The organism is Nonomuraea sp. B10E15, assembly GCF_039871615.1.
Lineage (GTDB): Bacteria > Actinomycetota > Actinomycetes > Streptosporangiales > Streptosporangiaceae > Nonomuraea.
Window position 1 is genome coordinate 228,867 of the sequence record NZ_JBDPMB010000006.1, and the last position, 57,671, is coordinate 286,537.

The window sequence follows — 57,671 nt, forward strand, 5'->3', positions numbered from 1 at the left end:
TCGGCCAGGTGATGCGCACCACGACGGACTGGGTGGTGCTGGACTTCGAGGGCGAGCCGGGGCAGCCGCTGGCCGAGCGCAGGGCGCTGTCGTCGCCGCTGCGCGACGTGGCAGGGATGTTGCGCTCGTTCGACTATGCGGCCAGGCACCTGCTGGCCGGCCACTCCGAGGCCGAGGCGCTGGAGCCGCGGGCCCAGGAGTGGGCCGACCGCAACAGGGCCGCGTTCCTCGACGGGTACACCAAGGGCGGCGGCGTGATCACACGCGGCGACGCGGTGCTGCTGAGGGCGTTCGAGCTGTCGAAGGCCGTGTACGAGGTCGTCTACGAGGCCCGCAACCGGCCCTCGTGGCTGCCGATCCCCCTGGCCGCCTTCCGCCCGCCGGCTACTCGCCGCTGAAAGAGGATGGTCGGCGACCAGCAGCACCACCAGGAACGCGCGCCGCCAGCGGCTCGGCCACGCTCACCCGACCGCCATCGATGTACCGGATCCCGATGTCACCCTGCGGCGGCGCGTCCGTCCGCGCTGAAGAGATCGACAAGAAGGTGTGAATCCACTGCCAACGACTCGCGGGCAGCGCTGCACGATACTTCCCCCCGAAAGAAGGGAAACACGTGCGTAGCAGACATCTCACCGCTGCATTGAGCCTGGGCCTGGCGGTCTCCATGCTCGGTACGGCCCAGCCCGCCGCTGCCGCCTCCTCCTCCTCCTCCAAAGAGTCCAGCGCAGATCTTGAGTGTTACCTGCAAATGTGGGATGGCCGCATCTACGCCGGCTCTCTCTCGGGCATCGTCCGCATCTACTACACCGGGCGCAGCCTTCGCTCCGGCCTCGTGACGCGTATCCGCTACAGCGTCTGGAACGGCAAGTGGCCCCAGCGGTCCAAGAACAACGTCAAGGTCGAGGACCATGGCGCGAAGGGCGGGAAGAAGACGTTCAAGAACGCCGACAACGGCCGGGGAAATGACAAGTGGCAGAATTTGACCATAAGCGACTACCGGAGGACTGGCGGGAAGGTGAAGATCCAGTTTGACTTCGACTTCCCCGGCAGCGACCCGCGGTGTTCCAAGACCTGCAACCTGTGACCGTCCAGCGAAGGCGATGACCCTCTCCATTCCGGCCATGGGCGGCGCCGAGGCAGTGATGCGGTGACATCGAAGGACAGGTGCCGGTCGGCGTTCATCCTGTTCGTTCTGAAGGACCCGCGTTCAACCCGAAGAAGACGGCGCCGTTGTCGGCCGCGTTCTTCGGGACCGACCAGACGGACTGGGTAGTGCTGAACTTGGAGGGCGAGCCGGGGCAACCAGACGGTTCGCCGACCGCCGTTGAGGGGGAACCATGGTTCGTACGCCGGAAACCACCATCGATCCGCGGTACAGCAGCGACGACGCCCGGCCCACCCCGTGGCCGGACGCCGTCGCCCACCTCCGGGACGCGGAGCTGTTCTGGGTGTCCACCGTCCGGCCCGACGGGCGGCCCCACGTCACTCCGGTCGTCGGGGTCTGGCTGGACGACGCCTTCTACTTCTCCAGCGGACCGGAGGAGCAGAAGTCGAAGAACCTCGCGGCCAGCGCGCATTGCGCGGTGACCACCGGGTGCAACCGGTGGAACGACGGCCTGGACCTCGTCCTGCACGGCGACGCCGTCGCGGTGCGGGACCGGCGGCTACTGCGCCGGGTGGCCGATGCCCACACCGCCAAATACGGCAGCGCCTGGGCCGCCGAGGTCGACGACGACGGCGTCTTCCGCATGCACGGGCACGAACCCGTGGTGTACCAGGTGCGCCCGGCCCAGGCCCTGGGGTTCGGCAAGACGGACGGGTTCAGCCACACCCGGTGGGACTTCACCGCCTAGCCCGCCTGGCCTGACGCGGCGCGGCAGGACCGGCCCGCCGGGAAATGGTCTGGCGCTGGTGGCGCGGCGGCGGGGGGACGGTATGCCGGGTTAAGAACGGGAAAAGACTCTGAGCTCCGCCTTGTGGATGAACCCGGATTTTGCACTTTCGGTGATTGTCTCGGTGATAGCGGGCAGTGCCTGGGATGGACGGTCATCATGGGGCAAGGTGGGGAGTATGCCGATGAGGACAGAGCTCGACCGCCTGGCGGGCGGGGCGCATCACGATCCGCACTCCGTGCTGGGCGCGCATCCCGTGGCGGGCGGGATGGTCTTCCGCGCCCTGCGACCGCTGGCCGAGCGGGTCGAGGTGGTGTTCGACGACGGTACGGCCCACACCATGAAACACCAGGCCCACGGCGTGTTCGAGGTCACCGTCCCCGGGCTCGACAAGGTCCCCGGCTACGCGTTGAGGATCAGGTACGCCGGCGCGGAACCGTACATGATGCGCGACCCCTACCGGCACTGGCCCACGCTCGGCGAGGTGGACCTGCACCTCATCGGCGAAGGGCGGCACGAGCGGCTCTGGGAGGTGCTCGGCGCCCGCGTGATGGAGCACGAGGACATCGACGGCACGGCGTTCGCGGTGTGGGCGCCCAACGCGCGCGGCATCAGGGTCGTCGGCGACTTCAACCACTGGGACGGCACCGGCTACCCGATGCGCTCGCTGGGGCGTTCGGGGGTGTGGGAGTTGTTCATTCCGGGGCTCGGGGTGGGCGAGCGGTACAAGTACCAGATTCTCGGCGCCGACGGGATGTGGCGCGACAAGGCCGACCCGATGGCCAGGCGGACCGAGGTGCCGCCGATGACGGCGTCCGTGGTGGACAGGTCCGAGCACGTCTGGGAGGACGGCACGTGGATGGCCGAGCGGCGGGAGAGGCAGCCGCAGCACGGCCCCATGAGCATCTACGAGGTGCACCTGGGTTCGTGGCGGCCGGGGCTGTCGTACGTCGAGCTGGCCGAGCAGCTCTCCGCGTACGTGTCCGACCTGGGATTCACCCACGTGGAGCTGCTGCCGGTGGCCGAGCACCCGTTCGGGGGTTCGTGGGGCTACCAGGTGACGTCCTACTACGCGCCGACGGCCAGGTTCGGCACGCCTGACGACTTCCGCACGTTCGTGGACCTGCTGCACCAGCGCGGCGTCGGGGTGCTGCTCGACTGGGTGCCGGCCCACTTCCCCATGGACGACTGGGCGCTCGCACGCTTCGACGGCACGCCGCTGTACGAGCACGCCGACCCGGCCAGGGGCGAGCACCCCGACTGGGGCACGTACGTGTTCGACTTCGGTCGCAGGGAGGTCAGGAACTTCCTGGTGGCGAACGCCCTCTACTGGCTGAAGGAGTTCCACGTCGACGGGCTGCGGGTGGACGCGGTGGCGTCGATGCTCTACCTCGACTACTCGCGCCGCGAGGGCGAGTGGACGCCGAACGTCTACGGCGGCAGGGAGAACCTCGACGCGGTGGACTTCCTCAAGGAGATGAACTCCGTGTGCTACCGCGAGGCGCCCGGCATCTCTACCGTGGCCGAGGAGTCGACGGCCTGGCCGGGGGTGTCGCGCCCGGTGCATCTTGGCGGTCTCGGCTTCGGGTTCAAGTGGAACATGGGCTGGATGCACGACACGCTCGAATACCTGCGCCACGAGCCGGTCTTCCGCCAGTACCACCACCATCAGATGACGTTCTCGCTGCTGTACGCGTACTCGGAGAACTACGTGCTGCCGCTGTCGCACGACGAGGTCGTGCACGGCAAGGGTTCGCTGCTGGGCAAGATGCCCGGCGACGAGTGGCAGCGCTTCGCGCAGGTGCGGGCGCTGCTGGCGTTCATGTGGGCCCATCCGGGCAAGCAGCTGCTGTTCATGGGCAGCGAGTTCGGCCAGGGCTCGGAGTGGTCGGAGGAGCGCGGGCTCGACTGGTGGGTGCTGGAGTTCGACGGCCACCAGGGCGTGCAGCGGCTCGTACGCGACCTCAACCGCGTCTACAAGGAGACCCCCGCGCTGTGGCAGCAGGACCACGCGCCCGAGGGGTTCCGCTGGATCGACGCCGACGACGCCTCGGGCAACACGTTCTCGTTCGTCCGTTACGGGACCGACGGGTCCGCGGTGGCGTGCGTGGTCAACTTCAGCGGCGGGCCGCACGAGAGCTACCGGCTCGGGCTTCCGTACGGCGGCCAGTGGACGGAGATCGTCAACACCGACGCCTACGACTACTGGGGCAGCGGCGTGGGGAACATGGGCATGGTGGAGGCGGGTGACGAGCCGTGGCACGGGTTGCCCTACTCGACGACGCTGCGGGTGCCGCCGCTCGGCGCGGTCTGGCTCACGCACGAGGCGCCGGCGGCGGACGGCGGCCGATCGGTGCCGGACGAGGGCTGATCGGCGGCTGATCGGCGGTCGATCGACCGCTGATCGGCGGTGCACGGTGGTTGACCGGCGGTCACTGAAAGTTCGGTGAGAAAGCGGCGGGAGCCCTGTGCCTGTCGGGCAAATCGCCATAAACTCCGAGATCATCCCTTCTCGGAGGACGCGTGCGACTTCGCCCCCTGATCGTATGCTCGATCGCCCTGGCCCTGCTGCCGCTGTCCGGCCCGGCCCATGCCGACGATCCGACGACCACCCCGTCGCCCACCGTGACGGAGTCGCAGGCGCCCCCGGCCGAGTCCCCGTCCCCGGCCGGGTCCGAGGCCACTCCGGACGCACCCCTCGGGACACCGGCGGACACACCGGCTGAGTCCCCTGCCCCCACCCCCTCCTCGCCCGAGGACAAGGTCGAGGAGGGCTTAGGGGTCGACGGCGGCACGGCGCGGGCCATCGTCGAGCTGACCGGCCCCACGGAGAACGCGCCCGTGGCGGCCCAGGCCGCCGCCGAGAGCGTGGACGTGGTGCTGCAGCCGCAGAACCAGACGTTCATGGTCGTGAACGGCACCGCGGAGGAGCTGGCCAAGCTGGCCGAGGACCCGCGGGTCGCCTCCATCCGCCGTGACAGGACGTACACGCCCACCCAGGTCGGCTCCAACCTCACGCTGATCGGCGCCGACCAGGCGCACGCGAAGGGCCACACCGGCGCCGGTCAGGCGGTGGCGGTGCTCGACACCGGCATCGACCCCGACCACCCGTGGTACAACGGCAGGGTCGTGGCCGAGGCCTGCTTCTCCGCGGTGGAGCCCGGCGTCGAGACGCTCTGCCCGAACCAGCAGACGCAGCAGACCGGGCCCGGCGCGGCGGACGCGACCACCGAGAAGTGCCTGTCCGGCGGCGTGAACCTGTGCGACCACGGCTCCCACGTGGCCGGCATCGCGGCCGGCAGCAGCGGCGTGGCGCCGGGGGCGAGCATCGTGGCGGTGCAGGTGTTCAGCCGGGTCAACGACGAGAACCTCTGCGGCGAGCCGTCGTGCCTGCTGGCCTACGAGTCGTCGTTGCTGCAGGCCATGGACTACGTCGCCGGGCTGAGCCAGCCGATCGCCGCGGTCAACCTGAGCCTGGGCGGGATGTTGTACGAAGGCGCGTGCGACACCTCCGAGGAAGGCTCGGTCTTCAAGCCGAAGATCGACGCGCTGCTGGCCAGGGGCATCGCCACCGTGGTGGCCGCGGGCAACGAGTACTTCGAAGGGGCTTCGTACCCGGCCTGCATCTCCAGCGCCGTGGCCGTGGGCGCGAACGACGGAGGCGACGCCATCGCGGACTTCTCCAACCGCGGCGCCCTGCTTGACCTGTTCGCGCCCGGCGTGGACATCGAGTCGTCGGTGCCGGACAACGCGACCACCGTCTACAGCGGCACCTCCATGGCGACACCGCACGTGGCCGGCGCGCTGGCACTGATGAAGGCGGCCTCCCCGGACACCCCGATGGCCGACCTGATCGACAAGCTTAAGACGACCGGTAGGCCGTACGTGTACGAGGCCAACGGCGCCCAGGTCACCACGCCGCGCCTCGACCTGGCGGCGGCACTGGCCGGGACGGCCCCGCAGCCGCCGATCTCGCAGAGCCCGGCGCCCCCGCCCGACCAGGACCCCGAGCCCGACCCTGGCGGCAGCAGCGGGCCCTCCCCCGAGCCCGACGACCCGGCGGATCCGGGCCCGGACCCCGCCCCCGACCCCGACCCCGACCCCGAGCCGGTGCCGCTGCCCACCGTGACGGTCACGGTGACGGTCACCGCGAGCCCGGTCGCGAAACCGGCGGCCACCGTCTGCACGCGGGGCAAGGCGGCCAGGAAGCTGACGGTCAAGAAGTGGGCCGTGGAGATCCACCGCAGCAGCGGGACGATCCCCGACGACACACTCACCTGCTACCTGAAGCTGATCAGCAAGTCGAGCAAGGTGTTCCCCGAGCTGACGAAGGCGTCCTCGCTCGGCAAGGCGTACCGGGTGCTGAAGAACACCCGCACCGGCAAGGCCAAGCTGGACCGCGCGCTGCTGACGGCCTGGCTGAACTGGGCGCACGGCACGAACGGCACCACGACGCTGGCCGCCGCCGAGAAGGTGCGGCTCGGCAAGAAGCCGTCCGCGGCGGCGCTGAAGAAGGCGGCCGACAAGGTCATCAAGTCCACCAAGTGATCCATGGGAAAGGGCCGGTCTCTTTCGACCGGCCTTTCCCATGGGTCGCCTGAGGCAAAAACGTCTCCAAGGTCGCGCTGCTCGCTTTCATCCCCCACATCACCCTTGTGGCAAGGGGGATGTATGCGGCTGTACGCGGGCGAACGCTCCCGCCTCGAGGACGAACCGACCTTCGGAGGAACATGTGAGGCTACGGTCTCTGCCGGCCCGCGCGAGCGCGCTGGCCGTCCTGTGCGCCGTGCTGTGCGCGGCCCCGCCGCTGCAAGCCGACACGAAAAACACCAACGACCCCGTCATCAGCCCCGCGCTCGTCGCGGAGATCAAGGCGAAGACCCGGGTCCGATCCATCATCCAGGTCAAGCCGGGCCAGAACGCCGAGGCCGTGGCCCAGGACCTGGAACAGGCCTCGGAGGGGAGCCGGGTCCTGGAGGCGGCGTCATCGCCGCACTTCTTCGTCGCCGAGGTGGACCGGCGCACGCTGGCCAAGCTCAGGAAGGACGCGAGGGTCCAGTCCGTCTACAAGGACGAGCTGCGCCACCCGACGCTGGACTCCAGCACCGCCTTGATCCGCTCGGACCGGGCGAACACCGCCGGCTGGACCGGCAGGGGCACGACGGTCGCCGTGCTCGACACGGGGATCGACCGCGACCACCCGTTCTTCCGCGGCCGGCTGGTGGACGAGGCGTGTTTCTCCTCCTCCGACGCCAGCGACGGCACCGTCTCGCTCTGCCCGAACAGCCAGCCGAGCCAGACCGGGCCGGGCTCGGCGGACGCCGAGACCGCCCAGTGCCAGGTCAACGGGTCGAACGCCTGCTCGCACGGCACGCACGTGGCCGGCATCGCGGCGGGCGCCGTGACCGCGGGGGCGCCGTCCAACGGCGTCGCCCCCGCGGCGCGCATCCTGGCGATCCAGGTCTTCAGCCGCGTGGACAACCCGCTGACCTGCGGGTCGGGCGGCGGCAGCGCCCCCTGCTTCCTCAGCTACACCTCGGACCAGAAGCTGGCGCTGGAGTACGTGGCCCGGGTCGCCAGGGCCAGCAACGTCGCGGCGGTGAACCTGAGCATGTCCGGCGGGAGCCTGTTCACCGAGGCGTGCGACGCCGACCCCGCCGCCGCGGGGGTCAAGCCGGAGTTCGACGCGCTCGTGGCGCTGGGCGTGGCGCCGGTCGTGGCGGCCGGCAACAGCGGATCCCCGAACGGCGTCTCCTCCCCTGCCTGCATCTCCACCGCCGTGACGGTGGGCGCGACCGGCGACGACGACACCCCCGCCTCGTTCAGCAACCGGGGGGCCATGCTGGACCTGTTCGCGCCCGGGGTGGACATCAACTCCTCGGTTCCCGACGACGCGTACCGCGAGCTGAGCGGCACCTCGATGGCCGCGCCCCACGTGGCCGGGATGTTCGCGCTGATGAAGCAGGCGTACGCGAACAACACCGTCGCGCAGAGCCTGCAGCGGTTGAAGAGCACGGGCACGCCCATCCGGTACGGCGCCGGTGGCACGTCGACGGTCACCGCCAGGATCGACGCCGAGCGGGCCACCCCTGCCGCACGCGTCTGAACGGGCGTCACGGCCGGAGCCCCGGAGACTCCGGTCACCTCCCTGACCAGAACAAGAACAGGTAACAGAACGCATCCACCCCTCTGACAACAGTTGTCCGATTACTACACTTTCGGTGAGAAATGCCCCCCGAACCACCGGAGGATCAGTTGAGACTGTCGTCTCTGCTGGCAGGCGCGATCGCCTTGGCCGCCTCCGCGGCCGCGCTCGTCGCCACACCCGCCCTCGCCGACCCCAAAACGAAGATCGACCCTGCGATCACGGCGAGCGGCGAGCACCGCGCCATCGTCCGCGTGCAACAGCCCGACCAGGTGAAGTCCCTGCTGTCCAGCGCTGAGAAGATCAAGCGGGGCAAGAAGAACCTCATCGCGGAACCGCCCGCCGCAGTGGCCGGCGCGCTGGACTTCTTCGTCTACCGCGGGACCCGCGCCGAACTCGAGAAGCTCGCCGAGCAGACCGCGGTCGTCTCGATCCGCAAGGACAAGCTCAACAAACCCTCGCTGGTGGAGAGCATCCCCCTGATCGGCGCCGACCAGGCGCACGCCGGCGGCACCACTGGCAAGGGCACGGCCGTCGCGATCCTGGACACCGGGATCGACACCGACCACCCCGCCTTCGGCGACCGCATCGTGTCCGAGGCGTGCTTCTCCGCCGAAGACCCCGCCGACGGCTCCACGCCGCTGTGCCCCAACGGCGCCGAGTCCCAGGTCGGCGCGGGCGCCGCAAGCGCCGAGAGCGCCGCCTGCCTGAAGGACGCCCCCCAGCCGCAGTACGGCCTCTGCTACCACGGCACCCACGTCGCCGGCATCACCGCCGGCCAGCGGACCGCCGACTTCGCCGCCGACGGCGTCGCCCCCAAGGCGCTCATCGTGCCGGTGCAGGTGTTCAGCCGGTTCGACGACTCGCCGTACTGCTCCGGCCGGCCCGTCTGCATCCTGGCCTACGACTCGTCGATCCTGACCGGCATGGCGTACGCCGACCTGATGACGTCCCAGTACAAGATCGCTTCTGTCAACCTCAGCCTGGGCGGCGGCGCCTACACCGCCGCCTGCGACACGGGCGACGGGGCCGACTTCAAGGCCGAGGTCGACAAGCTGCAGGCCAAGGGCGTCGCCACGGTGGTCGCCTCGGGCAACGAGGGCTTCGACGCGTCGGTGTCGTGGCCGGCGTGCGTCTCGAACACCGTCGCCGTGGGCGCCACGGACAAGAAGGACGCCGTGGCCACCTTCTCCAACCGCGGCACGCTGATCGACGTCTACGCGCCGGGCGTGTCCATCACGGGGGCGATCGCCAGCAACACGTACGCGACGCTCAGCGGCACCTCGATGGCCGCCCCGCACGTGGCGGGCGCCTTCGCGCTGCTGCACCAGAAGCGCCCCAACGCCTCGGTGGACACGCTGCTGGAGACGTTGAAGAGCACCGGCAAGCCGATCACGTACAAGAGCGGGAACACGGAGGTCACCACTCCCCGCATCGACGTGTGGGCCGCGCTGAGCGCCAGGTAACCATCGAACACCCCGGGTGGGTGCGGCACCTACCGCCACCCACCCGGTCGGGTGCGCGAAACCCGCCCGATTCGCGGCCCGCTCCGCCCCGCTCTCCGTGGCGGTCAGAAAGTGAGAGCGATCTGATAGCGAGCCCTGATGTGCTGGTCCCACGTCAACCGACGTGTCCGCACATACAGGAGGAAAAGCTCGTGACCCGCACGTCGCGGAACTCGTTCCGCCCGAGGCCGCGCACGCTGCGTGATCAGCAGCCCAGGCCCCTGAGCAGCTGATCGAGCCTGGCGTAGTTGGGATCAGCAGGCCTGAGCAGTGCGCGCGCCTCCTCCCAGGAGGCGCGCGCGTCATCCGGGCGGCCCATCGCGAGCTGGATCTCGCCCCGGGTCGTCAGCGCCTCGACCTGGCCGCTCACGTCGGCCAGCCGCAGGGAGATCACCAGCGCCTGCCGGCAGTGTTCCAGGGCCGTCGGGTATTCGGCGGTCCCCTCGCACGCCGCGGCGAGGTTGGTCAACGCGCACGCCTCCTGCAGCTCCAGGCCGTGCTCCTGGTAGATCTCCAGCGCCTCGCGGGTGTGCCCCAGGGCGTCGGCGCAGCGCCCGGCCAGGATCTCGGTGGCGCCGTAGTTGAGCAGCGCGTGCGCCCGGACCACCGCGGAGGCCGCCGGCCGGGCGGCGATCTCCGCCTCCCGGTGGCAGGCGAGCGCGCGGTCGAAGTCCTCAGCCCGCTGCCAGACCAGCCCGAGCACGCTCAACGCCCGTGACGTCTTCGCGGGGTCGCCGAGCCGCTCGGCGTGCCGCAGGGCTTCGCGCAGCGTCGCGTCGGCTTCGTCGTACGCGCCGGTGACGGAGTAGGCGCCGCCGAGCACGAACGCGGCCTGGTATCCGGCCAGCGGATCGCCGAGCTCCTCCGCGCACTCCAGGCCGGACCGGCCCGCCGCCAGCCAGTCCGCGAAATAGCGTGACCGGTCGAGGAAGTCGCGTATGTCGACAGCCAGCTGCCAGCCGTGGTCCGGCAGGCCGTGATCGGCAGCGGCGCCGACGGCGGCGACCAGCGTGCTCCGTTCAGTCTCGAACCATTCGGTTGCCGCACCGCTGCTGGGAAGGGCGGGCAGCGGAACCGCGCTCTCGCCGATGCCGCGCGAGAGCGGGATCGGGCGTGAGAAGCCGAGCGCGATCCGCGCCTCGTTCGCCGCCCGGACATACCAGTCGAGCACCCGGCGCAACGCCGCCGCGCCCGCCTCGGACCTGTCGGCGGCCAGCCGCTCGGCGGCGTACTCCCTGAGCAGGTCGTGCAGCCGGTAGCGCCCCGGCCGGCGCGCTTCCAGCAGGTGCACGGCGGCCAGCCGGTCGAGCAGGGCGCGCGCCGCGGCCGGCACGACGTCCAGCAGCGCCGCCGCGCCCGGCAACCCGATGTCGCTGCCCGGGTAGCAGCCGAGGTGGGTGAACGCGCGCGCCAGGTCCGGCGGAAGCAGGTCGTACGACCACGAGAACACCGTACGCAGGTCGGCTCCCGGATCGCTGTCGGCCAGGGCGTCCAGCGGGCTCCGGCGCTGCCGCAGATCGTCGACCAGCTCGGCGAGGGAACGGTCGGGGTGCTGGGATCCCAGCTCGGCGGCGATGCGCAGGGCCAGCGGCAACCGTCCGCACAGCAGGGCCAGCTCGGCCAGCGCGTCGGGTTCCGCCTCCGCCCTGTGCCGCGGGATCGCCGCCGTCAGCAACGCCATGGCGTCGGCGTCGGGCAGCTCGCGCAGCGCCACCCGGTGCGCCCCATCGCGCGCGGCCAGGCCGCGCAGGTCGCTCCGGCTGGTCACGATCACGAAGCAGTGGGAGCCCGGCAGGAGCGGCCGGACGTGCTCGGCGTCGTGGGCGTTGTCGAGGAGCAGCAACATCCGGCGGCCGGCGAGCAGGGTGCGCAGCAGCGCCGCGGCCTCCCCCGCGTCGTTCGGAACCCGGTCCGCCGGCGTGCCGATCGCGCGCAGCAGCCGGCCGAGCGCCGCCTCCGCCGTGACCGGCCGGCCAGGGCCGTAGCCGTGCAGGTCGAGGTAGAGCTGCCCGTCGGAGAAACGATCCTGCCTCAGCCTGGCCCAGTGCACCGCGAGCGCGGTCTTGCCCGCGCCGCCGACGCCGTGAACCGCCACCAGGGCGAGCCCGCTGCCGGACCAGCGGTCGAGGTGCTCGTCGAGCGCGGCCAGCTCGGCCGTCCGACCGGCGAAGCCCGCCGGCGCCGGGGGCAGCTGCCGCGGCGTCACGCGTTCCGGCTCTGGGCTTCCCGCCAGCAACCGCCGGTGCAGGCGTTGCAGGCGCGCCGACGGGTCCGCGCCGAGGGTGTCCACGAGCGTGTTCCGTACGGACTCGTACGCCTCCAGCGCCTCGGCCTGCCGCCGGTCCGCGATCAGCACGGTCAGCAGCCGCTCCCAGAGCGACTCGCGTACGGGGAAGCGCGCGGTCAGCACGCGCAGCTCGGCGATCATCGCGCTCGGCGCGCGGTCGCCGAGCGCCAGGTCCAGATCGATCCGCCGCTCGACGGCCGCCAGGTAACGCTCGGTCAGCGCGGGCGCGTGGTCGCGCTCGAGCGAGTCGGACGCGACGTCGCCGAGCGGCTCGCCCCGCCACAACTCCAGCGCGTCCCGCAGCAGCTCGCGGGCGCGCCCGGGCTCGTCGTCCGTGGCCTGCTCCGCGGCGCGGACGAGCCGGTCGAAGCGCGACGCGTCCACCTGATCGGGGTCGACGTCCAGCAGGTAGCCGTCGACGACGTTGCGCACCAGCCCGCCGAACTGCGGCCCGAGCAGCCGCCGGAGCCGGTGCACGTTGTTCTGCACGGCCTCGCGAGGGCTCGACGGCAGGTCGGCGCCCCAGATGCGCTCGGTCAGGACGTCGACGGGCACGACGCGCCCCGGCAGCACGGCCAGGCTCGCCAGCAGAGCCCGCTGCCGTTTCGAGGCGATCCTCACGGTACGGTCCGGCAGCCGCACCTCGAACGGTCCGAGAAGGCGGATCGAAACCTCGGGCACCCCGCCGCGCTCCTTTCCCCTGAGCCATGCGTTCAGGTCGAAACTATCTGCAACCGGGCGCTCACGCGTACAGATCGTCGAGGGTCGCCCGGCGCGAACAGCCGCTCGAGCCCGTCGTCCCGGTCGGCGGCCGAGCGCGTTTCGAATCGTGTCGCTTAGGGTGGCTTCATGGACGCAGGCAAGGCGATCTTCGAAACCGTCGACAAGCTTCGCCAGCGGCGCACCGCCCCGCTGGTGCTGGAGCTCGACCTCACCGAGGGCCTCACCGAGGGCCCGCCGTCGGATCCGCTCGCCGCGGTGTTGTCGATGCGCAAGCCGCGCCTGTCCGACGTCCTGTCGGGGCTGCGGCGGGCCAGGCAGGACCCCAGGGTCAGAGGGCTGGTCGTCAAGGTCGGGGGCAACCCGATGGGCCTGGCCATGGTGCAGGAGTTGCGCCAGGCGGTGACCCACTTCCGCGCCTCGGGCAAGCCGGCCGTCGCGTTCGCCGAGACGTTCGGCGAGTTCGGCGGCGGCACCGTGCCCTACTACCTGGCCACCGCCTTCGAGCGCGTCTACCTGCAGCCGAGCGGCGACGTCGGGCTGACCGGCGTGGCGGTCGAGCAGCGCTTCGTCAAGGGGACGCTGGCCAAGCTGGGCGTCGGCTACGAAGTGGGCCAGCGGCACGAGTACAAAACCGCCGCCAACACCTTCACCCAGGACCACATGACCGAGGCCCACCGCGAGTCGATCGGCCGCATCGTGGAGTCGGTCACCGAGGGCCTGGTCGCGGGCATCGCCGAGGGGCGCAGGCTCGACCCCGCCAAGGTGCGCGAGCTGATCGACCGGGGCCCGTTCACCGCCGCCGAGGCGCTGGAGGCGGGGCTGGTCGACGAGCTGGCCTACCGCGACGAGGTCTACGACGAGGTCAAGCGTTCCGCGGGGGCCGAGGCGCACCTGCTGTACGTCTCCCGCTACGCCAGGAGCACGGCCGTACGCAAGCTGCCGCAGCCGATGGCCGACGCGGTCGCGCTCGTCCACGGCCACGGCATGATCAGGTCCGGCCGCAGCGGGCGCAGCCCGGTGGGCGGGGGCGGGGCGATGGGCTCCGACACGATCAGCGCCGCGTTCCGGGCGGCCCGGCGCGACGAGCACGTCAAGGCCGTCGTGTTCCGGGTCGACAGCCCGGGCGGCTCCTACGTCGCCAGCGACACGGTGTGGCGCGAGGTGACGCTGACGCGCAAGGTCAAACCGGTGATCGTGTCGATGGGCGACGTGGCCGCCTCCGGCGGCTACTTCGTGTCGATGGGCGCCGACGTGATCGTGGCGCAGCCGGGCACGCTGACGGGCTCGATCGGGGTCTACGGCGGCAAGGCCGTCCTCGCCGAGCTGTTCGAGAAGATCGGGATGAACACCGAGCTCGTGGGCAGCGGGGCCAACGCCGGGATGTTCGCCACGTCCCGCGGGTTCTCCTCCGAGCAGTGGGAGCGGATCAACGCCTGGCTCGACCGGATCTACGACGACTTCGTGAGCAAGGTGGCCGCGAGCCGCGACCTCACCCGCGACCGCGCACACGAGCTGGCGAGGGGCCGGGTGTGGACCGGCGCCGACGCGCAGGCGAGCGGGCTGGTCGACGAGCTGGGCGGGCTGGAGGACGCGCTGGCCCTGGCGCGTGGGCGGGCCGGGCTGGCCGACGACGCGCCGGTGCGCGCCTATCCCCGGCTCAACCCGCTGGAGCGCCTGCGCGGCCCCGACTCGAGCGAGGACAAGTCGGCCGCGCTGGCCAGGATCCGCATGGACGCCTGGGGCCCGCTGGCCCGGCTGTCGGCCGAGCTCGGCCTGCCCGTCGCGGGTCCGCTCATCCTGCCCGCGTGGTACACGATCCGCTGACCTCGGCCGGCGTGCGGCCCGCCGTCATGCGCCCGCGGCGCTGCAGCGGAGCCGGCGGGTGACGTGACGCCCGCGGTCACGCGCCTGTCGGGCGATAGCGGCCGCGGAGTCGTACGAGGGGTTGGAGCTCGGGCTCGACGTAGTCGATCGCGAGGACGGTGGCGATGTAGAGGGTGTGGTCGCCGGCCGGCACCACCTTGGTGGTCTCGGCCTCCAGCGCGGCCACCCCGCCCTCCACCACCAGCGCCTGCGTGTGCGGCCCCCGGTGGTGCGGTGTGCCGGCCACCAGCAGGCGGGCGCTGGGCCGCCCGGCGGTGGCGAACCGGCTGGCGATGGCCGCCTGACCCGACGACAGCAGTGACGCCACCCAGCGGTCCTGGCGCAGCAGCACCTCGTTCAGGTAGCCGCGGCTGCCCAGGCTCACCAGAACGAGCGGCGGCTCCATCGAGACGGACATCAGCGCCGAGATCGTGGCGCCCAGATCGTCGCGCCCGTCGCGTACGGTCACCACCGCCACGCCGGCCGCGAGTTGCGCCATCGCCTCCGTGAACTCGCTCACCGCGAGGGCCTCCGGCTTCGTGAGGCCCTCGCGGCGGGCGTCAGGCGAGGCCGTTGGAGGTCAGCCATTCCTCGGCCACCACGGCGGGCTCGTCCTTGTTGACGGAGATCTTCTGCATCATCTCCAGCAACGACTCCGTGGTCAGCTTGGCGGAGATCCCGTTGAGCGTCGTGCGGATCGTGTCGGAGGCGGACGCCTTGTGGAGCAGCGGCGTCACGTTCTGGGCCGGGAAGATGTTCTTGGTGTCCTGGAGCGGCACCAAATTGTTGGCGGCGATCTTCGGGTCGGTGCTGAAGACGTTGCCGACCTGGATCGTGCCGTCCTTCAGCGCGTCGGCCGTGGTGGGCCCGGTGGGCTTCCACTCCTTGAACTCGACCCCGTAGACGTCCTTGAACCGTGCTTCCCACCGCTTCTTGAACTCGGGCGGGCCACCGACGATCATGCTCTTGGAGACCTTGGCGAGGTCTTCCATGGTGGTGAGCGACTGCTTGGTCTGGGTGTCCTTGGTGACGGACAGGGTGTCCTTGTCCTCGGCGGGTGAGGAGTCGAGCACCTCCAGCTCGGCGGGCAGCTTCTCCTTCAGCGCGGTGTTCACCTCGTCGGTGGTGGCGGCCGTGGCCGCCTGGTCGATGAAGGCGAGCAGGTTGCCGTTGTATTCCGGCACGATGGTCAGGCCGCCGCTCTTGACCTGGTCGTAGACGGCCTCGCGGCTGCCGATGCGCGGCTTCTCCTCGACCTGCACGCCCTTGGCCTCGAGGGCCTGGGCGTAGATCGAGGCGAGCAGCACGCTCTCGTCGAAGTCGAACGATCCGATGACGGCCTTGCCCCCGCCCGAGGCCGAACCGCTGGGGGCCGCGCTCGTGGTGTCGAGCGGGTTGCCCGTGCTGCCGCCGCCACCGCAGGCGGCCAGCGTGAGGACCGCTGACACGAGCACCGCCGCGGTGCCGAACATGCGTCTCATGGTGTTTCCCTTCTCAAGCGGGAGGTAATTCAGGAGGTTATCGAACATTCACTCGCTGGCTCACCCCCGGCGAGACCGTCACCCTCTGCGCGAGCGCGAACAGGAGCTGCACCACCAGGGCGAACAGCACAATGAGTACAGAACCCCCGACGACGCTCGCGTAATCCTTCGTCGCGAAACCGTCGATCACGTAGCGTCCGAGGCCGCCGAGCCCGGTGTAGGCCGCGACCGTCGTGGTGGCCACGACCTGGATCGCCGACAGCCGGCAGCCCAGCAGGATCAGCGGCAGCGCGACCGGCACCAGCACCCGGCCGAGCACCTGCCCGCCGCGCAGGCCCATCCCGTACGCCGCGTCGCGCAGCTCGGGATCGACCCCTTTGACGCCCTCGAAGGTGTTGACCAGGATCGGCGGCACCGACAGCAACACCAGCGGGATGATCACCGGCCAGATCGAGGCCGTGCCCAGCAGCAACACGAACATCACCAGCAACCCCAGCGTGGGCAGCGCCCTGGCCAGGTTCGCGGAGACGACGACCAGCACCTCACCCCGGCCCGTGTGCCCGATCGCCAGCCCCAGCGGCACGGCCACCAGCACGGCCAGCAGCAGCGCCAGCGCCGAGAACTCGAGGTGCTCCAGCAGCCGCATGGGGATCCCGCCGGGCCCCGACCAGTTGGCGCCGTTGCCGAAGAACTCGGCTATCCAGACGAAGAACGAGGTCAGCCAGTTCACGACGCCGCCCCCTTCCGCACGCGTACCCAGGGGGTGAGCACCCGCTGAGCCAGGACCAGCAGGCCGTCGGCGATCAGCGCCAGCAGCACGATCAGCACGATGCCGACGATCACCGGCGGCATGAACGGGTTCTGGTACGCCCGGGTGAACAGCCCGCCGAGGCCACCCTGCCCGATCAGCGCGCCCACGCTGACCAGGCTGATGCTGGAGACCGCGACCACCCGGAGGCCGGCCAGCACCACCGGCACCGCGATCGGCAGCTCCACCGCCAGCAGCCGGCGCAGCGGCGAGAAGCCCATCGCGACCGCTGACTGGCGCACGTGGTCGGGCACCGAGTCCAGCCCGCCGACCACGGCCGGGAGCAGGACGGCCACGCCGTAGAAGGCGAGCGGGATGATCACCGTGGTCTGCGACAGCCCGGTCACCGAGATCAGCAGCATGAAGACGGGCAGCGAAGGCAGCGCGTAGATGACGTTCATCAGGCCGGAGGCGGGCTGGTAGAGCCAGCGCCAGCGCACGCAGGCCAGGCCCAGCGGCAGTGCCACGATCAGCGCGAAGAGGATCGGCACGAGCGACATGGTCAGGTGGTCGATGAGCAGGTCCTTGATGCTGCCCGCCCGGCCGGTGTCCCAGTTGCGCCCGATCCATTCCCACAGGGAGGGAGGACCGTCACCCATCTGCGGCCTCCGCCAGCGCCTCGTCGAGCGCCTCCCTGGTGGCCACGCCGACGACCCTGCCCTCGTCGTCCACGGCCACCGAGCAGCCGGACGGCGACAGCAGCGCCGCGTCGAGCGCCGAGCGCATCGAGTCGCGGCCGTACAGGAACGTCCCGAACGGCTCCAGCTCTCCGGGGCGCGCCCCGGAGAGCCAGCCGACCGGCCCGCCCTGCTCGTCGACGACCAGCCGCCACGGCTCCTGCGACGAGCCGTCGCCGCCGTCCTGCCGGACCGTCAGATCGGTACGCAGGCGCAGCCCTTCCGTCGAGACGAACTGCAGCCGCCTGATCCCCCTGTCGTGCCCGAGGAACTCGCGGACGAAGTCGTCGGCCGGCTCCGACAGCAGCGTCTTGGGCGCGGCCAGCTGCGCCAGCCGGCCGCCGACGCGCAGCACAGCCACCCGGTCGCCGAGCTTGATGGCCTCGTCGATGTCGTGCGTGACGAACACGATGGTCTTGTTCAGCTCGTCCTGCAGCCTGAGCAGTTCTTCCTGCAGGGTCGTGCGCACCACGGGGTCGACCGCGCTGAACGGCTCGTCCATGAGCAGCACGGGCGGGTCGGCGGCCAGCGCCCTGGCCACGCCCACGCGCTGCTGCTGCCCGCCCGAGAGCTGGAACGGGTAGCGGCCGGCCAGCGCCGGGTCGAGCCCGACGCGTTCCAGCAGCTCCATGGCCCTGTCGCGGGCCTTCTTCCGGTCCCAGCCGAGGAGGTAGGGGACGGTGGCGATGTTGTCGACGATCTTCCGGTGCGGGAACAGGCCGGCCTGCTGGATGACGTACCCGATGCCGCGGCGCAGGGTCGGCGGGTCGATGCTCTGCACGGGCACGCCGTCGAGGAGGATCTGTCCCTCCGAGGCGTCGATCATGCGGTTGATCATCCGGAGTGAGGTCGTCTTGCCGCAGCCCGAGGGCCCGACGAGCACGGTGATCTCGCCTGTGGGAGCCTCCATGGTGAGGTCGTCCACGGCGACCGTTCCGTCCGGGAAACGTTTGGTGACAGCGTCGAATGTGATCACGCGCGAACTCTCGCTCGGTGGGCTTGTGGCAGGGGTCGCAGCCCCCTGCCACGACCGCCGCATGATCTCTTGAACCCACACACTACGGCGATCCGGCCCGCTCTGTCCCCATCGGGGCGGGCTTAAGCGTTTCACTGACCAGGGATATTTACCCGAAATCTGCATCTGGTAGTGCGCCGGACCATCCGGGTTGGCATGATTACCACAACAATCTCCTGACGCGCACCCTCACCCTCAGCGTCGGCCCACAGCAAGAGGATCGGCCCGTGTCCCAGCCGCTCACCGATCAGCGCCCCCGCGCCGAACTGATCGCAGAGCTCTACGACCGTCATGCCGCGGGGCTGTTCGCGTACTGCGCTGACCAGCTCGGCGACCTCGGCTCAGCGTCCGATGTCCTGGTTGCCGTGCTGACCGGGGTCCCGGTCGCCCAGCCGCCCCGCGCAGCTCTCTACGCGTTCGCCCGCCGCGAGATCCACCGGCGGGACATCGTCTACTCCCCGCCCGCCGTCGACCCGCTCATCGACCCGGCCACCGCGCTCGTCGAGCGCGTCCTGCGCGAGCTGCGCCCCCACCAGCGCGAGGTGCTGGTCCTGTCCGCGGTGTGCGGGCTGAGCAGGGCCGAGCTCGCGTGGGTGCTGGACCTCGCGCCCGACACCGCCGACGAGCTCACCGTGGCGGCCGCGAACCGGTTCAGGGAAGCGCTCGGCACGGCACTGGCCGCGACCGGGCTCCGCGTGCCCAAGCCGGTGGCGGACATCTACGGCGCGCTGCACGTGGCGCCGCTGCACGACGTGCTCGGCCGCCTGCCGTGGCCGCAGCCGCCCGGCGCGCTGCGCATCCACTTCGCAGGCTCCCGTTCCGCGGCTCCCGGGCCGCTGTTCGTGAAGCCGCGCTGGCCCAGCCCGCCGATGTGGCCGCAGCCACTGGCCGAAGCGGATCCCGCCACCAGCACGGTGATCTTCCCCGCCGAGCTGCTGACGCCGCCCTCGCCGGCGCAGGTGCCGGAGCACGACGCGACCACCGCCCCGATGCCCAAGTTCCGCGAGTCCACCGACGATCACCATCGGCTGCGCGACCCGCTGGGCTCCATCAGGCCGCTCAGGGATCCGCTCGGCGGCCCCTGGCCGTCCTCCTCGCCGGCGGGGGAACGACCGTTCTTCATGGCCGCTCCCGAGCCCGACGGTCCCGGGCCGTTCGCGACGGGCGACGTGATCCTGCCCAAGGACGCGCCCGACCCGTACATGACCGGGGACGTCCTCGTCCACAAGGGTCCGGTCCGTGCGGTCCCGCCGCCGCGGGGGGAGGACGAGGTGCGGGAGGCCGCGCCGCTGTTCCGGCCGCGTACCAGGACCGGAGGGAAGGCCGCCGCGGGACCGGCCGCCGCGCCCACGCCGCCCACCGGGCCCGCCAAGCCGTCCGAGCCGGTCTATCGGCTGCCTGACCTGCAGAAGGACCCTCTGGGCAAGGAAGCCCCCGCCGGGGAGCCGCCCGCTCGCGAGGCGTCCCGTCGCGAGGCTTCCGGTAGCGAGGCGTCCGTGCTGGCGCCGCGTCCTGTGCGGGCCAGGCCCGCGCCGAAACGGCGTCCGGCACCGGTCGGGCCGCAGAAGGCGCGGCGCCGCAGGGAACGCCACCACGACTGGGCCTGGGAGCTGGTCGGGTTCCTGATGTGCGTGGCGATCGCGATGATCGTCTTCTTCTCCATGCCGATCTTCAACGGCTGAGACCCGCCGGCCACCCGGGCCGGCGGGTCAGCCCGCGGACAGGACGAGACCGCTGGTGGGCACGCCCGTTCCCGCCGTGACGAGGACGTTCGTGACGCCGGTGAGCTGGTTGGCGGCGGTGCCCCTGATCTGGCGCACCGCCTCCGCGATGCCGTTCATGCCGTGGATGTACGCCTCGCCGAGCTGCCCGCCGTGCGGGTTGACCGGCAGGCGGCCGTCCAGCTCGATGCCCCCGTCCCTGAGGAACTCCGGCGCCTCGCCGCGGCCGCAGAAGCCGAGCTCCTCCAGCTGGGTGAGCACGAACGGGGTGAAGTGGTCGTACAGGATGGCGGTCCGGATGTCCTGGGGCGTCAGGCCGGACTGTTCCCAGAGCTGCCGGCCGACGACGGACATCTCGGGAAGGCCGGTCATGTCGTCCCGGTAGTAGCTCGTCATCATCATCTGGTCCGCGCCCGCGCCCTGGGCCGCCGCGGTGATGACCGCCGGGGAACGGCGCAGGTCGCGGGCGCGCTCCGCGCTGGTCACGACGAGCGCCACCGCGCCGTCGCTCTCCTGGCAGCAGTCGAGCAGGTGCAGCGGCTCGACGATCCACCTCGACGCCTGGTGCTCCTCCAGCGTGATGGGCCGCTGGTAGAACCAGGCGGCCGGGTTGGTGGCCGCGTGCCGGCGCATGGCCACCGCGACCCGGCCGAAGTCCTCGGAAGTCGCGCCGTGGACGTGCAGGTAGCGCTGCGCGAACATGGCCACCCAGGCCGCCGGGGTCATCAACCCGAACGGCACGTGCCAGCTCATCTCCAGCCCCTGCGAGGTGGGTTCGCCGCCCACCTGTGCGTTCGGCTGGCCGAAGCGGCGTCCCGAACGCTCGTTGAAGGCGCGGTAGCACACCACCGTACGGGCCATCCCCGTCGCCACGGCCATGGCGGCGTGCGCCACGGTCCCGCAGGCCGCGCCGCCTCCGTAGTCGACGCGGGAGAAGAACGTCAGCTCGCCGACGCCGGTCTCCCTGGCGACGGCGATCTCCTGGTTGGCGTCCTGGGTGAAGGTCACCAGTCCGTCCACGTCGCCGGGTGACAGTCCGGCGTCGTCCAGCGCCGACAGCACGGCCTCGGCGGCGAGCCGCAACTCCGACCGTCCCGACTTCTTGCTGAACTCGGTGGCGCCGATGCCCGCGATGGCGGCGCTCGTTCGTGACAACGCCTGCTCCTTCTGGTTCAACCGGCTGGGGGGAGGATCAGGGAGACGGTGGCGGTGGCGTGGAAGCCCAGGCTCACCTCGCCGCGCACCTCGACCGTGACGTGGCCGCCCTCGCGCGACACGACCGTCCCGGTGAAGCTCAGGCGGTCCCCCGCGTACGCGGGGACGCCGAGCTTGACGTCGATGCCCCTGATGACGGCCTCGGGACCCGCCCAGTCGGTGACGTACCGCTCGACCAGGCCCATGGTGGTCAGGATGTTGAGGAAGATGTCCTTCGAGCCCTGGGCGCGGGCCCGGTCCCGGTCGTGGTGCACCGGGGTGAAGTCCATGGTGGCCAGGGCGGTCGAGACGACCACGGTGGGCGTGAGGTCGATCGACGACTCCGGCAGCCCGGAACCGGCCTCGACCTCGTCCGCTGTCAGCGTTCGCATCACGGCTCCTCCGGGGCCCACATCGGAAGGACGAGCCGGTCGTCCATCGGCCGGTACGTCACGCGCAGCGCCATGCCGATCTCCACCTGCCCGGTCGGGCAGTCCACGACGTTGCCGACGATCCGTACGCCCTCCGGCAGCTCCACCACGCCCACCACGAACGGGGTCTCGCGGCCGGGCACCGGCGGATGGTGGTGGACGGCGTAGCTGTAGAGGGTCCCGAGGCCGCTCGCGACCGTGTAGGTGAGGCGGGAGGAGCGGCAGCGGGGACACAGGGCGCCCGGCGGGTGGCGTAACCGCCCGCAGTCGGCGCAGGTCTGGATGCGCAGCTCGCCGATCTTCGCGCCCTCCCAGAAGAAGGCCGTGTCCTGGTTGATCGCCGGCTGGAGCGGGTACGGGGACCGCTCCTCGCGGGCGCCCTCCCGCGGCCGGAACTTGAGCACGCGGAAGAGCATCTCCGCCACCGGCTCGTCGCCGTCGCCGTACCAGGTGACGTTCCAGGTGGCGAAGTAGCCCACGCCGAGCGCGGTCCGTTTGGGGCCCGCCAGGTCCGTGAACCTGGTGGCGGGCGTCAGCCGTTCTCCCAGGCGCGCGTAGCGGTGGTAGGTCTGCTCGCAGTTCGTCGCCACCACGCCCGTGTAGCCGGCGGCGTCGAGCGCGGCCAGCAGGTCGTCCACCGGCGAGCGGTCCTTGGCCCGCGGGGCCCGCATGGTCCACACCTGCGCCATCGCGGGCGGGGCCAGGCCCTTGTCCAGGTAGGCCGGGTTGGCGTCGCCCATGGCGGCCAGCCAGTGCCGGATCATGGGCTCGTTCACGGGGTCGGGGGCCGGGGCGCCGCGCACCTCGCCCAGCGCCGACTGCTTGCCCGCGAGCTCGTGCAGCTCGTCCTCGCTCATCGCGGGAGCGCGGGTCGCGGGTCGCGGGTCGCTCATCGCGGGGGCCTCGGCAGGCCCAGGCCGAGCATCGCGATCAGCTCCCGCTGCACCTCGTTCACCCCGCCGCCGAACGTCAGCACCACCGCGCCCTTGACCCCGTGGTCCACGCGTTCGAGCAGCTCGGCCGTCTCCGGGTCGGACGGGTCGCCGTACCTGGCCAGGGTGTCGCCGACGATCCTGCCCGCCTCCTGCATCCGCTCCGAGCCGTAGATCTTGGTGGCCGACGCGTCGGGAGCCCCCAGCCAGCCGAGGTCCATGTTCGCCGCGACCTGCCAGTTGAGCAGCTCGTTGGTGCGGAACGCCGCCCACACCCTGGCCAGCGCGCGCCGTACGTCCGGATGGTCGGCCAGGCCCGTACGGCGGGCCCAGGCGAGGAAACGGTCGTAGGTCTGGCCGAGGTTCCCAGCGGGGCCCAGGGTGACGCGTTCGTGGTTGAGCTGGTTGACGATCAGGTCCCAGCCGCGGTCCACCTCGCCGACCACCATGGTCACGGGGACGCGCACGTCGGAGTAGTAGGTGGCGTTGGTGTGGTGGCGGCCGTCCATGGTCACGATCGGCGTCCACGAGAAGCCGGGGTCGTCCGTGGCGGCGATCATCATGGTGATGCCCTTGTGCTTCCTGGCCTCGGGGTTCGTACGGGCGGCGAGCCAGATGTACTGCGCGTAGTGCGCGCCGCTGGTGAAGATCTTCTGCCCGTTGACGACGTAGTGGTCGCCGTCGAGCACCGCCGTGGTCCGCAGGGAGGCCAGGTCGGTGCCCGCCTCCGGCTCGCTGTAGCCGATGGCGAAGTGGCACTCACCGGCGAGGATGCGCGGCAGGAAGAAGTCCTTCTGCTCCCGCGTCCCGTACTGCATGAGCGTGGGCCCGACGGTCTGCACCGTGATGATCGGGTACGGCACGCCCGCCCGCGCGATCTCGTTGGCGAAGATCTGCTGCTCCAGAGGGCCGTAGCCGCCACCGCCGTACTCCTCGGGCCAGCCGAGGCCGAGCTTGCCGTCGCGGCCGAGGTTGCGGCAGTGCTCCATGTACGTCTCGCCGAACGGGTCCGCGGCGATCTTCCTGCGGTCCTCGGCGGTCAGGCAGCCCTGGAAGTACTCGCGCAACTCGTCCCGGAGCGCGCGCTGCGGAGGAGTGAGGTCGATCAGCATCAGACGAGCGCTCCGATCAGGTCGAGCTGGGCGTCGGCGCCGCCGAGCAGGTGGGACAGGTGCTTGGCCTGCGCGAAGTAGCGGTGCAGCGGGTAGGTCACGTCGAGTCCGAGCCCTCCGTGCAGGTGCTGGCAGGTGTGGAGCGCCTTGACGGCCTCGCCGGCGTGGTACGCGGCCAGCGCCAGGTCCTGGTCGGCCGGCAGCCCCTCCCCCAGCCGCCACGCCGCCGACCACACGGCCACGTCGAGCGCTCTTCCCGCGATGTAGACGTCGGCGATCTGCATGGTCACCGCCTGGAACTCGGCCAGCGCCCGGCCGAACTGCCGGCGCGTCCTGACGTACGACGTGGTCAGCTCCAGCGCCCCCGCGAGGACGCCGGCGGCCTGGGCGGCGACCGCTGCCGTGAACAGCCGCCTGGTCCCGTCCACCGCCTCCGGCCCGCCCACCCGCTCGGCCGGGGTCCGGTCGAGCACGAGGGTGGCCGCCGGCTCGCCGGTGGAGGCGAACTCGGGGATCATCTCCATCCCACGCGCCCCGGCCCCGGGCACCCCGCCGGACGCCCCTGCCCATGCGCCGCCGGACGCCCCTGCCCATGCGCCGCCGGACGCCCCTGGCCGTGCGCCGCCGGAGGGAGCCTCGACCAGGAACAGCCCTTCGTCGGCGGCGACCAGCACCGCCGCACCGGGATGGGGCACCGACACCTTCCGCCCCGTCAGCACCCACCCGTTATCGCCCGCACCGGGAGAAGCCATCATGTCCCTCACGTCGTCCGGCGCACCGGGCGAAACCGTCGCGCCGGTCCCGTCGTCCGGCGCGCGGCCGGCCCGGCGCGCGGCCGTCACGGGCGGATCGGACAGGGCGCGCCCGGGCTCGCGGAGCGCGACGGTGGCCCGGGTGACGCGACGCTGCTGGTCAGGGCTGCCATAGCGGGCGAGGGCCAGCGTGCTCACCAACGTGGCGAGCGCGGGGACAGGTGCTGCCCGCGCCCCCACCTCGCGCAGCACCACGGCCATCTCCACCGGGCCGAGCCCGGCCCCGCCCGCCGCCTCGGGGACGCACACCCCCATGAGCCCGGCCTGCCAGAGCCGGTCCTCGTCCCCTTCCCTGGCCAGGACCTCGGCCGCCAGTTTCTGCAGATCCTGCTGCGTCTCGTCCAGATTGAAATCCATCAGAGTCTCCCGAGGGGACCGTCGCCTTGAGGAGGCGGGGGGATAGGGAGCGGGAGGGCCGCCAAGGCCCGAGCGTGTCCTGACCTGTCAGGTCTGCGTGTCACGGATGTCCTTCCTGGTTCTGTCGGCGCCGGCCGATATCGTGGTGGTTTCGTTACCGAGCGTGATGGGGGGTGGGGTGTGCGCAGGTCGTTCCGATTCCTGCTGCGCCCCACGGCCCGGCAGGCGGCGGCGCTGGTGGCGTGCCTGGAGGACCACCGCCATGAGCCCCGGCCGGTCGTCGTCGGCCCGGGCGAGAAGCAGGGACGCGAGCGTGTCCGCGATCATTGCTCCTCCAGCAAGCGCTAGGTCAGACGAATCGCAAACTAGAACAGATTCTAATATCTGTCCAGTAGTCACCAATCCCAATAAGTCGGGATATACGCCTGTAACCCCATAGACATGGGGCTATACGGCAAGTTTGTAACCCGTGAGTAACAAGCCGCGCCATCGAGAAGTCAGATAACGTGTTCTCATGCGTACCACGCACGCGACGCCCCCTGCGCCCTCCGGCGACGCCGACGGGGCACACGACGGGGCCACCGACAGCCACCCCGCCCCTGGCGGGCACAGCGTCCGTAGTCGCAGCCAGCACCAGCGCCGCAAGCGCATCGTCCAGGCCGCGGCGGCGCTGGCCTCGCGCGGCGGGGTCGAGGCCATGCAGATGCGCACGGTGGCCGAGCGCGCGGGCGTGGCGCTCGGCACGCTCTACCGCTACTTCCCGTCCAAGATGGATCTCGTCGTGGCGGTGGTCGGCGAGGAGATCGACCTGCTGGAGAGCAGCATCGAGCGGCGCCCGCCCGGCGCCGCCACCCCGGCGAGCCGCGCGGTCGACGTGCTGATGCGGGCGACCCGCGGCCTCATGCGCGAGCCCGAGCTGGCCGACGCGCTCATCCGCTCCCTGATCATGGCCGAGGTGCAGACCCCGTTCGGCGACCGGATGACGGGGCTGCTGCTGCGCGTCGCGGCCGACGGCCTGCCGATCGAGGATGCCAGCGAGGAGCAGCTCGACCTCGCGGGGTCGCTGGCGAGCGTGTGGGTGCAGGAGCTGCTGGAGATGTTGCGCGGGCGGCGCACGTACGACCAGATCCAGCGCCGCATCGAGACCGCCGCCACCAGGCTGCTCGCCGGCATCTGAGATCCTTTACGGCTCCGCCGTGGCCGGCCACCCGCCGTCGCCGGCCGGCCGCCCTCCAGGAAACGCCCGCTGACCCTTCAGTGGCGCGCCACCGTTACGGAGCGCGCCCTGGGCCCGCCGAGCGGTCGTGGTTTCCCTGTCGATTCATGATTGTTCCACCCGATTCGGCGGGCCGATGGTAAAGAAATCGCCGTTATGTCAGTGGCGCCGTTTATACAGGGAGGTATGACCGACAAGCCGACGAACGAAGACTTCCTTCGGCAGGCTGATCCGATGCGGCGCGAGCTGCTGGCGCACTGCTACCGGATGATGGGCTCGGTGCACGACGCCGAGGACCTCGTCCAGGAGACGTACTTCCGCGCGTGGCGCGCCTACGACGGCTTCGAGGGTCGCTCCTCGCTGCGTACGTGGCTCTATCGCATCGCCACCACCACCTGCCTGACCGCGCTGGAGAGCCGCGGCAGGCGGCCGCTGCCCACGGGCCTCGGGGCGCCGAGCACGGAGGCCACCGCGCCTCTGGTGCAGGACCACGAGGTGCCGTGGCTGGAGCCCGTGCCCGACGCGCTGGCGGGCGCGGGCGCCGACGACCCGGCCGCGATCGTGACCTCGCGCGAGAGCATCAGGCTCGCGCTGATCGCCGCGCTGCAGCACCTGCCGCCCCGGCAGCGCGCGGTGGTGATCCTGCGCGACGTGCTGCGGTGGAAGGCGGCCGAGGTGGCCGAGGCGGTCGGCGTCTCCACCGCGGCCGTCAACAGCCTCCACCAGCGGGCCCGTGCCCAGCTCAAGGAGGTGTCGCCGACCATGGACGACCCGGTCGAGCCGCTGACGCCTGAGCAGCGTGACCAGCTCGACCGCTACGTCGCGGCGTTCGAGAGCTACGACATCGACAGCCTGGTCCACCTGTTCACCGCGGACGCGATCTGGGAGATGCCGCCGTTCGTGGGGTGGTACCAAGGGCCGCGGACGATCGTCGAGCTCGTCAAGGGGCGCTGCCCGGCGGAGAAGGCGGGCGACCTGCGGCTGGTGCCGATCGCGGCCAACGGCCAGCCGGCCTACGCGCTCTACCACCTCGAGGACGGCGTCCACCGGCAGTTCGCGCTGATGGTGGTGACGTTCTCCGGAGAGCACATCAGCCACGTCGGGATGTTCTTCGAGAAGCGCCTGTTCGACACGTTCGCCCTGCCGGAGACGTTGCCGGCCGAGGCTTCCGCGACAAAGTAGAACGCGTTACAGTCGCCTCCAGAGCATCGTTCTGGAGGTGACAGTGGGCACACCTGTGATCGTCGAGGCCGTCCGCACGCCCATCGGCAAGCGGGCGGGCTGGCTCGCCGAGCTCAAACCGCAACAGGTTCTGGCCACGGCGCTGAACGGGCTGGTGCGGCGCTCCGGCCTCGAGCCGGCCGCCGTCGACCAGGTGTTCGCCGGTTGCGTGACGCAGGCGGGCGAGCAGGGCGGGCACGTTGGCCGGCACGCGTGGCTCTACGCCGGGCTGCCCTACCAGACGGGCGTCACCACGGTCGACGCGCAGTGCGGGTCGTCGCAGCAGGCGGTGCACCTGGCGGCGGCCCTGATCAGCGCGGGCGTGATCGAGACCGGCATCGGGTGCGGGGTCGAGGTGATGAGCCGGGCGCCGCTGGGCAGCAACGTACGCCCCGCCAGCCCGCGCCCCGACGACTGGGCCATCGACCTGCCCGACCAGTTCACGGCGGCCGAGCGGATCGCGCGGCGGCGCGGCCTGACGCGCGAGCGCCTCGACTGGTTCGGGGCGCGCTCGCAGCGGCTGGCGGCCAAGGCGTGGGCCGACGGGCGGTTCGAGCGGGAGATCGTGCCCGTCGGCGAGGTGCGCAGGGACCAGGGGCTGCGCGAGACCACCGTGGAGAGCCTGGCCGGGCTCAGGCCGGTGGCGGAGGGCGCGCTGCACACGGCGGGCACGTCCTCCCAGATCTCCGACGGCGCGGCGGCCGTGCTGGTGATGAGCGAGGGCGCGGCGCGCCGGCACGGGCTGCGGCCCCGGGCGCGCATCCTTGCGCAGGCCCTCGTCGGCGCGGAGCCGTACTACCACCTGGACGGGCCCGTGGACGCGACGGCGAAGGCGCTCGCCGCGGCCGGCATGACGATCGGCGACATCGACAGGTTCGAGGTGAACGAGGCATTCGCGTCGGTGGTGTTGTCATGGGCCAGCGTGCACGAGCCCGACCTGGACCGGGTCAACCCGAACGGCGGCGCGATCGCGCTCGGCCACCCGGTGGGCGCCACGGGAGCGCGGCTGATCGCCACGGCCCTGCACGAGCTGGAGCGGTCGGACTCGGCGACCGCACTGGTGACGATGTGCGCGGGTGGGGCGCTGGCGACGGCGACGATCCTGGAGCGCATCGGCTGAATCTTCAGCACACTTGTCACGCAGGGAAACACGATCGGGGGCGTATGAAGACCAGACGCAGGCCGTACACCGAGCAACGTCCGCAGGACCTCGGCGGCGGGGTGTGGAGCGTGCCGGTGCCGATCCCCGGCAACCCGCTCGGCTACACGCTCGTCTACGCCGTCGAGTCACCCGCGGGGCCGGTGCTGGTCGACGCCGGATGGAACCACCCGGAGGCGTGGGAGGCGCTCAGCGGCGGCCTGGCCGCGCTCGGCATGGACGTGGCCGCTGTGCGCGGGGTGGTCGTCACCCATTTCCATCCCGACCACGCCGGGCTCGCCGGGCAGGTCAGGGAGGCGTCCGGCGCCTGGATCGCCATGCACGAGGACGACGCGGCGCTGGTCAGGCTCATGATCGAGTACGCGGGCGACGCGCACGACGCGTTCCAGTCCGACATGCTCAGGCGGGCGGGGGCCGATCCCGGCGAGGCGCGCGAGGCGATGGGCGGCCGTCCCGCGCCGCCGGCGCCGCCCGATCGCGAGCTGCGCGACGGCGACCTGGTGGACCTGCCGGGGCGCCGGCTGCGGGCCGTGCACACGCCCGGCCACACCCCCGGCCACATCTGCCTGCACCTGGAGGACGCCGATCGGCTCTTCACCGGCGACCACGTGCTTCCCGGCATCACCCCGCACGTCGGCATCTATCCCTATGACCGGGACGACATCGATCCGCTCGGTGATTTCCTGCAATCATTGGACCGGGTGGCCGGGTTCGGGCCGCTGGACGCGCTGCCAGCACATGAATGGACATTTCCGGATGTGGCCGCGCGGGCGGCCGAGATCCGCGACCATCACGAGGAGAAGCTCCAGCGGCTGCGCGTCCTCCTGGCCGAGCGGCCGGAGCCGCTGACCATCTGGGAGGTCGCCGCGATGATGACCTGGAACAGGCCATGGGAAGAGCTGTCCCCCATGCTGAGAGGCATGGCGGCCGGCGAGGCCGCGGCCCACCTGCGCGCCCTGGAGGTGCAGGGCCACGTACGCCGCCATGCCGGTGTCGAGCCGGTCCGCTTCCAGGCCCTAGACTCCTAGACATCCGATGTCTAGGGAGAGAAGCGTGGCGGTCACCGACGCGGCCATCGACAAGATCAAGCAGATGATCGTCTCCGGCGAGCTCGCTCCCGGAGACCGGCTGCCCAAGGAGGCCGACCTCGCCGAACGGCTCGGCCTGTCACGCAACTCGCTGCGCGAGGCCGTGCGCGCGCTGTCGCTGATCAACGTGCTCGACGTGCGCCAGGGCGACGGCACCTACGTCACCAGCTTGGAGCCGCGCCTGCTGCTCGACACCATGTCGTTCGTGCTCGACCTGCACCGCGACGACACGGTGCTGCAGTTCTTCGAGGTCCGCCGCATCCTCGAGCCGGCCGCCACGGCGATGGCGACCGAGCTGATGACCGACCAGGACATCGCCGAGCTGCGCGAGATCCTCGACGCGCTGCCCGCCGAGCCCACGGTCGAGGAGCTGGTGGCCAACGACCTGACGTTCCACCAGCGCATCGCCAGGGGGTCGGGCAACAGCGTGCTCTGCTCGTTCATCGAGAGCCTGTCAGGTCCGACCACCCGGGCGCGGGTCTGGCGCGGGCTCACGCAGGAGGGCGCGATGGAGAAGACCAGGGAGCAGCACACCGCGATCTACGAGGCCATCGCCGCCCGCCGGCCCGACGTCGCCCGCTCCTGGGCCACCGTGCACGTGGCCGGGGTGGAGTCGTGGCTGCGCCGGGCCCTGGAACTCGACTGATCACCAGGGATGGCTGCCGCCGAGCTCGCTGAGGAAGACGCCGGTCGGGGGAAGGTCCATGGTGACCTGGCGGGCGATGTGCGCGCCGCCCTCGTCCGCGCTCAGGACACCGCGGTGGCCGTTGAGGTCGGTGGCGCAGAAACCGGGCGAGACCGCGTTCACTTTGATCGGCGTGTCCCGCAGCTCCGCCGCGTACATCAGGGTGACGGCGTTCAGCGCGGCCTTGGAGGAGTTGTAGCCGAGCAGCGTCGCGTACTGACGCAGCTCGGGCGCCGGGTCGGTCAGGAACGCGACCGTGCCGAGGCCGCTCGACACGTTCGCGATGCGGCCGGCTGCCGACCTGCGCAGCAGCGGGAGCATGGCGTTGATCACGGCGACGACGCCGAGCACGTTGGTCTCATAGACCTCGCGCAGGTCCGCCACCGGCATCTCGCTCGGCCCGCGGTGCTGGTCGCGGCTGATCGCGGCGTTGTTGACGAGGATGTCGAGGCGGCCGAACTCCCGGTCGACGAAGGCGGCGGCCGCCTCCACGGTGGCGAGGTCGGTCACATCCAGACGGACGAAGCGGGCGTCCAGCCCTTCCGCCGCCAGCTCCGCGGCCGCCTTCGTGCCCCGCTCCCGGTCGCGGGCTCCGACGAGCACGACGTGGCCTGCCCTGCCGATCGTGCGGGCGGTGGCGTACCCGATGCCCTCGTTCGCGCCGGTGATGAGGACGATCTTCTGTTGCGTCATGGCCTCAGCCTCGCCAGGGCTGCGCCCGACCGGTAGAGACCCGCCGAACCTCGGATCGGCGGTCCCTGGTTACCGTCCGGCAGGTCAGGCATGCTGGCCACATGGACCGCATCAACAGGGCGGAGCTGGCGGGGTTCCTGCGCAGCCGCCGCGAGCTGGTGCGACCGGCCGACGTCGGCCTGGAGAGCGGCGGGCGCCGCCGCACCCCGGGGCTGCGGCGCGAGGAGGTCGCCGCGCTGGCCGGGATGTCCGTCGACTACTATGCCCGCCTGGAGCAGGCGCGCGGGCCGCGTCCCTCGCGGCAGATGCTCGGCGCGCTCGCCAGGGCGCTGCGGCTGACCGACGACGAGCGCTCCCACCTGTACTACCTGACCGGCGAGCCGCCCGGCCCGCCGCCCGGGCCGCCGCGCGACGTCAGGTCCGGCGTGCTGCATCTGCTCCACCGGCTGGACGACACCCCGGCGTTCGTGATCGACGCCAAGTACGACGTGCTGGCCTGGAACCCGCTCGCCGCCGCGCTGATCAGCGACTTCTCCGTGCTGCCGGCGACGGAGCGCAACATCATCTGGCGCTTCTTCACCGACCCGGAGGCCAGGACGCGCCACGATCCCGAGGGGTCCTGGCAGTTCGCCAGGGAGTCGGTAGCCGACCTGCGCGCCGCCACCGCCCGCTACCCCGACGACCCCGGCATCCTGCGGCTCGTCGAACGGCTGCTGGTGTCCAGCGCCGAGTTCGCCGAACTGTGGGCCGGGCATGACGTGACGGTGCGGCGGTCGGCGTGCAAGCGGCTCAAGCATCCGGCCGTGGGCTGGCTGGAGCTCGACTGCGAGGCCCTGCACGTGCCCGAGAGCGACCAGATGGTGGTGCTCTACACCGCCGCGCCCGGCACGCCGTCGTACGAGGCGCTGCGGCTGCTCAAGGTCATCGGCACGCAGGACCTCCAGCGCTCCCCCGGCCGCTGAAGCGCGGAGCATCGGTAAGTACAGGCGAATGTGCCCGCACTGCGAGAAGGGGGACGGCCACGGAGGAGACGCGGGCCGCCCGCATGCGGGAGAAGGGCGCTGGGCAAGCCCGTGGCCGCTCCGCACGGACAGGCGGCTTGCGCAATCCGGTTAGCGGTTCGCCACGTGCCTGGGCGTCGGCTTCGGCCCTGGCCGAACGCGGTCGGTCGACGTCGATGATGCAGGCGCACCAGAAGTTCGCCGTGGATTCCGCGCTCTGACCTGGGCGTGAAGCTGTCACGTCTTGTGATCACATGGCGGACCGGCTCCTCAGGAGAGCCGCGCCTTGAGGACGTTGAAGGACACCGGCGGCAGGACCGCCGTGAGCCGGTCACCGTCGATCTTCGCTCCGTCGACGGCCCTCGGCTCGACCCGGTGCGGGTCCCTCTCGGTGTTGCGCGCGCCCGTGTCGTCGTCGGCGACCGTGACGTGCGAGAGGTCCGACGCCTGCGGCAGGCCGCGCAGGTCGATCTCCACCGGCAGCGGCAGGTCTCCGCGGTTGACCGCGAAGACGGCGAGCCGGTCGTCGTCCAGCGTCGCCGCGGTGGCCAGCACGGGCACCTCGCCGTACCGCTCGGTCGGCATGACCGGCGCCGTGGCCTGCACGCGCAGGATGCGGCCGCGGGCATGGGCAGCGGTCAGCGCGAACGGGTGGAAGATCGTCTGCCGCCAGGCCGGCCCGCCCGGCTCGGTGCGGATGGGGGCGATCACGTTGGCGAGCTGGGCCTGGCAGGCGATGCCGACCCGGTCGGCGTGGTTGAGCAAGGTGATGAGCAGGCTGCCGACGACGGCCGCGCCGGCCACGTCGTACTCCTCCTCGATGATGCGCGGCGCGTGCTCCCAGTCCAGGCTGCTCTCGCCGCCGAACAGGCTCTGCGACCAGACGTTCCACTCGTCGAAGGAGACCTTCAGCCGCTTGCGGCTGCCGAGCTTGGCGGCCACGTGGTCGGCGGTGGCGATCACGCCCTCGATCTGCTGCTCCATCTCCACGGCCGAGGCCAGGAAGTCGGCCCTGCTGCCGCCCACCGGGTCGTAGTAGGAGTGCGCGGAGATGTAGTCGACCTGGTCGTAGCAGTGCTCCAGGACCGTGGCCTCCCACGAGCCGAACGTCGGGATCCGCATGTTCGAGCTGCCGCAGGCGACGAGTTCCAGGCCGGGGTCCACCCGGCGCATGGCCTTGGCCGCCTCGAACGCGAGCCTGCCGTACTCGTCGGCGGTCTTGCCCCCGATCTGCCAGGGCCCGTCCATCTCGTTGCCCAGGCACCAGACCCTGATGCCGTACGGCTCCCGCACGCCGTGCTCGATCCGCAGGTCGGACCACCGCGTGCCGCCGGGGAAGTTGGCGTACTCGACGAGGTCGCGCGCCTCCCGGATGCCCCTGGTGCCCAGATTGACCGCCATCACCGGCTCGGCGTCCACCTCGCGCATCCAGGTCATGAACTCGCCCAGCCCGAAGGCGTTCGTCTCGATCTGCCGCCAGGCCAGGTCGAGCCTGGTGGGCCGCTCGGAGGCGGGCCCGACACCGTCCTCCCATTCGTAGTTGGAGACGAAGTTGCCGCCCGGGTAGCGCACGGTGGTGACGCCCATCTCCCTGGTCAGGTCGATGACGTCGCGGCGCAGCCCGTCGTCGCCCGCCCGCTGGTGCCCGGGCTCGAACACGCCCGTGTACACGCAGCGCCCCATGTGCTCGACGAACGAGCCGAACAGTCGCCTTTCGACCGGGCCGACCTCGAACGCCGGGTCCAGGGTGAGCTTGGCGGATCTCATGGGCAGTCCTCCTTCGTCGGGGCTCTGCCCATCTATACATCGTTGTATTCAACGTTGTAAACTCAATTATAGACTTTCTGTTCATGGAGAAACCCCGCGTCGGTCTCAAGGACGTGGCCAGGCTGGCCGGAGTCTCGGTGAAGACCGTCTCGAACGTCGTCAACGGCTACGTGCACGTCACCTCCGCCACCAGGAGCCGGGTCGAGGCTGCCATCAAGGAGCTCAACTACCGTCCCAACCTGTCGGCCAGAAACCTGCGGCAGGGCCGCACCGGGATCATCGCGCTGGCCGTGCCCGAGCTGGACATCCCCTACTTCGCGGAGCTGGCCAGGTTCGTGGTGACCGCGGCGGAGGAGCACGGGCTGACCGTGCTGATCGACCAGACGGGCGCGTCCCGCGAGCGCGAGCAGCTCGTCGCCGAGGGGTTCCGCGCCCACCTGATCGACGGCCTGATCTTCAGCCCGCTCGCGCTGACGCCCGAGGACCTGGCCGCCCGCATGGACGACACGCCCATGGTCCTGCTGGGCGAGCGCGTCTACGAAGGGCCCGCCGACCACGTCGTGGTGGACAACGTTGCGGCGGCCAAGGAGGCCACCCTTCACCTGGCCGCGACCGGCAGGCGGCGCATCGCGGCGATCGGCGCCCAGGACGACGCCGCGGCGGAGACCTCGCGGCTGCGGCTGGCGGGCTATTTCGAGGCGCTCGCCGAGGCCGGCCTGCCCGCCGACGACCGCCTCGTCCAGCACGTCGAGACCTACCACCGCGCCGACGGCGCGCGCGCGATGGCCCGGCTGCTCGACTCGGGCCAGGCGCCGGACGCGGTCTTCTGCTTCAACGACCTGCTGGCCCTCGGCGCCCTGCGCACGCTGCTGGAGCGCGGCCACGCCGTACCCGGCGAGGTGGCGCTGGCGGGCTTCGACGACATCGAGGACGGCAGGTACGCCACCCCGACCATCACCACGATCTCCCCCGACAAACAGGCGATCGCCCGCCAGGCGGTCGATCTGCTGGCCGCCCGCATGACCAAGGGCTCGCCGGCCGAGGCTCGGGAGGTGCGGGTGGCGTACGAGCTGGTGATCAGGGAGAGCACGGGCGGGTAGAAACCTGCTGTGTCCGACAAACTCGCGAGATATCGGAGCAAGCGCGACGACAAACGCACCCCCGAGCCCATCCCCGCCGAACCTCCAGCCCTCGGAGACGACCGGGCGTTCGTCATCCAGGAGCACCACGCGCGCTCGCTCCACTGGGACCTGCGGCTGGAACACGACGGCGTGCTGGTCTCCTGGGCCGTGCCCAAAGGGCTGCCCGCCGACCCCGCCACCAACCACCTGGCCGTGCACACCGAGGACCACCCCATCGAATACCTCACCTTCCACGGCGAGATCCCCAAGGGCGAGTACGGCGGCGGCACCATGACCATCTGGGACACCGGCACGTACGACACGGAGAAGTGGTCGGAGCGCGAGGTCAAGGTCGTCCTGCACGGCACGCGGGCCTCCGGCCGGTTCGTGTTGTTCCGGACCCGGGGCAACAACTGGATGATCCACCGCATGGACCCCCCGGTCCGCGATCCGTTCCCCGACATCGAGCCCATGCTGCCCACCGAACGCGCCAGACCACCGCGCGACGCCTCCGCCTACGCCTACGAGTTCGCGTGGGGCGGGCGCCGGCTCCTGGTGCCCGTCGAGGGCGGCCGCACCACGGCATCCCGCGAGCACCCGTGGCTGCGCGAGCTGGCGGAGTCGTTCGGCAGCCGCACGGCACTGCTCGACGGCGAGCTCGCCACCCTCGGGGGCGCCGAGATCCTGGTCTTCTACGACCTCCTCTACGACGACGGGCATGCGCTGGTGGACCAGCCCTACACGGCCCGCAGAACCGCGCTGGAGGCGCTCGACCTCGCGGGCGCCCGCTGGCAGACCGCGCCATCCTGGCCGGGCGAGGCGGGGCCGGTGCGGCAGGCGGCCCGCGAACAGGGGTTGCCGGGGGTGGTGGCCAAGCGCCTGGACGCGCCGTACGAGCCGGGGCCGTCGAAGGCCTGGCTCTTCGTCCCCTCCTGACCACCCGTATACCGCCGCCGGCCTGGCCGCGGCGTCCACGTACGCGGCGACCGATCCACCACGAACCTGGCGACCAGCCCACCATCGAACCCGCGGCCGCACCACCACTGAGGGCCCGCTCACGTGCCATGGTGAACACTCCTCTCGGCCGGGTGGTGTCCCGTCATGCCGAAGCAGCCCTGGCCGAAGCCCTGGCGGACACCTGCGTGGTTCTGGTCAACGGTGCGCGCCAGCCCGGGAAGAGCACGCTGGTGAAACAGGTCGCCAAAGGATCAACGGCGGAGTGGCGGCACCCCAGCCGATCGGCTCGGCGGCGACCTGATCGCGGGGATCGTCCTGCAGACCGGCACGCAGGCGCTGTCCTTCGGTGACCGGATGCGCGCTATTTCGGTGAGCGCCCTGTGGGAGGCCGGGTGAGCGGCGTGGGTCAGGCCGGCAGCAGCCCTTCCGCCTTGAGCTCATCCCAGAGCATGTCGGGGACCGGCCGGGACCACAGGGCGGCGTTCGTGTGGACCTCCTCGGGAGCGCGGGCGCCCACGACGATCGACGCGACGGCCGGGTGGCGCAGGGGGAAGGCCATGGCCGCCTGGGGCAGCGTGACGCCGTGTCGCTCGCAGACGGCGGCGATGCTCCTGGCCCGCGCCACCAGCTCGGCCGGCGCCGGCCGGTAGTCGAAGGTCCCCGACGGCTCGTGCGTCGCCAGGATGCCGCTGTTGAACACCCCGGCCGCCAGCACTCTGACGCCGCGCTCGACGCACTCCTCCAGGAGCGGCAGGCCCGACTGGTCGAGCAGGGTGTAGCGGCCCGCCAGCATGACGACGTCGATGCCGGTCTCCCGGACGAAGCGCAGCGGCGCCTGCCACTGGTTCATCCCGACGCCGATCGCCTTCACCACGCCCTGGTCGCGCAGCTCGGCCAGCGCCGGGTACGCCTGCGCGATCGCCTGGTCGACGTGGTCGTCCGGGTCGTGGATGAGCACGATGTCGATCCCGGGCAGCCCGAGGCGGTCAAGAGACTCCTCCAGCGACCTGCGTACACCGTCGCCCGAGAAGTCCCACACCCGCTCGATCGAGGCCGGCACGTCGAAGCCCTCGCCGTCACGTGCGTCCTGCGACGACGCGGGCACCAGCAGGCGCCCGACCTTCGTGGACAGGACGTAGCCCGAACGCCCGGCCAGCGCCGCGCCCATGCGGCGCTCCGACAGGCCCAGCCCGTAGTGCGGCGCGGTGTCGAACAGGCGCACGCCCCGATCCCACGCGGCGCCCACCGTGGCGCGGGCCTGCTCGTCCGCGACCGACTCGAAGAGGTTGCCCAGGGGCGCCCCGCCAAGCCCGTGGCGCGGCAACTCCATCACTTTCAATCTTGTGCCTTCCCGCCCGCTATTCTGCTGATCATCAGCGCGATGAGGATGATCGCGCCGTAGATGACCGGCTGCCAGAAGCCCGACACGCCGATCAGCGTGAGGATGTTCTGCACCAGGCCGATCACCAGCACGCCCGTGAGCGCGCCCAGGATGGTGCCCTTGCCGCCGTCCATGCTGACGCCGCCGATGACGGCCGCCGCGAACACCATGAAGATCCACCCGACGCCCTGGTTGTTGCCGATCGCCCCGAGGCGTCCCGTCTCCAGGATCCCGGCCAACGCCGCCAGCGTGCCGCCCAGAATGAACACGCCCCAGAGCACCCGGTCGACGCGGATGCCGGCCGCGCGGGCGGCGTCGGCGTTGCCGCCGATCGCGTAGAGCGCCCGGCCGACGCGGAGATAGCCGAGGGCGAAGATGCCGGCGGCGAACAGCGCACCGGCGATCCAGATGGCCGCGGGCAGGCCCAGCCACAGCGCGCTGCCGAGATAGAGGATCGAGTCGGGCAGCTGGAACAGCGTCTTGCCCTCCGTCGGCCCCTGCAGGAAGCCGTGGACGACGATCAGCATGGCCAGCGTGACGATGAACGCCGACAGCTGGAACCTGATGATCAGGAAACCGTTGAACGCCCCGATGGCGGCGCCGACCAGCAGCGCCAGCGGGATGACCAGCATCCCTGGCAGGCCGATGCCGAATCCGCCCGCCGACACCGGGATGATGAGCATCACGGCGATCGCGGGCGCGGTGCCGACCGTCGACTCCAGCGACAGGTCGAACTTGCCGGCGATGAGGATCATCGCCTCGGCCAGCACGAGCAGCGAGATCGCCGCCTGCTGCTGGAGCACGTTCGTCAGGTTGCCCGCCGTCAGGAAGGTCGGGTCGAGGAACGCGCCCACGACGAGCAGCAGCACGATCACCGGCACGAGCGTCAGGTCGCGGAACCGGGCCAGCCGCACCCGGGGGGCCGGCACAGTCAAACTGGTCACTCTTCCATGCCTTCCATCACGGCCACGAGCTCGTGGTCGGTCCAGCCACGCGGCATGTCCCTGACGACCCTGCCGTGGAACATCACCAGCACCCTGTCGCAGATGCGCAGGTCGTCGAGCTCGTCGGAGACGACCACGGCGCCCGCGCCCCGCTCTACCGCGTCCTCGACGGCGCCCAGCAGCGCCTGCTTGGCCTTGACGTCGACACCCGCGGTCGGGTTGATCACCACCAGTACCGACGGGTCGTCCACGAGCGCCCGCGCGAACACCACCTTCTGGGCGTTGCCCCCGGACAGGTCGCCGACCGGCTGATCGGCTCCTTCCGTCTTGATGTGCAAACTTTCGATCATCTCCTCCGCCTTGGCCCTGCGGCGCGCCGGCGACACCAGGCCGTAGCGCCCCAGCTTGCGGGCGATCGGGAACGTGGCGTTCTCCCCCACGGACAGCCGCGGGACGAACCCCTCGCGGTGGCGGTCCTGTGGCACCCAGCCGAGCCCGGCCCGCAGCGCGGCGGGCACGTCGCCCGGCCGGATCCGCCTGCCGTTGACCGTGACGGTGCCGGAATCGGCTGTGTGCAGCCCGACCAGCGTCTCGGCGAGGCCGACCTTGCCGCTGCTCGCGGAGCCTGCCAGGCCGACGACCTCACCGGATCTGACCGAGAGGTCGACGTCCTGGTAGCGGCCGGCGAGCGACAGGCCCGCGCCCGACAGCACGACGGTGTCGCCGGGCGTGCGCGAGCGGGACGCGTACGCGACCGTGGCCTCCCCCGTCATCGCGGCGACCAGCTCGTCGTGCGGGAGGTCGGCGACCGGGCTGGTCACGATGTGGCGGGCGTCGCGGAACACCGTGACGCTCTGGCAGATCTCGTAGACCTCGTCGAGGTGGTGGGAGATGTACATCATCGTGACGCCCTGCTCGCGGAGGGAGCGCATGCGGGCGAACAACCGCTCGATGGCCGGCCCGTCCAGCCTCGCGGTCGGCTCGTCGAGGATGATGAACCTGGCCCCGAACGACAGCGCGCGGGCGATCTCGACGAGCTGGCGCTGCTCCACGGTGAGGTCCGCGGCCAGCGCCTGCGCGTCGACGTCCACCTCGTACGTGTCCAGCAGCTCGCGCGCCCTGTCCCGCAGCGCCCGCCACCTGATCACGCTGCCCCTGCCCGACTGGCGGTTGAGGAAGAGGTTCTCGGCCACCGACAGCGCGGGGATGATCGTCGAGTGCTGGTAGACGCAGGCGACGCGCCGCCGCCAGGCGTCGCGGTCGGCGAGGGGCGGGGCCGGCTCTCCCGAGAACCGCACGTCGCCCTGGTCGGGCCGCAGGAGCCCGGTGAGGATCGACACCAGGGTGGACTTGCCGGCGCCGTTCCTGCCGACGAGCGCGCGGGTCTCGCCCTCGGCGATCTCGATGCCCGCGCCGTCGAGCGCGGTGGTGGGGCCGAACCGCTTGACGATGTTCCGGGCTGCGACATGAAGGTTCATCAGCCGGCCTGGTTGCCCCAGAGACCCTTGTCGTCCACGTTCTCCTTCGTCACGAGCGGCGCGGGAAGCTGGTCCTCCAGGCCGTTCGGGAGCTGGATGATCGTGCTGCCGTGGTCGGTCGGACCGGGTTTGAACGTCTTGCCGTCCACCGCCGCCTTGGCGTAGAAGAGCGCGTACTTCGCGTACAGGTCGGCCGGCTGCGAGACGGTGGCGTCGATGTCCCCCTTGCGGATCGACTCGTACTCCTGCGGGATGCCGTCATTGGAGACGACGAAGATGTGCTTGGGGTCGCTCGGCGGCACGAGCAGCCCCTTCTGCTTGAGCACCTGCAACGTCGGGGCCAGGTGCACGCCTCCGGCGTGCATGTAGATCCCCTTGATGTCGGGGTTCTGCTCCAGGCGGGTCTGCAACATGGACGCCGCCTTGCTGCCCTCCCATTCGGTCGGCTCGCTGAAGACCGTGATGCCGGGGAACTCGGCCTTCATGCACTGCAGGAACGCCTCCGACCTGTCACGGCCGTTGATCGAGCTGAGCGCGCCCTGGAGTTGCACGACCTTGCCCTTGCCGCCGAGCTTCTCGCCGAGGAACTCGCACGCCTTGGTGCCGTACGCGCGGTTGTCGGCCCGTACGACCATGTAGACCTTGCCCTTGTCCGGCCGGGTGTCGACGGTCACGACGGGGATCTTCTTGTTCTCCAGCTGCTGCAGCGTGTTGGCGACCGCGCCGGTGTCCTGCGGGGCCATGACGATCACCTTGGCCCCCTGGCCGATCAGCGCCTGCACGTTGTTGACCAGCTTCGCCACGTCGTTCTGCGAGTTGGTGGCGGGCATGAGGTCGACCTTGAGCTCGCCCGCCATCTGCGGAACGTACTTGATGTAGGAGTTCCAGAAGTCGGAGTCGGCGCGCGGGTGATCGATGCCGATCTTGGTGCCGCCGTTCCCTCCTCCCGCCGCGGTCCCTGAGCCACACGCGGTGACGATCGTCAACAGGGCCGCCGCCGCGACCGCCGATCCGAGCTTCATGGGGGGTGTCACCTTTCTCGATCAGTTGGGTCTGAGCCGCAACCCCTGCATGCCGCCGTCGACCGCGAGCACGGTGCCGGTGGTGGCGCTCGCCTGCGGGCCCGCGAGGTAGGCGATCGCCGCGGCGACCTCCTCCGCGGTGACCAGGCGGCCCATGGGCTGCCTGGCGTTCAGCGCCGCCCGCTCCGCCTCGGGATCGTCGGCCGCGTCGAGCAGCCGGGCGACCCACGGCGTGTCGGCGGTGCCCGGGTTGACGCAGTTGACCCGGATGCCCTCGCGGATGTGGTCGGCGGCCATGGCGAGCGTCAGCGACTGCACCGCGCCCTTGGTCGCGCTGTAGAGCGCCCGGTTCGGCAGCCCCGCGGTGGCCGCGACCGAGCAGACGTTGACGATGGCAGCATGCTCGGACCTCCTGAGGTACGGCAGCGCCGCCCGCGCCACCCGGACCATGCCCAGCACGTTGATGTCGTACACCTTGTGCCACTCGGAGTCCGGGTTGTCCTCGATGGTCCCCTGAGCGCCGACGCCCGCGTTGTTGACCAGCACGTCGATGCCGCCCAGGCGCTCGGCCGCCTCGGCCACCGCGGACCTGACCACGGCGTCGTCGGTGACGTCCGCCTTGATCCCGATGTACGGCTCGCCCGGCGGGTTGAGGTCGAGGCAGGCGACCTTCATCCCGCGCCCGGTCAGCTCGGCGGCCGTGGCCAGGCCGATGCCGGAACCGCCGCCGGTCACGATCGCTCTCAGCGTCACGACGCGTTCCTCCAGACCTCGCCGTCGGGGAAGGTGTGGGCGGCGATCGACGCCGCGTGCATCTCCGCGCTGAAGCCCGGCGCGGACGGGGCGACGTACCGGCCGTTCCTGATGACGACGGGGTCGACGAAGTGCTCGTGCAGGTGGTCGACGTACTCGATCACGCGGCCGTCCATGGAGCCGGTGACCGCCACGTAGTCGAACATCGACAGGTGCTGCACCAGCTCGCACAGCCCGACGCCGCCCGCATGGGGGCACACCGGGACGCCGAAGTTGGCCGCGAGCAGCAAGATCGCGAGGTTCTCGTTGACCCCGCCGACGCGGGCCGAGTCGATCTGCACGTAGGAGACGGCCTCGGCCTGCAGCAGCTGCTTGAACACGATGCGGTTCTGGACGTGCTCGCCGGTGGCCACCGGGATCGGCGCGATGCCCCGCGCGATGGCGGCGTGGCCGAGCACGTCGTCGGGGCTGGTCGGCTCCTCGACCCAGTGCGGGTCGAACTCCCGCAGCGCGTTGATCCACGCGATGCCGGAGCCGACGTCCCAGCGCTGGTTGGCGTCGATCGCGATCGGGTAGCCGGCCCCGCACACCTCGCGGGCCACCCTGAAGCGGCGCCGGTCGTCGTCGAGATCGGCGCCGACCTTCAGCTTGATCTGCCCGAAGCCCTGATCGATGGCCTCCTTGCAGAGCCTGCGCAGCTTCTCGTCGTCGTAGCCGAGCCAGCCGGGCGAGGTCGTGTAGGCGGGGTAGCCGGCCTCGACCAGGTGGCTGATGCGCTCAGCCTTCCCCTTTTCCGCCTTTTTCAGGATTTCGAGGGCTTCGTCCTGGGTCAGTGCGTCGCTCAGGTAGCGGAAGTCGATGAGGCCGACGATCTCCTCGGGCGACATCTCGGCCAGCAGCCGCCACAAGGGCTTGCCCGCCCGCTTGGCCTTGAGGTCCCACAGGGCGTTGACCACGGCGGAGATCGCCATGTGCATGACGCCCTTCTCCGGCCCCAGCCATCGCAGCTGCGAGTCGTTCACCATGTCGCGGTAGAGGGCGCCGAGGTCCTCGACGTCCTTGCCGACGACGTACGGCTCCAGCGCGGTGATGGCCGCGGTCTGGATGTCGTTGCCGCGCCCGATCGTGAACGCGAACCCGTGGCCCTCGTGCCCGTCGTCGGTCGTGAGGACGACGTAGGCGGCGGAGTAGTCGGGGTCGGGGTTCATCGCGTCCGAGCCGTCGAGCTCGCGCGAGGTCGGGAAGCGTACGTCGTGCGTCCTCATCCCGGTGATGCGGTAACCGCTCATGCCTGGCCCACCGTCTGGCGCTGCCGGCCCAGCCCTTCGATCTCCAGCTCCATCACGTCACCGGCCCGGAGGTACGGCTGGCCCGGCATCCCCATCGCCACCCCGGCGGGCGTCCCCGTGTTGATCACGTCGCCCGGCTCCAGGACCATGAACTGGCTCAGGTAGCGCACCACCTCGGCCACGTCGAAGATCATGTTCTTCGTGTCGCCGTCCTGGCGCAGCTCGCCGTTCACCCAGAGGCGCAGGGGCAGCCGCTGCGGGTCGCTCACCTCGTCGGCCGTCACCAGCCAGGGACCGAACGGGTTGAACGTCTCGCACGACTTCCCCTTGTCCCACTGGCCACCGCGTTCGAGCTGGAACTCGCGCTCGGAGACGTCGTTGGAGATCGCGTAGCCGGCGATCACCCCTCGGGCCTCCTCCGCGCTGCCCAGATAGCGGGCCTCCTGGCCGATGACGATGGCCAGCTCCACCTCCCAGTCGGTCTTCACGCTCCCCCGCGGGATCAGTACCTCGTCATCAGGTCCGATCATGGTGCTGGAAGCCTTCATGAAAACGACCGGCTCGGCCGGCACCTCGGCGCCGGACTCGGCGGCGTGGTCGCTGTAGTTCAGGCCGATGCAGACGATCTTGCCGGGGCGCGCGAGAGGGGCGCCGATCCGCACCCCCTCGGCGTCGACGACGGGCAGATCGCCGCGTTCGAGCGCCTCGCGGACGCGCGCCACTCCCCCGGAGGCGAGGAAGGCGCCGTCGATCTCGGGCTCCCCGATGTCGCGCAGCTTCCCGGCGTCATCCAGCACCACCGGCCGCTCCTGGCCGGCAGGTCCTACTCGCAGCAGCTTCACACCGCATCCTTCATCTATACATCGGATGTCTCAACCTCTGATGCTCGTGCGAGCGTGCTGGGCATGTCAAGGGGCACCGATCCGATACATCCGATACGTGACTCGTGGAAGATTCCCGGGGCAGGGTCGTGGGCTGTGATACGCGGTACCGCTCCGATGGCTACGTTCACATAGCCAGAATTTCACCGCCCTAAACATCGGAGGTAAAACGTGCACCATGAAAGGAAGGCGGTGCGAGCACCCATCGGCCCCACCAGGAACGATCTAAGGCTTGGCGGACAGGTCTCCTTGACGGCCGCACAGTGTCGTAATAGAACACGTTTCAATACCGCGTAACCAAGCGCTTGATCAAGAGGGTGATCCGGGTGCACATCGACCTCGTCGACAGGGACGTTTACGCGACCACCGGCCCTCCGCACGACCAGCTGGCCTGGCTGCGCGCGAACTCGCCGATCCACTGGCACGACGGTGATCCCGGTTTCTGGGCCGTCACCACGTACGACGAGGTCGTCCACGTCTCACGGCACTCCGACCTCTTCTCCTCCTACCGGCGGCTGGCCCTGTTCGACGAGATGGCCGACGACCAGATCGCCCTCCAGCGGCACATGATGCTCAACCAGGACCCGCCCGAGCACACGAGGCGGCGTTCCCTGGTCAACCGGGGCTTCACCCCGCGCACGATCGGAGCCCTCGAACAGCACATCCGCGACATCTGCGACGACCTGCTCGACAAGTGCTCCGGCGAGGTCGACTTCGTCACCGAAGTGGCCGCGCCCCTGCCCCTCTATGTGATCTGCGAGCTGCTCGGCGCGCCCGTGGCCGACCGCGACAAGGTCTTCAACTGGTCGAACCGCATGATCGGCGCCCAGGACCCCGACTACGCCGCCTCTCCCGAAGAGGGCTCCGCCGCCGCCATGGAGGTCTACGCCTACGCCAACCAGCTCGCGGCGCAACGCCGGGCCAACCCCAAGAACGACATCGTCACTAAGCTCATCCAGCCCGACGAGCAGGGCGAGACGCTCGACGAGAACGAATTCGACCTGTTCGTTCTCCTCCTGGTCGTGGCGGGCAACGAGACCACCCGCAACGCCGCCTCGGGTGGCATGCTCGCCCTCTTCGAGCACCCCGACCAGTGGCAGCGGCTGGTCGCCGACCCCGCCCTCGCCAGGACGGCCGCCGACGAGATCGTCCGCTGGGTCTCCCCGGTCAACCTCTTCCGCCGCACCTCGACGACCGACCAGGTGCTGGGCGGGCAGCAGATCAAGGCCGACGACAAGGTCGTGGTCTTCTACTCCTCCGCCAACCGCGACACCACGGTCTTCCCCGACGCCGAGGTCTTCGACATCGGCCGCGACCCGAACCCGCACATCGGCTTCGGCGGCGGCGGCGCCCACTTCTGCCTCGGCAACCACCTGGCCAAGCTGGAACTCCGCATCCTCTTCGAACAACTCGCCCGCCGCCGCCCCCGCCTCCGCCAGACCGGCCCGGTCCGCCGGCTGCGCTCGAACTTCATCAACGGCATCAAAGAACTCCCGGTGTCCATCGGCTGACACGGTCACGGACGGACCAACGGACACGGTCGCGGGCGGAACAACCAGACATCCACCGGCCCTACATCAGCCACGTTCGCCGAACAGGTCATGGAGAGTCTGGGTGGTGGCAGCACGGACGGCCCAGTCCTCGAGCTGAGCCAAGTCAGCGCAGGTCACGATCCGGGCACGGGTGTCGTCAGGGACGTCGAATCCGCGAGCGGTCAGCACCAGCAGCACCATCCTGGCCGCCTCTTCCGCTCTGCCTTCCGCCCTGCCTTCTGCCTTGCCTTCTGCCTTGCCTTGGGCTTGGCCCTCTTCGAGGCCACGACCGAAATGCTCGCGAGCGAAAGGACTGTAGACCGGCCAGGTGGTGGACGTCATGATCTCCTCCATGAGGCAGCGGATCTCGGGCGCGGCAATGCTGTAGGCGTATTCATAGTACTGCGGAGCGTGTTCGTCATGGGTGTCGGCGAGTGCTGTGGCGAACGCCTCGACGACTTTGCGGTCGTTGCCGTGGATCATGACGGACATGGCGGCGAGGTCGAGGTTGGCTGCGGCCTGCTGGGGATCGGTGATGGCCGGTATCCCGTCCGGCCCGAGCACCACGGGGAGCAGGCAGTAGCCGGTCAGCCCTGACTCGATGGGTCGCGCGTAGTGTGCGGCGGTCTTGTGATCGGGACAGACGATCAGCACAGTGACGTCGCACCCCAGGAGCAGCCAGGTGGCGGCGGCGTAGCGGGCGAGCTGCCGGGAATCTTTGGATGTGCCCTGCTGGATTTCGACGATGATGGCGTGTGCGGGTTCGTTCGGTGGCCCCAGAGTGAAGATCAGATCGACTTCGATGTCGTCGGAGTTGCGAGTGTTGAAGGTCCGCTCCTCCTGCCGGATCAGCGGGGTGTCGGGCAGTTGCACACCCATGAGGTCGCGCAGGATCTCCACGGCGAGTTGCGGACGGTCGCCGAACATCTTGACCAGAGTGTCATGTCGGGGGGACGGCATGGCACTAAGTGTTACATCACCAGCACGATAAGTGATGCTGGTTCCCGTGCTTCAGGCGCCTCCGCAGCTCGTACGGCCGCCCGCTCGCCGGTGTCGTGCGCCGTCGTACAAGCTCGGTGGGACGGCCACGTCCATCTGCCGGCGCCTTCTTCGCGCACGCGGTCCGGACGTCTCACCGGCCGGGGCGGTAGCGGGACTTGTGGTGGGCGGCTCGAATGCGGCGCAGGATGCGTTCGGTGCCGCCTGGACCGGGATGCCAGCCGCGCTCCAGCAGGACCTCGGAGACATGCCGCAGCAGGGCGGGGATCCGGCCGGGGATGACGTCTCCCCGGACGATGATCACCCGCCAGCCCGACCGCCGCAGGTCTTCCCTCCGGTCGCCGTCGTGTCGTTGGTCGGCGGGCGAGGTGTGGTGGCCTTGGCCGTCGTATTCAACGGCGACCTTGAACTCCTCCCAGCCCAGGTCGAGGTAGGCCAGCCGGCCGTCGCCCAGTTCGGCCCTGATCTGGGCGGCAGGCCGGGGCAGGCCGCCGTCGACCAGGATGACCCGCAGCCAGCTCTCCCGGGGCGAGCGGGCGCCCGGGTCGGCGAGGGTCAGGAGGTCTCGCAGGTGCCAGGGGGTGAGCGGCCGGTGCCACAGGGCGTCCATGTCGACGCCCTTGCGGGCCAGCTGGTCGAGGACCGCTACGGCGTCCATGCGCGGCAACCAGCGGGCGCAGTCGAGAGCCGTGCGTTCCATGGTGGTGAGTCGGACGCCCTTGTGCGCGGTGACGTCCGCGCCGGGGAGCGAAGTCAGGTAGGTGACGCAACCGGGGAGCGCCAGGTGGGCGGGAGCGGCCAGCTCGACGGGCCAGTCGGCTTGCGGAGCGGTCAGCACGCTCGCGCCCCAGATGTGGGCGGCCGTCCGGCGGCACACGACGGCCTGCGGCACCGCCCGAGTGATCCTGGCGGCCCGGACGATCAGGGAGGCGGTGCGGGATGGCTGCTGCATGCCGCCAAGGGTGCTCCACGGGCCCGGGTCGCCGACGTACCGAACCACGTTCTGTGGATGGGGCCGCGCTGTCCGCCGCTCTTCGGGCCCGCTGCCCGGGCCGGCCCGGCCGCCACGCGCTTCACCGTACGACGCGGTGCCTCGTCGGTGACGCGTCAGCGGGCCGCCGCGTGGTACTGGCTGATCAGCCAGGCGTCCTCGCGGTGCCGGATGACGACCGACAGGCGGATGGGAAAGGTCTCGCCGGCGCGGGCGGTGAAGGTCACGTCCGCGAAACCCCCCACGAGTCCGTCGCCCAGCCGCTGCGCCTCCAGCACCTGTACGGTCGCCCGAGTTCCCTCCCCGGCGTCGCCGTAGTACTCGGCGATCTCGGCCCTGCCGGCCCGCAGCCGGGGGCTGATGCCCTGGAACAGCGCGTCCTCGACGAACAGCGAGACCATCTCGGCCACCGACCGGTCGTCGAACGCGCGCCGCCACCGGTCCAGTGTCTCCCTGACGACGTCGTGCGCGGGGCTCGTGCCTGTGAGGCCGGTCACCGACCGTCACCTCTCGTCCCCGCCTGGCCGGATGACGGACCTGCTCCGATTGGGAGTGGCATGGGACGACCCCTTCGCTGGATGATGCCTGTCCGCGCCGACGTTAGGGCGTCACATCCATGTGAAGGTCAAGCCCGGGAGACGAGCGAGCGGTCAGGGGTGCAGGGAGAGGCCCTTGAGCACCTTGTCCACGCCGTTCTTCGGCCCGTGGACCGCCACGCCCACCAGCGCCAGCTCCTCCGCCTCCACAGCGCGTACGGCCGCCCGGTTGTCGGCGTCGTGCCCGGTCTTGAACATCTCCTCGATGTAGACGGCCACGTCCATCTGCCGCGCCATCGCCTTCTCCCTGACGGCCCGCAGCTGCGTCAGATCAGCCGCGTAGATCAGCACCGGCTGCCGGATCATCGGCAGGTACGCGTTGCCCGACCCGTCCTCGTACGGCTCTCCCATGGTCTCCGGCACCCCGCCCGCGACCGCGCCGGACAGGAAGGCGGTGACGTTGAGCTTCTGCCACGCGGCCAGATCCGCGCGCACCACAATGCCGATCTTGGTATCGAATCGCATGGCTGAAGTCTCGACGTCACCGCCCGGCCAGGTCTTGAACGCTCGTGCGCGACCTACGGCAGGAACATCGGCTGCCAGTCGGGCACCTCGTGGTAGCGCCGCAGCTCCGCGAGCCCCGACAGGAAGCCGCCCCACGCCGCGTACGGAGGCCGCCCCTCGTCGAACCCGCTCTGCACCAGCGTCAGCCGCGTCTTGCCGCCGGAGCCCTCCAGTTCCCACATGCCGACCCCCGCGGCGCCCCAGTCGACGGAGAGCTTGCGTCCGGGCTCGAGTTCGACGATCTTGGCCGGGCTGGGGTCGTTGGCCAGCCCGCCCATGGCGAAGCGCCCGCCGACGTACGGCTCGATGTCGATGGGATAGCCGAACCACCGCGTCACCGCCTCCGAGTCGGTCAGCGAGTCGAACACGTCGGCCGGCGAGGCGTCGATCGTGATCCGGGCCCGCATCTCCGAAGTGGAGAAGTCGATCCGCGGCGTGAGCTCGCGCCCTTCGAGGTGCTCGGCCAGGTTGGCGAGCGCGCAGCACCAGAACGTCTGCAGCACGCCCCTGATGCTCTTGCCGGTGATCACGTCCTGGAAGTCGAAGTGCGTCTGGGACACCGACACGATGGTCGCGTCGCCGTCCTCCTCCAGCGTGAACTCGGTGGTCGTCTCCTCGCCGTCGAGCAGCCAGGCGAACCGCAGGGTGCGCTCGTCGGCGTGCAGCGGCCGCTGGTGCGGCGCGTCGCCTTCGGGGATGGTGCGCCCCCAGAACCCGAAGGTGGCGGGCAGCGCCACCTCGGCGTGCTCGCCCAGCCAGACGCGCAGCGCGGCCGGGTCGGTGAGGGCGTGCCTGACCGTCTTGAGCGGCGCCTGGACGCGGACACGGATGATCATGGGCTCAGTCATCGTCTCGCTCTTCCTCTGGGTGGTCCGTGGTCTTGGGGTAGCAGGCAACGGCGATCTTGAAGGCGTCACCTTCGGCTCCGCCGTACCGGGTGAACAGGTCCTGCAGCATGGCCTGCAGCTCGGTCATGAACTGGTGCCGGTTCTCCTGGCGCACGTGGATCTCTCCCGACAGGCCGAGTGACGGCAGCTCGGGCGCGGTCCTGTCGAGCGCCGCGATGTCGGCCTGCACCTCTTCCACGAGGTCGAGCAGGTAGCCGAGGCTCAGCTCGTCGCGTGCCTTGCGCAGCCCGATCCGGCCCACCAGGCGCGGCGACAGCCAGTACGACCGCGCGCCCGCCTGGTAGATGCCCTCGCTGATCCCGCGGACCTTGCGCTCGGACACCAGGTCGACGAGACCGGCGTCGACCAGCCGCTTGACGTGGTAGTAGACCCGCTGCGGCGTCTGCCCGAGCCGTTCGGCGACCTGCGAGCAGGTGCGCGGCTCGGCCAGCTGCCGCAGCACCTCCACGCGCTGCGGCTTGAGCAGCGCCTCGGCCTGCTCGATCTCTTCCAGGTACAGGATGTCCCTCATTGCAAAAACTATCCTTTACGTAAAAATCCTTCTTGTCAATAAGGAGGGAGAATGGAGGCATGGCGCAGGACTGGTCGCGCTACTGGCGCTCACCCGACCGCCCGCTCGAGGTCATGCACGCCCACTTCGAACGGCACGTCTACCACCGGCACAGCCACGAGACCTACTCGTTCGGGGTCACGGAGACCGGCGCGCAGTCGTTCACCTGCCGGGGTTCGGCGCACACCAGCGCGGCGGGCATGATCATGGCCTTCAATCCCGAGGACCCGCACGACGGCCACGCCACCGACGCCCTCGGGTTCACCTACCGGATGGTGCACATCGGCCCCGAGCTCGTCTCCGGCACCCTGACGGACGCTACGGGCCGCCTGACGGGCCTGCCGCTCTTCACCGAGCCCGTGGTCGACGACCCCGCCCTGGCGGGCACGCTGCGCGTCCTGCACAGCGCCCTGCTCGGCGAGGCCCCGTCGCTGCGCCGCGACGAGCTGCTCACGACGACGATCACCCAGCTCGTACGCCGCGCCGCCACCCGCCCGATCCACCCGGCGGGCCTGGCGGGACGATCGGCGCGGGTGGCGCGACAGGCCAGGCAGCTCCTTCACGACCGCCCGCTGGACGATCTGACCATCGACGACCTGGCCCGCGCCACCGGCGCCAGCCGCTACACGGTCTACCGCGCCTTCCACGCCGAGTACGGCCTGCCGCCGAGCGACTACCAGCGCCAGCTACGGCTCAGGACCGCCCGCGCGCTGATCGCCGACGGCGTCCCCATCAGCGAGGCCGCCACCACGACGGGCTTCGCCGACCAGAGCCACCTGACCCGCTGGTTCACCCGCTACTTCGGCCTGACCCCAGGCACCTACCGCCGAGCCGTCCACCCCGCGGGGCCCGGCGAGAACGGCGACCAGGGGTGAACGATGAAGCGGTCGAGAACAGCGCGCCGGGCCAGGAGGCGGCCACGCCGACGGTGACCGCGCGGACCGGGGCAACCGTGCCACGGGCGGCGGCCGGTGCCGGACAACCACGTCCACGGTGAACGTGCGCGCCGTAACGGCGGCGCGCCACTGAACGGTCAGAGGCCGTTCCCCTGGACAGAGGCGAGCCGACGACGGCGACTGGCGGGCCTTGGCAGTGCCGTAAAGGAGGAAAGCCGTAAAGGAGGAAAACGGCCTACGGCCAGGAAGAGTCCTGATCGGGGTCGCCGCCGTCGGTGAGGAGGCGCAGGTCGGAGTCGACCATCATGGCGACGAGCTCGTCGAAGGACACCTTCGGCTCCCACCCCAGCTGCGTGCGCGCCTTCTTCGGGTCGGCGCAGAGCAGGTCGACCTCGGCCGGCCGGTGCAGCGCCTGGTCGGTCACGACGTGGCGCTCCCAGTCGAGCCCCGCGGCCGCGAACGCCGCCTCCGCCAGCTCCCTGACCGACTTCATCCGCCCGGTCCCGATCACGTAGTCCTCGGGGCTGGCGGCCCGCAGCATCAGGTGCATCGCCTTGACGTAGTCGCCGGCGAAGCCCCAGTCGCGCCGGGCCTCCAGGTTGCCGAGGCGCAGCTGCGTGGCCAGCCCCAGCTTGATCCTGGCCACCCCGAGCGACACCTTCCTGGTGACGAACTCGGCCCCCCGCCGCGGCGACTCGTGGTTGAACAGGATTCCGGACACCGCGAACATCCCGTACGACTCGCGGTAGTTCTGGGTGAGGAAGTGCCCGTACGCCTTCGCCACCCCGTACGGCGAGCGCGGGTGGAACGAGGTGCTCTCGGTCTGCGGGGTCTCGCTGACCTGGCCAAACATTTCGGAGGATGAAGCCTGATAAAAGCGGATCTGTCCGGAGGAGCCGGCACCCCCGCCGCCCCGCGACACGCCCGAGCACACGCGGATCGCCTCAAGCATCCGCAACACGCCCATCCCGGTCACCTCGGCCGTGAGCTCGGCCTGCTCCCACGACATGGGCACGAACGAGATCGCGCCCAGGTTGTAGACCTCGTCCGGCTGGACGCGTTCCACCGCGGAGATCAGCGAACCCTGGTCGAGCAGGTCGCCCCGCACCACGCGTACGTCGGCGAGCAGCTTGCGCATTCTGGACACCCGCGGGTTCGCCTGTCCCCGGGCCAGCCCCCAGACCTCGTAGCCCTGCTCCAGCAGGTGCTCCGCCAAGTAGGAGCCGTCCTGGCCGGTGATGCCGGTGATCAGAGCGCGCCTGGCCAAGGGGTCCTCCAACGATCGCGTCCCGCGTCCCTTTGGGACGGGAATGTACAGCTAAGCGCCCTGATGGGGCATCAAGCCACCTAGAACGCGTTCCACCGAACCACGCTCGGTTACTGCAACTTCGCAGTTCGCACGGCCTGTGAGGGCCACTGTGAACAATTCTCGGCAACCTACCGAATGGTAGCCTTCTCGCACTAAGGTCATCTTTACGGTACACGCCCGTCTCCGGGCCTTACCGGCGAGAAAGGGGTGTCCGTGCGGGAGCGAACGCTGCGGATCGCGCTGCTGTCCTACCGCAGCAAACCCACCTGCGGTGGCCAGGGCGTCTACCTCCGCCACCTGAGCCGTGAACTCGTCGCACTCGGGCACCACGTCGAGGTGTTCTCCGGCCAGCCCTACCCCGAGCTCGACGACGGCGTCATCCTGCGCGAGGTGCCCAGCCTCGACCTCTACCGCGACGAAGACCCCTTCAGAACGCCCAAGCTGCACGAATTCCGTGACTGGATCGACTGGCTCGAGGTCGGCACCATGTGGACGGCCGGGTTCCCCGAGCCGCTGACGTTCACCATGCGGGCCTACCGCGAGCTGAAGAAGCGCGTCGGCGACTTCGACGTCGTGCAGGACAACCAGACCCTCGGCTACGGCCTGCTGGGCATCCAGAAGTTGTTCCCCGTCGTCGGCACCATCCACCACCCGATCAGCGTCGACCGCCGCATCGAGCTCGAAGCCGCCCGCGGCACGAAGAAGCTGACCATGCGCCGCTGGTACGCGTTCGTCAAGATGCAGGCCCGCGTCGCTCCCCGGCTGAGCCCGATCCTGACCGTCAGCGAGTCGTCGCTGGCCGACATCCACCGCGACTTCAACGTCCCCCAGGCCAACATGCGCCTGATCCCCCTCGGCGTCGACACCCGCTATTTCCACCCACGTCCCGGCAAAACCAAGCGCAAAGGGTCCATCGTGGCGGTCGCCAGCGCCGACTCGCCGATGAAAGGCGTCGCCACGCTGCTCAGAGCCGTGGCGAAGCTGGCCACCGAACGGGACGTCAACCTCACCGTCGTCAGCCGGCCCACCCCCGGCGGCCCCACCGAGCAGCTCGTGCAGGAGCTGTCGCTGCAGGACCGCGTGCGCTTCGTGCACGGCATCTCCGACGACGAGCTGGGCGAGCTGATCGCCACCTCGGAGATCTCCGTCGTGCCCTCGCTCTATGAAGGCTTCTCGCTGCCCGCCGTCGAGCACATGGCCTGCGGCACGCCCCTGGTGGCCAGCCGCACCGGCGCCCTGCCCGAGGTCGTGGGCGACGCGGCCGTGCAGGTGCCGCCGGGCGACGCCGAGGAGCTGGCCGCGGTGCTGCGCCGCCTGCACGACTCCCCCGATGAGCGCGAACGCGTCGGCAGAGCCGGATACGACCGCGTCATGGAGCGCTACACCTGGCACGTCGTGGCCAAGAGGACCGTCGAGGCCTACCGCGAGGCCATCGCGGCCCGCGCGAGCTGATCACCACTCGATCACCACTCGATCACGAGGAGAAGCGACAAGTGCTGACCGTGGACTTCGCCCGGCTTCCCGTCGGTCCCGGCGTACGCGTGCTCGACCTGGGGTGCGGCGGCGGCAGGCACGCCTTCGAGGTGCTCCGCCGGGGCGCGGACGTGACCGCGTTCGACATGGATCAGGCGGAGCTGGACAGCGTGGCGGCCATGTTCGCGGCCATGGACAAGGCGGGCGAGGTGCCCGAGGGCGGCGCAGGGGAGACCGTCCAGGGCACGGCGCTCGACATGCCGTTCGAGGACGCCGCCTTCGACCGCGTCATCGCCGCCGAGGTGCTGGAGCACATCCCGGACGACATGGCGGCCATGCGTGAGATCTTCCGCGTGCTGCGGCCCGGCGGCACGGCCGCGGTGACCGTGCCGAGCTTCCTGCCCGAACGCATCTGCTGGGCGCTGGACGAGGACTATCACACGGCCCCGGGCGGCCACGTGCGCATCTACACGCTGGCGGAGCTGTCGGCCAAGCTGAAGTCCGCCGGCTTCGTGATCGGCCCGCACCACCACGCCCACGGCCTGCACGCGCCCTACTGGTGGATCAAGTGCGCGGTCGGCGTCAACAACGACGACCACCCGCTCGCCAAGGCCTACCACGAGTTGCTGGTCTGGGACATCATGAAACGCCCTGCCGCCACCAGGATCGCCGAGGCCGTGCTCAACCCGGTCATCGGCAAGAGCGTGGTCCTCTACGTCCGGAAGCCATGATCTCCCACGCGGAGGTCGTGCGTACGGCCGAGAGCATCGCGGCGATGCAGCAGGACGACGGCGGCGTGCCGTGGCCGGAGGGCCACGTCGACGCGTGGAACCACATCGAGTGCCTGATGGCGATGTCCGTCGCCGGACTGGCCGAGCCGGTACGTCGCGGCTACGCCTGGCTGGCCCGCCACCAGCGCGCCGACGGCTCATGGCCGATGAAGCTGGTCGACGGCGTGCCCGCGGAGCTGGGCGGCGAGACCAACCACGCCGCCTACGTCGCCGCCGGCGTCTGGCACCACCATCTCGTCACCGCTGACCGGCGCTTCACCGAGGAGAGCTGGCCCATGGTCAAGGCCGCGCTCGACTACGTGGCGGGGCTGCAGACCGAGCGGGGCGAGATCGCCTGGGAGCGCGACGCGCAGGGCAGGCCCTCGGCGTACGCGCTGCTCACCGGCTGCTCCTCCATCCACCAGGGGCTGCGCTGCGGCGTGCTGCTCGCCGACCAGCTGGGCGACCCGCAGCCCCACTGGGAGCTGGCAGCCGACCGGCTGGCGCACGTGCTGGCGGCGCATCCCGAGGCGTTCGCGGACAAGAGCCGCTTCTCCATGGACTGGTACTACCCGGTGCTGGGCGGCGCGGTGCGCGGGCGGCAGGCGTACGAGTTGCTGGAGCGCGAGTGGGCGACATTCGTGGTGCCGGGGCTCGGCATCAGGTGCGTGTCCGACCAGCCGTGGGTGACGGGGGCGGAGACGTGCGAGCTGGTGCTGACGCTCGACGCGCTGGGCGATCGGGACCGGGCGGCCGCGCTCTTCGCCGACGTGCAACATCTGCGGCACGAGGACGGCTCGTACTGGACGGGGTGGCAGTACGCCAACCGCAAGCACTTCCCGCACGAGCGGTCCGGCTACACCGCGGCGGCGGTCGTCCTGGCGGCCGACGCGCTGATGGGGATCTCGCCGGGGTCCGGGCTGTTCCGCGACATCGCGGATACGTCCGTGTTCGACCCGGATGCCTGCGGCTGCGCCGCCGGGACAGGCCGGCTCCTGCCTCCCCCGGTGACCGAGGGGTTCCCCGGCGAAGGCGTCTGACCTGGTACTTCGGCGGTCCACAAGGCCTTTTGCGGGTTCTTTGCCGGGGAAATCCGGTGCGCCGCCGATGAAAGGCCCAATGGGGTAACTAGCTTCGTCAGTGGCCGGTACGAGACGTCTTCGGGGGAAGCGTGGGCGACACGGGCACAACAACGTTCTTGGACCAGGTCAGGACCGAGCCGACACTGTCTCCGGCGCGCGGATGGCGGAGGTTCCTGGCCAAAGACGCACGGGATTCCGATCTGGGCCGGCGAAGGTTCCGGCTCAGAGACGGAGCTTCTCCGACTGAATTCACCGATGCCGAAAAGTCGTACGTATTCGGCTTCAACGCGGTGATGTCGCGAGAAGTCGAGAAGATCGAGGAAATGTCGGCTGAGCAGCGGCCCTTCGGCTACGAAGGGGCCGCTTCCGCCTGCACCGTCCTCGACCTTCTCACGCTGACCCGGGGCCGGCGCCTTCACGAGCTACTGGCCGGCCCCGCCCAGCACCACCGCCACGCCGCCTACCTCGGCGCCGGCCGCGGGTACGCGCTGCTGCGGCTGCGGCCCGTCAGGGGCGCCCGGCGCGCCCATCCGCTGCTGCGCTGGCTCGCCGTCGACGGGTTCGGGTTCCAGTGGAGCCTGGCCAGGGCGGACCGGATGGTGGGCGAGCGGATGATGCCCGACCTGCTCACCAGGGCCCACTGCGCCGTGTTCGACCAGGGGCTGGGGCGGCTGCTGTGGTACCACGACGGCGCCTCGGCCGGCGACCTCGCCGCCAGGATCGCCGGGTTCCCCGCGGGGCGGCGGGCCGACCTGTGGAGCGGGATCGGGTTCGCCGCCACCTACACGGGCGGGGCCGAGACCGACGAGTTGTGGTGGCTGGCCGAGCACGCGGGCGCCGACGGGTTCCGGGCACACCTGGCACAGGGCTGCGCGTTCGCCGTGGCCGCGCGGCTGCGTTCGGGAGAGCTGCCCGGCCACGCGGCGCGGGCCGTGCCGATCCTGGCCGGCACCGACGCGGAGGAGGCGGCCTCGTGGACCGACCGGGCGCTCATCGCGCTCGGGCACGAGGCGCACACGCACGAGGACTTCCGCGGCTGGCAGGCACAGATCCGCCGCTCGTGGACCCACCGCCTGCGCACCTGACCACCGGCACCCGCGCCGGCCCTCCCGTGGCTGACGACCGGCGCGAGTTCCGGGTCCGCACGCGCTAGCCTTCTCGGTCTGACCAGCAGGCCGAAGGGAAACAGCCCTCTCTTGATCCGCGACTTCATCAGCCCCGGCGGCACGACCGCGGCGCAGCGGCGGGTGCTCATCGGCGCCGGCACCGGCCAGTTCGTCGAGTTCTACGACTTCGCGATCTACGGCTTCTCGGCCGTGGCCGTCGCCGAGGCGTTCTTCCCTGGCACGAACCCGGTGGCGAGCCTCCTGTCGGTCTTCGCCGTGTACGGTGTCGCCTTCGTGGCCCGGCCGCTCGGCGGCGTCTTCTTCGGCGCGCTGGCCGACCGCGCAGGGCGGCGGGCCGTCCTCTACGCGACGCTCATGTGCATGGGCGTCGCGACCGCGCTGATCGGGTTGCTGCCGACGTATGCGGCCGCCGGGACCGTGGCGCCCGTCCTGCTGGTCGTGTGCCGGCTGGTGCAGGGGTTCTCCGCGGGCGGTGAGGCGGTCGGCGCGCCCTCGTTCGTGCTCGAACACGCTCCGTTCGAGCGCCGCGGCACGTGGATCGCCGTCTCGGTCGCGGCCACGGGGGCGGCGTCCGTGCTCGCTCTGGTGTTCATCATGGCGGTCTCCGGAGTGCTGTCCGACGCGGCGTACGCCTCGTGGGGCTGGCGCGTGCCGTTCCTGGTCGCCCTGCCGCTCTCCCTGGCCGGCGTCTACGTCCGCGGGCGTACCGAGGAGAGCCCGGTGTTCCGCGAGCTGGAGCGGGACAACACGATCGAGCGCCATCCCGTGCGCGGCAGCCTGCGCGGGAACGGGACCCGGCTGGGGCAGATCTTCGCCGTCATGGCCCTGTCCGGGCTCGGCTTCTACGTCCTCGTCGGCTATTTCGTCACCTCCCTGCAGACGGTCGCCCGGCTGAGCCTGCTGGAGTCGCTCGTGGCCAACGCCGTCGCGCTGCTCTCCTTCACCGTGCTGCTGCCGATCGGCGGCAGGCTCTCCGACGCGTTCGGCCGCAGGCCGATGCTGGTCGCCGGTGCCGCGGCGGTCGCGGTGGTCAGCGTGCCGGCGTTCCTCCTGGTCTCGAGCGGGTCCCTGGCCGCAGCGGTGGCCGGGCAACTCCTACTCGCGGCGGCGCTGTGCGCGTACGGAGGCGGCAGCTACACCTTCTTCGTCGAGCTGCTCCCGCCGGCGACCCGCGTCACGGGCGCCGCCATCAGCTACAACGCGGCCCTCGCGCTCTTCGGCGGTACGGCCCCGTTCGTCTCCACCTGGCTGGTCGACGTCACGGGGACGCCGGTGGCGCCGGGCTGTTACCTGCTGGTCGTCGCCCTCGTGGCGCTCGCGGTG

General features: G+C 70.8%; 52 protein-coding genes (2 of these 52 cut by a window edge). 24 read left to right on the plus strand and 28 right to left on the minus strand.

The annotated features are described in order from the left end of the window. From ABGB14_RS20785 to ABGB14_RS20815, 7 genes are all read left to right on the plus strand, one after another. A protein-coding gene (locus ABGB14_RS20785; protein WP_347645451.1) for a phosphotransferase crosses the window boundary here: on the plus strand, positions 1-398 show its final stretch. The gene continues 940 nt to the left of window position 1, outside the view; only the last 398 of its 1,338 coding nucleotides appear in the window; the start codon falls outside the window, past its left edge; it ends in the stop codon at positions 396-398. Between the two features lie 215 nt (positions 399-613). After that, the gene (locus ABGB14_RS20790; RefSeq protein ID WP_347645452.1) at positions 614-1,084 is read left to right on the plus strand and encodes a hypothetical protein; all 471 of its coding nucleotides are present in this window, start codon (positions 614-616) and stop codon (positions 1,082-1,084) included. Between the two features lie 253 nt (positions 1,085-1,337). Further along, positions 1,338-1,853 carry a pyridoxamine 5'-phosphate oxidase family protein gene (locus ABGB14_RS20795; RefSeq protein ID WP_347645453.1) on the plus strand — a complete coding sequence of 172 codons (516 nt, stop codon included), beginning with the start codon at positions 1,338-1,340 and terminating at the stop codon, positions 1,851-1,853. A gap of 223 nt (positions 1,854-2,076) precedes the next feature. Further along, positions 2,077-4,263: a 1,4-alpha-glucan branching protein GlgB gene (gene glgB, locus ABGB14_RS20800; protein WP_347645546.1), complete on the plus strand. Its 2,187-nt coding sequence runs from the start codon at positions 2,077-2,079 to the stop codon at positions 4,261-4,263. Positions 4,264-4,415: 152 nt separating this feature from the next. Then, positions 4,416-6,440 carry a S8 family serine peptidase gene (locus ABGB14_RS20805; protein ID WP_347645454.1) on the plus strand — a complete coding sequence of 675 codons (2,025 nt, stop codon included), beginning with the start codon at positions 4,416-4,418 and terminating at the stop codon, positions 6,438-6,440. Positions 6,441-6,624: 184 nt separating this feature from the next. Beyond that, positions 6,625-7,998, plus strand: a complete 1,374-nt coding sequence (locus ABGB14_RS20810) for a S8 family serine peptidase (RefSeq protein WP_347645455.1) — start codon at positions 6,625-6,627, stop codon at positions 7,996-7,998. Positions 7,999-8,147: 149 nt separating this feature from the next. Next, entirely contained in the window at positions 8,148-9,503 is a 1,356-nt protein-coding gene (locus ABGB14_RS20815) for a S8 family serine peptidase (protein WP_347645456.1), read from the plus strand. A 244-nt stretch (positions 9,504-9,747) separates the two neighbouring features. On the opposite strand, the gene ABGB14_RS20820 is transcribed toward ABGB14_RS20815, so the two are convergent. After that, the gene (locus tag ABGB14_RS20820) at positions 9,748-12,510 is read right to left on the minus strand and encodes a BTAD domain-containing putative transcriptional regulator (protein ID WP_347645457.1); all 2,763 of its coding nucleotides are present in this window, start codon (positions 12,508-12,510) and stop codon (positions 9,748-9,750) included. Between the two features lie 168 nt (positions 12,511-12,678). Here ABGB14_RS20820 and sppA point away from each other — a divergent pair, with 168 nt between their 5' ends. Then, entirely contained in the window at positions 12,679-14,376 is a 1,698-nt protein-coding gene (gene sppA / locus ABGB14_RS20825) for a signal peptide peptidase SppA (protein ID WP_347645458.1), read from the plus strand. A gap of 76 nt (positions 14,377-14,452) precedes the next feature. Here the strand turns inward: sppA and ABGB14_RS20830 are convergent, their stop codons facing one another. The 5 genes from ABGB14_RS20830 to ABGB14_RS20850 are packed head-to-tail and all read right to left on the minus strand — an operon-like array spanning position 14,453 to position 18,357. Then, positions 14,453-14,935 (minus strand): flavin reductase family protein, encoded by a 483-nt coding sequence (locus tag ABGB14_RS20830; RefSeq protein ID WP_347645459.1) that lies wholly within the window; start codon positions 14,933-14,935, stop codon positions 14,453-14,455. 40 nt (positions 14,936-14,975) lie between these two features. Next, positions 14,976-15,896: an ABC transporter substrate-binding protein gene (locus tag ABGB14_RS20835; protein ID WP_347645460.1), complete on the minus strand. Its 921-nt coding sequence runs from the start codon at positions 15,894-15,896 to the stop codon at positions 14,976-14,978. 37 nt (positions 15,897-15,933) lie between these two features. Then, a complete protein-coding gene (locus ABGB14_RS20840; RefSeq protein WP_347645461.1) occupies positions 15,934-16,626 on the minus strand; it encodes an ABC transporter permease in 693 nt (230 codons plus the stop codon). Continuing rightward, a complete protein-coding gene (locus ABGB14_RS20845) occupies positions 16,623-17,303 on the minus strand; it encodes an ABC transporter permease (protein ID WP_347645462.1) in 681 nt (226 codons plus the stop codon). Before ABGB14_RS20845 ends, ABGB14_RS20840 begins: the two co-directional genes overlap by 4 nt. Next, complete coding sequence (locus ABGB14_RS20850) at positions 17,296-18,357, minus strand: ABC transporter ATP-binding protein (RefSeq protein ID WP_347645463.1); 1,062 nt, start codon at positions 18,355-18,357, stop codon at positions 17,296-17,298. The genes ABGB14_RS20845 and ABGB14_RS20850 overlap by 8 nt, the downstream gene beginning before the upstream one ends. Before the next feature lie 266 nt (positions 18,358-18,623). Here ABGB14_RS20850 and ABGB14_RS20855 point away from each other — a divergent pair, with 266 nt between their 5' ends. After that, positions 18,624-20,078 (plus strand): hypothetical protein, encoded by a 1,455-nt coding sequence (locus tag ABGB14_RS20855; protein WP_347645464.1) that lies wholly within the window; start codon positions 18,624-18,626, stop codon positions 20,076-20,078. A gap of 27 nt (positions 20,079-20,105) precedes the next feature. Here ABGB14_RS20855 and ABGB14_RS20860 read toward each other — a convergent pair whose 3' ends face one another. The 6 genes from ABGB14_RS20860 to ABGB14_RS20885 all read right to left on the minus strand — a co-directional run bounded on the left by ABGB14_RS20860 (position 20,106) and on the right by ABGB14_RS20885 (position 25,282). Then, on the minus strand, positions 20,106-21,272 hold the full coding sequence (locus ABGB14_RS20860) for a lipid-transfer protein (protein WP_347645465.1): 1,167 nt from the start codon (positions 21,270-21,272) through the stop codon (positions 20,106-20,108). 17 nt (positions 21,273-21,289) lie between these two features. After that, the gene (locus tag ABGB14_RS20865) at positions 21,290-21,703 is read right to left on the minus strand and encodes a MaoC/PaaZ C-terminal domain-containing protein (protein WP_347645466.1); all 414 of its coding nucleotides are present in this window, start codon (positions 21,701-21,703) and stop codon (positions 21,290-21,292) included. Beyond that, the gene (locus tag ABGB14_RS20870; protein ID WP_347645467.1) at positions 21,703-22,635 is read right to left on the minus strand and encodes a bifunctional MaoC family dehydratase N-terminal/OB-fold nucleic acid binding domain-containing protein; all 933 of its coding nucleotides are present in this window, start codon (positions 22,633-22,635) and stop codon (positions 21,703-21,705) included. Before ABGB14_RS20870 ends, ABGB14_RS20865 begins: the two co-directional genes overlap by 1 nt. Further along, the gene (locus ABGB14_RS20875) at positions 22,632-23,786 is read right to left on the minus strand and encodes an acyl-CoA dehydrogenase family protein (RefSeq protein ID WP_347645468.1); all 1,155 of its coding nucleotides are present in this window, start codon (positions 23,784-23,786) and stop codon (positions 22,632-22,634) included. Before ABGB14_RS20875 ends, ABGB14_RS20870 begins: the two co-directional genes overlap by 4 nt. Further along, entirely contained in the window at positions 23,786-24,955 is a 1,170-nt protein-coding gene (locus ABGB14_RS20880; protein WP_347645469.1) for an acyl-CoA dehydrogenase family protein, read from the minus strand. Before ABGB14_RS20880 ends, ABGB14_RS20875 begins: the two co-directional genes overlap by 1 nt. Positions 24,956-25,042: 87 nt before the next feature. Next, positions 25,043-25,282, minus strand: a complete 240-nt coding sequence (locus tag ABGB14_RS20885; RefSeq protein ID WP_347645470.1) for a hypothetical protein — start codon at positions 25,280-25,282, stop codon at positions 25,043-25,045. A gap of 187 nt (positions 25,283-25,469) precedes the next feature. On the opposite strand from ABGB14_RS20885, the gene ABGB14_RS20890 reads away from it, so the two are divergent. The 5 genes from ABGB14_RS20890 to ABGB14_RS20910 all read left to right on the plus strand — a co-directional run bounded on the left by ABGB14_RS20890 (position 25,470) and on the right by ABGB14_RS20910 (position 30,285). Further along, on the plus strand, positions 25,470-26,132 hold the full coding sequence (locus tag ABGB14_RS20890; protein ID WP_347645471.1) for a TetR family transcriptional regulator: 663 nt from the start codon (positions 25,470-25,472) through the stop codon (positions 26,130-26,132). 225 nt (positions 26,133-26,357) lie between these two features. Continuing rightward, positions 26,358-27,353, plus strand: coding sequence for a sigma-70 family RNA polymerase sigma factor (locus ABGB14_RS20895; RefSeq protein WP_347645472.1), 996 nt, complete (start codon positions 26,358-26,360; stop codon positions 27,351-27,353). A gap of 43 nt (positions 27,354-27,396) precedes the next feature. Beyond that, positions 27,397-28,512: a steroid 3-ketoacyl-CoA thiolase gene (locus ABGB14_RS20900; protein ID WP_347645547.1), complete on the plus strand. Its 1,116-nt coding sequence runs from the start codon at positions 27,397-27,399 to the stop codon at positions 28,510-28,512. A gap of 44 nt (positions 28,513-28,556) precedes the next feature. Further along, a complete protein-coding gene (locus ABGB14_RS20905) occupies positions 28,557-29,579 on the plus strand; it encodes an MBL fold metallo-hydrolase (protein ID WP_347645473.1) in 1,023 nt (340 codons plus the stop codon). 25 nt (positions 29,580-29,604) lie between these two features. After that, complete coding sequence (locus ABGB14_RS20910; protein ID WP_347645474.1) at positions 29,605-30,285, plus strand: FadR/GntR family transcriptional regulator; 681 nt, start codon at positions 29,605-29,607, stop codon at positions 30,283-30,285. Here the strand turns inward: ABGB14_RS20910 and ABGB14_RS20915 are convergent, their stop codons facing one another. Beyond that, a complete protein-coding gene (locus ABGB14_RS20915) occupies positions 30,286-31,017 on the minus strand; it encodes an SDR family NAD(P)-dependent oxidoreductase (protein ID WP_347645475.1) in 732 nt (243 codons plus the stop codon). Positions 31,018-31,118: 101 nt separating this feature from the next. Here ABGB14_RS20915 and ABGB14_RS20920 point away from each other — a divergent pair, with 101 nt between their 5' ends. After that, the gene (locus ABGB14_RS20920; protein ID WP_347645476.1) at positions 31,119-31,979 is read left to right on the plus strand and encodes a helix-turn-helix transcriptional regulator; all 861 of its coding nucleotides are present in this window, start codon (positions 31,119-31,121) and stop codon (positions 31,977-31,979) included. A gap of 309 nt (positions 31,980-32,288) precedes the next feature. Here the strand turns inward: ABGB14_RS20920 and ABGB14_RS20925 are convergent, their stop codons facing one another. Then, the gene (locus ABGB14_RS20925; RefSeq protein ID WP_347645477.1) at positions 32,289-33,785 is read right to left on the minus strand and encodes an alpha-N-arabinofuranosidase; all 1,497 of its coding nucleotides are present in this window, start codon (positions 33,783-33,785) and stop codon (positions 32,289-32,291) included. Positions 33,786-33,868: 83 nt separating this feature from the next. Between ABGB14_RS20925 and ABGB14_RS20930 the strand changes: the two genes are divergently transcribed. Together ABGB14_RS20930 and ABGB14_RS20935 are read left to right on the plus strand one after the other, a co-directional pair. Beyond that, a complete protein-coding gene (locus ABGB14_RS20930; RefSeq protein ID WP_347645478.1) occupies positions 33,869-34,885 on the plus strand; it encodes a LacI family DNA-binding transcriptional regulator in 1,017 nt (338 codons plus the stop codon). A gap of 9 nt (positions 34,886-34,894) precedes the next feature. After that, on the plus strand, positions 34,895-35,842 hold the full coding sequence (locus ABGB14_RS20935; protein ID WP_347645479.1) for a DNA polymerase ligase N-terminal domain-containing protein: 948 nt from the start codon (positions 34,895-34,897) through the stop codon (positions 35,840-35,842). Positions 35,843-36,269: 427 nt separating this feature from the next. On the opposite strand, the gene ABGB14_RS20940 is transcribed toward ABGB14_RS20935, so the two are convergent. From ABGB14_RS20940 to ABGB14_RS20970, 7 genes are read right to left on the minus strand one after another with little or no spacing between them, the layout of a single operon-like run. Beyond that, on the minus strand, positions 36,270-37,193 hold the full coding sequence (locus ABGB14_RS20940) for an aldo/keto reductase (protein ID WP_347645480.1): 924 nt from the start codon (positions 37,191-37,193) through the stop codon (positions 36,270-36,272). 5 nt (positions 37,194-37,198) lie between these two features. Further along, positions 37,199-38,173 carry an ABC transporter permease gene (locus ABGB14_RS20945; RefSeq protein ID WP_347645548.1) on the minus strand — a complete coding sequence of 325 codons (975 nt, stop codon included), beginning with the start codon at positions 38,171-38,173 and terminating at the stop codon, positions 37,199-37,201. 11 nt (positions 38,174-38,184) lie between these two features. Next, a complete protein-coding gene (locus tag ABGB14_RS20950) occupies positions 38,185-39,666 on the minus strand; it encodes a sugar ABC transporter ATP-binding protein (RefSeq protein WP_347645481.1) in 1,482 nt (493 codons plus the stop codon). Then, entirely contained in the window at positions 39,666-40,688 is a 1,023-nt protein-coding gene (locus ABGB14_RS20955; protein WP_347645482.1) for a sugar ABC transporter substrate-binding protein, read from the minus strand. The genes ABGB14_RS20950 and ABGB14_RS20955 overlap by 1 nt, the downstream gene beginning before the upstream one ends. 21 nt (positions 40,689-40,709) lie before the next feature. Then, positions 40,710-41,441: an SDR family oxidoreductase gene (locus tag ABGB14_RS20960; RefSeq protein WP_347645483.1), complete on the minus strand. Its 732-nt coding sequence runs from the start codon at positions 41,439-41,441 to the stop codon at positions 40,710-40,712. After that, positions 41,438-42,730, minus strand: coding sequence for an enolase C-terminal domain-like protein (locus ABGB14_RS20965; RefSeq protein ID WP_347645484.1), 1,293 nt, complete (start codon positions 42,728-42,730; stop codon positions 41,438-41,440). Before ABGB14_RS20965 ends, ABGB14_RS20960 begins: the two co-directional genes overlap by 4 nt. Continuing rightward, entirely contained in the window at positions 42,727-43,572 is an 846-nt protein-coding gene (locus ABGB14_RS20970) for a fumarylacetoacetate hydrolase family protein (RefSeq protein WP_347645485.1), read from the minus strand. The genes ABGB14_RS20965 and ABGB14_RS20970 overlap by 4 nt, the downstream gene beginning before the upstream one ends. 365 nt (positions 43,573-43,937) lie before the next feature. On the opposite strand from ABGB14_RS20970, the gene ABGB14_RS20975 reads away from it, so the two are divergent. Further along, positions 43,938-45,122, plus strand: coding sequence for a cytochrome P450 (locus ABGB14_RS20975; protein WP_347645486.1), 1,185 nt, complete (start codon positions 43,938-43,940; stop codon positions 45,120-45,122). A 66-nt stretch (positions 45,123-45,188) separates the two neighbouring features. Here the strand turns inward: ABGB14_RS20975 and ABGB14_RS20980 are convergent, their stop codons facing one another. The 6 genes from ABGB14_RS20980 to ABGB14_RS21005 form a co-directional block, all read right to left on the minus strand. Beyond that, positions 45,189-46,070 (minus strand): hypothetical protein, encoded by an 882-nt coding sequence (locus ABGB14_RS20980; protein WP_347645487.1) that lies wholly within the window; start codon positions 46,068-46,070, stop codon positions 45,189-45,191. A 205-nt stretch (positions 46,071-46,275) separates the two neighbouring features. Continuing rightward, positions 46,276-47,094 carry a hypothetical protein gene (locus ABGB14_RS20985; RefSeq protein ID WP_347645488.1) on the minus strand — a complete coding sequence of 273 codons (819 nt, stop codon included), beginning with the start codon at positions 47,092-47,094 and terminating at the stop codon, positions 46,276-46,278. A 155-nt stretch (positions 47,095-47,249) separates the two neighbouring features. Then, positions 47,250-47,630 carry an SgcJ/EcaC family oxidoreductase gene (locus tag ABGB14_RS20990; protein ID WP_347645489.1) on the minus strand — a complete coding sequence of 127 codons (381 nt, stop codon included), beginning with the start codon at positions 47,628-47,630 and terminating at the stop codon, positions 47,250-47,252. A 153-nt stretch (positions 47,631-47,783) separates the two neighbouring features. Next, entirely contained in the window at positions 47,784-48,194 is a 411-nt protein-coding gene (locus ABGB14_RS20995; RefSeq protein WP_347645490.1) for a DUF2000 domain-containing protein, read from the minus strand. 53 nt (positions 48,195-48,247) lie between these two features. After that, positions 48,248-49,081, minus strand: a complete 834-nt coding sequence (locus ABGB14_RS21000; protein WP_347645491.1) for an SRPBCC domain-containing protein — start codon at positions 49,079-49,081, stop codon at positions 48,248-48,250. Further along, positions 49,074-49,652: a helix-turn-helix domain-containing protein gene (locus ABGB14_RS21005; protein WP_347645492.1), complete on the minus strand. Its 579-nt coding sequence runs from the start codon at positions 49,650-49,652 to the stop codon at positions 49,074-49,076. The genes ABGB14_RS21000 and ABGB14_RS21005 overlap by 8 nt, the downstream gene beginning before the upstream one ends. Before the next feature lie 59 nt (positions 49,653-49,711). Between ABGB14_RS21005 and ABGB14_RS21010 the strand changes: the two genes are divergently transcribed. Then, positions 49,712-50,566: an AraC family transcriptional regulator gene (locus ABGB14_RS21010; protein ID WP_347645493.1), complete on the plus strand. Its 855-nt coding sequence runs from the start codon at positions 49,712-49,714 to the stop codon at positions 50,564-50,566. Between the two features lie 256 nt (positions 50,567-50,822). Here the strand turns inward: ABGB14_RS21010 and ABGB14_RS21015 are convergent, their stop codons facing one another. Next, a complete protein-coding gene (locus ABGB14_RS21015) occupies positions 50,823-51,854 on the minus strand; it encodes a GDP-mannose 4,6-dehydratase (protein WP_347645494.1) in 1,032 nt (343 codons plus the stop codon). A gap of 249 nt (positions 51,855-52,103) precedes the next feature. On the opposite strand from ABGB14_RS21015, the gene ABGB14_RS21020 reads away from it, so the two are divergent. From ABGB14_RS21020 to ABGB14_RS21040, 5 genes are all read left to right on the plus strand, one after another. Beyond that, positions 52,104-53,348 carry a glycosyltransferase family 4 protein gene (locus ABGB14_RS21020; RefSeq protein WP_347645495.1) on the plus strand — a complete coding sequence of 415 codons (1,245 nt, stop codon included), beginning with the start codon at positions 52,104-52,106 and terminating at the stop codon, positions 53,346-53,348. Between the two features lie 41 nt (positions 53,349-53,389). Beyond that, positions 53,390-54,100, plus strand: coding sequence for a methyltransferase domain-containing protein (locus ABGB14_RS21025; RefSeq protein WP_347645496.1), 711 nt, complete (start codon positions 53,390-53,392; stop codon positions 54,098-54,100). Beyond that, positions 54,097-55,179, plus strand: a complete 1,083-nt coding sequence (locus tag ABGB14_RS21030; protein WP_347645497.1) for a prenyltransferase — start codon at positions 54,097-54,099, stop codon at positions 55,177-55,179. Before ABGB14_RS21025 ends, ABGB14_RS21030 begins: the two co-directional genes overlap by 4 nt. Positions 55,180-55,310: 131 nt before the next feature. Next, a complete protein-coding gene (locus tag ABGB14_RS21035) occupies positions 55,311-56,306 on the plus strand; it encodes a DUF1702 family protein (protein WP_347645498.1) in 996 nt (331 codons plus the stop codon). A gap of 111 nt (positions 56,307-56,417) precedes the next feature. Continuing rightward, positions 56,418-57,671: the 5' portion of an MFS transporter gene (locus ABGB14_RS21040; RefSeq protein ID WP_347645499.1), read on the plus strand. 69 nt of this gene lie beyond the right edge of the window; only the first 1,254 of its 1,323 coding nucleotides appear in the window; it begins with the start codon at positions 56,418-56,420; its stop codon lies off the right edge, out of view.

Coding starts and splice junctions, on each gene's coding strand:
- ABGB14_RS20795 (WP_347645453.1), top strand. CDS start 1,338: ATGGTTCGTACGCCGGAAACCACCATCGATCCGCGGTACAGCAGCGAC.
- glgB (WP_347645546.1), top strand. CDS start 2,077: ATGAGGACAGAGCTCGACCGCCTGGCGGGCGGGGCGCATCACGATCCG.
- sppA (WP_347645458.1), top strand. CDS start 12,679: ATGGACGCAGGCAAGGCGATCTTCGAAACCGTCGACAAGCTTCGCCAG.
- ABGB14_RS20835 (WP_347645460.1), bottom strand. CDS start 15,896: ATGAGACGCATGTTCGGCACCGCGGCGGTGCTCGTGTCAGCGGTCCTC.
- ABGB14_RS20845 (WP_347645462.1), bottom strand. CDS start 17,303: ATGGGTGACGGTCCTCCCTCCCTGTGGGAATGGATCGGGCGCAACTGG.
- ABGB14_RS20865 (WP_347645466.1), bottom strand. CDS start 21,703: ATGCGAACGCTGACAGCGGACGAGGTCGAGGCCGGTTCCGGGCTGCCG.
- ABGB14_RS20870 (WP_347645467.1), bottom strand. CDS start 22,635: ATGAGCGACCCGCGACCCGCGACCCGCGCTCCCGCGATGAGCGAGGAC.
- ABGB14_RS20875 (WP_347645468.1), bottom strand. CDS start 23,786: ATGCTGATCGACCTCACTCCTCCGCAGCGCGCGCTCCGGGACGAGTTG.
- ABGB14_RS20880 (WP_347645469.1), bottom strand. CDS start 24,955: ATGGATTTCAATCTGGACGAGACGCAGCAGGATCTGCAGAAACTGGCG.
- ABGB14_RS20885 (WP_347645470.1), bottom strand. CDS start 25,282: ATGATCGCGGACACGCTCGCGTCCCTGCTTCTCGCCCGGGCCGACGAC.
- ABGB14_RS20890 (WP_347645471.1), top strand. CDS start 25,470: ATGCGTACCACGCACGCGACGCCCCCTGCGCCCTCCGGCGACGCCGAC.
- ABGB14_RS20895 (WP_347645472.1), top strand. CDS start 26,358: ATGACCGACAAGCCGACGAACGAAGACTTCCTTCGGCAGGCTGATCCG.
- ABGB14_RS20905 (WP_347645473.1), top strand. CDS start 28,557: ATGAAGACCAGACGCAGGCCGTACACCGAGCAACGTCCGCAGGACCTC.
- ABGB14_RS20915 (WP_347645475.1), bottom strand. CDS start 31,017: ATGACGCAACAGAAGATCGTCCTCATCACCGGCGCGAACGAGGGCATC.
- ABGB14_RS20920 (WP_347645476.1), top strand. CDS start 31,119: ATGGACCGCATCAACAGGGCGGAGCTGGCGGGGTTCCTGCGCAGCCGC.
- ABGB14_RS20925 (WP_347645477.1), bottom strand. CDS start 33,785: ATGAGATCCGCCAAGCTCACCCTGGACCCGGCGTTCGAGGTCGGCCCG.
- ABGB14_RS20930 (WP_347645478.1), top strand. CDS start 33,869: ATGGAGAAACCCCGCGTCGGTCTCAAGGACGTGGCCAGGCTGGCCGGA.
- ABGB14_RS20940 (WP_347645480.1), bottom strand. CDS start 37,193: ATGGAGTTGCCGCGCCACGGGCTTGGCGGGGCGCCCCTGGGCAACCTC.
- ABGB14_RS20950 (WP_347645481.1), bottom strand. CDS start 39,666: ATGAACCTTCATGTCGCAGCCCGGAACATCGTCAAGCGGTTCGGCCCC.
- ABGB14_RS20955 (WP_347645482.1), bottom strand. CDS start 40,688: ATGAAGCTCGGATCGGCGGTCGCGGCGGCGGCCCTGTTGACGATCGTC.
- ABGB14_RS20965 (WP_347645484.1), bottom strand. CDS start 42,730: ATGAGCGGTTACCGCATCACCGGGATGAGGACGCACGACGTACGCTTC.
- ABGB14_RS20980 (WP_347645487.1), bottom strand. CDS start 46,070: ATGTTCGGCGACCGTCCGCAACTCGCCGTGGAGATCCTGCGCGACCTC.
- ABGB14_RS20985 (WP_347645488.1), bottom strand. CDS start 47,094: ATGCAGCAGCCATCCCGCACCGCCTCCCTGATCGTCCGGGCCGCCAGG.
- ABGB14_RS20995 (WP_347645490.1), bottom strand. CDS start 48,194: ATGCGATTCGATACCAAGATCGGCATTGTGGTGCGCGCGGATCTGGCC.
- ABGB14_RS21000 (WP_347645491.1), bottom strand. CDS start 49,081: ATGACTGAGCCCATGATCATCCGTGTCCGCGTCCAGGCGCCGCTCAAG.
- ABGB14_RS21005 (WP_347645492.1), bottom strand. CDS start 49,652: ATGAGGGACATCCTGTACCTGGAAGAGATCGAGCAGGCCGAGGCGCTG.
- ABGB14_RS21010 (WP_347645493.1), top strand. CDS start 49,712: ATGGCGCAGGACTGGTCGCGCTACTGGCGCTCACCCGACCGCCCGCTC.
- ABGB14_RS21030 (WP_347645497.1), top strand. CDS start 54,097: ATGATCTCCCACGCGGAGGTCGTGCGTACGGCCGAGAGCATCGCGGCG.